General features: G+C 54.9%; 47 protein-coding genes and 1 pseudogene. 13 read left to right on the top strand and 35 right to left on the bottom strand.

Features of this window, described 5'->3' with window-relative positions; translation table 11 throughout:
* Positions 1 to 583 precede the first annotated feature (583 nt).
* Genes hypE through hybO form a run of 11 tightly spaced genes read right to left on the bottom strand, consistent with a single transcriptional unit; the run spans position 584 to position 10,290 of the window.
* Positions 584 to 1,612 carry a hydrogenase expression/formation protein HypE gene (hypE, locus tag AC6HVW_RS10320; protein WP_071680555.1) on the bottom strand — a complete coding sequence of 343 codons (1,029 nt, stop codon included), beginning with the start codon at positions 1,610 to 1,612 and terminating at the stop codon, positions 584 to 586.
* Positions 1,612 to 2,727, bottom strand: coding sequence for a hydrogenase formation protein HypD (gene hypD / locus AC6HVW_RS10315; protein ID WP_071680556.1), 1,116 nt, complete (start codon positions 2,725 to 2,727; stop codon positions 1,612 to 1,614). The genes hypE and hypD overlap by 1 nt, the downstream gene beginning before the upstream one ends.
* Positions 2,714 to 2,989, bottom strand: a complete 276-nt coding sequence (hybG, locus tag AC6HVW_RS10310; protein WP_024486886.1) for a hydrogenase maturation factor HybG — start codon at positions 2,987 to 2,989, stop codon at positions 2,714 to 2,716. The genes hypD and hybG overlap by 14 nt, the downstream gene beginning before the upstream one ends.
* Positions 2,989 to 3,954 carry a hydrogenase nickel incorporation protein HypB gene (hypB, locus tag AC6HVW_RS10305; protein WP_059200483.1) on the bottom strand — a complete coding sequence of 322 codons (966 nt, stop codon included), beginning with the start codon at positions 3,952 to 3,954 and terminating at the stop codon, positions 2,989 to 2,991. Before hypB ends, hybG begins: the two co-directional genes overlap by 1 nt.
* A 19-nt stretch (positions 3,955 to 3,973) precedes the next feature.
* A complete protein-coding gene (gene hypA, locus AC6HVW_RS10300; protein WP_021804778.1) occupies positions 3,974 to 4,315 on the bottom strand; it encodes a hydrogenase maturation nickel metallochaperone HypA in 342 nt (113 codons plus the stop codon).
* On the bottom strand, positions 4,316 to 4,801 hold the full coding sequence (gene hybE, locus AC6HVW_RS10295; RefSeq protein ID WP_071680557.1) for a hydrogenase-2 assembly chaperone: 486 nt from the start codon (positions 4,799 to 4,801) through the stop codon (positions 4,316 to 4,318). It lies immediately after the preceding gene.
* Positions 4,785 to 5,285, bottom strand: a complete 501-nt coding sequence (locus tag AC6HVW_RS10290) for a HyaD/HybD family hydrogenase maturation endopeptidase (protein WP_071680558.1) — start codon at positions 5,283 to 5,285, stop codon at positions 4,785 to 4,787. Before AC6HVW_RS10290 ends, hybE begins: the two co-directional genes overlap by 17 nt.
* Positions 5,285 to 6,979 carry a hydrogenase 2 large subunit gene (gene hybC, locus AC6HVW_RS10285; protein WP_071680559.1) on the bottom strand — a complete coding sequence of 565 codons (1,695 nt, stop codon included), beginning with the start codon at positions 6,977 to 6,979 and terminating at the stop codon, positions 5,285 to 5,287. Before hybC ends, AC6HVW_RS10290 begins: the two co-directional genes overlap by 1 nt.
* The gene (gene hybB, locus AC6HVW_RS10280) at positions 6,957 to 8,156 is read right to left on the bottom strand and encodes a Ni/Fe-hydrogenase cytochrome b subunit (RefSeq protein WP_021804782.1); all 1,200 of its coding nucleotides are present in this window, start codon (positions 8,154 to 8,156) and stop codon (positions 6,957 to 6,959) included. Before hybB ends, hybC begins: the two co-directional genes overlap by 23 nt.
* Entirely contained in the window at positions 8,143 to 9,153 is a 1,011-nt protein-coding gene (gene hybA / locus AC6HVW_RS10275) for a hydrogenase 2 operon protein HybA (protein ID WP_071680560.1), read from the bottom strand. The genes hybB and hybA overlap by 14 nt, the downstream gene beginning before the upstream one ends.
* A 3-nt stretch (positions 9,154 to 9,156) precedes the next feature.
* Positions 9,157 to 10,290: a hydrogenase 2 small subunit gene (gene hybO, locus AC6HVW_RS10270; protein WP_071680561.1), complete on the bottom strand. Its 1,134-nt coding sequence runs from the start codon at positions 10,288 to 10,290 to the stop codon at positions 9,157 to 9,159.
* A gap of 1,058 nt (positions 10,291 to 11,348) precedes the next feature.
* On the opposite strand from hybO, the gene ynfF reads away from it, so the two are divergent.
* Both ynfF and AC6HVW_RS10260 read left to right on the top strand, forming a co-directional pair.
* Complete coding sequence (gene ynfF / locus AC6HVW_RS10265) at positions 11,349 to 13,787, top strand: selenate/tellurate reductase subunit YnfF (RefSeq protein ID WP_071680562.1); 2,439 nt, start codon at positions 11,349 to 11,351, stop codon at positions 13,785 to 13,787.
* A gap of 563 nt (positions 13,788 to 14,350) precedes the next feature.
* Positions 14,351 to 14,590, top strand: a complete 240-nt coding sequence (locus AC6HVW_RS10260) for a hypothetical protein (protein WP_071680563.1) — start codon at positions 14,351 to 14,353, stop codon at positions 14,588 to 14,590.
* Here AC6HVW_RS10260 and AC6HVW_RS10255 read toward each other — a convergent pair.
* Genes AC6HVW_RS10255 through AC6HVW_RS10235 form a run of 5 tightly spaced genes read right to left on the bottom strand, consistent with a single transcriptional unit; the run spans position 14,587 to position 19,919 of the window.
* Positions 14,587 to 15,723, bottom strand: coding sequence for an alginate lyase family protein (locus tag AC6HVW_RS10255; RefSeq protein WP_071680564.1), 1,137 nt, complete (start codon positions 15,721 to 15,723; stop codon positions 14,587 to 14,589). The two genes, AC6HVW_RS10260 and AC6HVW_RS10255, sit on opposite strands and share 4 nt — an antisense overlap.
* 12 nt (positions 15,724 to 15,735) lie before the next feature.
* A complete protein-coding gene (locus tag AC6HVW_RS10250; protein WP_071680565.1) occupies positions 15,736 to 16,830 on the bottom strand; it encodes an ABC transporter ATP-binding protein in 1,095 nt (364 codons plus the stop codon).
* Positions 16,831 to 16,840: 10 nt separating this feature from the next.
* Complete coding sequence (locus tag AC6HVW_RS10245; RefSeq protein ID WP_497569381.1) at positions 16,841 to 17,680, bottom strand: carbohydrate ABC transporter permease; 840 nt, start codon at positions 17,678 to 17,680, stop codon at positions 16,841 to 16,843.
* Between the two features lie 9 nt (positions 17,681 to 17,689).
* Positions 17,690 to 18,577 (bottom strand): carbohydrate ABC transporter permease, encoded by an 888-nt coding sequence (locus AC6HVW_RS10240; RefSeq protein WP_071680567.1) that lies wholly within the window; start codon positions 18,575 to 18,577, stop codon positions 17,690 to 17,692.
* 49 nt (positions 18,578 to 18,626) lie between these two features.
* Complete coding sequence (locus AC6HVW_RS10235) at positions 18,627 to 19,919, bottom strand: ABC transporter substrate-binding protein (protein WP_497569380.1); 1,293 nt, start codon at positions 19,917 to 19,919, stop codon at positions 18,627 to 18,629.
* A 523-nt stretch (positions 19,920 to 20,442) separates the two neighbouring features.
* Here AC6HVW_RS10235 and AC6HVW_RS10230 point away from each other — a divergent pair.
* Both AC6HVW_RS10230 and AC6HVW_RS10225 read left to right on the top strand, forming a co-directional pair.
* Entirely contained in the window at positions 20,443 to 21,663 is a 1,221-nt protein-coding gene (locus AC6HVW_RS10230; RefSeq protein WP_071680837.1) for an alginate lyase family protein, read from the top strand.
* Between the two features lie 26 nt (positions 21,664 to 21,689).
* Positions 21,690 to 23,708 carry a heparinase II/III domain-containing protein gene (locus AC6HVW_RS10225; protein WP_071680569.1) on the top strand — a complete coding sequence of 673 codons (2,019 nt, stop codon included), beginning with the start codon at positions 21,690 to 21,692 and terminating at the stop codon, positions 23,706 to 23,708.
* Positions 23,709 to 24,100: 392 nt separating this feature from the next.
* Here AC6HVW_RS10225 and AC6HVW_RS10220 read toward each other — a convergent pair whose 3' ends face one another.
* Entirely contained in the window at positions 24,101 to 24,502 is a 402-nt protein-coding gene (locus AC6HVW_RS10220) for a hypothetical protein (RefSeq protein ID WP_143186493.1), read from the bottom strand.
* Between the two features lie 527 nt (positions 24,503 to 25,029).
* On the opposite strand from AC6HVW_RS10220, the gene xdhA reads away from it, so the two are divergent.
* From xdhA to xdhC, 3 genes are read left to right on the top strand one after another with little or no spacing between them, the layout of a single operon-like run.
* Positions 25,030 to 27,315 (top strand): xanthine dehydrogenase molybdenum-binding subunit XdhA, encoded by a 2,286-nt coding sequence (xdhA, locus tag AC6HVW_RS10215; RefSeq protein ID WP_071680572.1) that lies wholly within the window; start codon positions 25,030 to 25,032, stop codon positions 27,313 to 27,315.
* Between the two features lie 12 nt (positions 27,316 to 27,327).
* Entirely contained in the window at positions 27,328 to 28,209 is an 882-nt protein-coding gene (xdhB, locus tag AC6HVW_RS10210) for a xanthine dehydrogenase FAD-binding subunit XdhB (RefSeq protein ID WP_071680573.1), read from the top strand.
* On the top strand, positions 28,203 to 28,679 hold the full coding sequence (gene xdhC / locus AC6HVW_RS10205; protein WP_071680574.1) for a xanthine dehydrogenase iron sulfur-binding subunit XdhC: 477 nt from the start codon (positions 28,203 to 28,205) through the stop codon (positions 28,677 to 28,679). Before xdhB ends, xdhC begins: the two co-directional genes overlap by 7 nt.
* A 16-nt stretch (positions 28,680 to 28,695) precedes the next feature.
* Here the strand turns inward: xdhC and AC6HVW_RS10200 are convergent, their stop codons facing one another.
* The 8 genes from AC6HVW_RS10200 to ygfK form a co-directional block, all read right to left on the bottom strand.
* Complete coding sequence (locus AC6HVW_RS10200; RefSeq protein WP_071680575.1) at positions 28,696 to 29,001, bottom strand: Rpn family recombination-promoting nuclease/putative transposase; 306 nt, start codon at positions 28,999 to 29,001, stop codon at positions 28,696 to 28,698.
* 228 nt (positions 29,002 to 29,229) lie between these two features.
* Positions 29,230 to 30,594, bottom strand: coding sequence for an NCS2 family permease (locus AC6HVW_RS10195; RefSeq protein WP_071680576.1), 1,365 nt, complete (start codon positions 30,592 to 30,594; stop codon positions 29,230 to 29,232).
* 102 nt (positions 30,595 to 30,696) lie between these two features.
* Positions 30,697 to 32,013 (bottom strand): guanine deaminase, encoded by a 1,317-nt coding sequence (gene guaD, locus AC6HVW_RS10190; protein ID WP_071680577.1) that lies wholly within the window; start codon positions 32,011 to 32,013, stop codon positions 30,697 to 30,699.
* A gap of 82 nt (positions 32,014 to 32,095) precedes the next feature.
* Positions 32,096 to 33,511: a nucleobase:cation symporter-2 family protein gene (locus tag AC6HVW_RS10185; protein WP_071680578.1), complete on the bottom strand. Its 1,416-nt coding sequence runs from the start codon at positions 33,509 to 33,511 to the stop codon at positions 32,096 to 32,098.
* Positions 33,512 to 33,748: 237 nt separating this feature from the next.
* The gene (locus tag AC6HVW_RS10180; RefSeq protein ID WP_071680838.1) at positions 33,749 to 36,628 is read right to left on the bottom strand and encodes a molybdopterin-dependent oxidoreductase Mo/Fe-S-binding subunit; all 2,880 of its coding nucleotides are present in this window, start codon (positions 36,626 to 36,628) and stop codon (positions 33,749 to 33,751) included.
* On the bottom strand, positions 36,628 to 37,401 hold the full coding sequence (gene ygfM, locus AC6HVW_RS10175) for a molybdopterin-dependent oxidoreductase FAD-binding subunit (protein ID WP_071680579.1): 774 nt from the start codon (positions 37,399 to 37,401) through the stop codon (positions 36,628 to 36,630). The genes AC6HVW_RS10180 and ygfM overlap by 1 nt, the downstream gene beginning before the upstream one ends.
* A gap of 53 nt (positions 37,402 to 37,454) precedes the next feature.
* Complete coding sequence (ssnA, locus tag AC6HVW_RS10170) at positions 37,455 to 38,783, bottom strand: putative aminohydrolase SsnA (protein ID WP_071680580.1); 1,329 nt, start codon at positions 38,781 to 38,783, stop codon at positions 37,455 to 37,457.
* Between the two features lie 2 nt (positions 38,784 to 38,785).
* The gene (gene ygfK / locus AC6HVW_RS10165) at positions 38,786 to 41,893 is read right to left on the bottom strand and encodes a putative selenate reductase subunit YgfK (protein WP_497569379.1); all 3,108 of its coding nucleotides are present in this window, start codon (positions 41,891 to 41,893) and stop codon (positions 38,786 to 38,788) included.
* A 564-nt stretch (positions 41,894 to 42,457) separates the two neighbouring features.
* Between ygfK and yqeC the strand changes: the two genes are divergently transcribed.
* Together yqeC and yqeB are read left to right on the top strand one after the other, a co-directional pair.
* Complete coding sequence (yqeC, locus tag AC6HVW_RS10160; RefSeq protein WP_071680582.1) at positions 42,458 to 43,234, top strand: selenium cofactor biosynthesis protein YqeC; 777 nt, start codon at positions 42,458 to 42,460, stop codon at positions 43,232 to 43,234.
* 28 nt (positions 43,235 to 43,262) lie between these two features.
* A complete protein-coding gene (yqeB, locus tag AC6HVW_RS10155) occupies positions 43,263 to 44,852 on the top strand; it encodes a selenium-dependent molybdenum cofactor biosynthesis protein YqeB (protein WP_071680583.1) in 1,590 nt (529 codons plus the stop codon).
* Positions 44,853 to 44,925: 73 nt separating this feature from the next.
* Here yqeB and arcC read toward each other — a convergent pair whose 3' ends face one another.
* The 5 genes from arcC to ygeW form a co-directional block, all read right to left on the bottom strand.
* Positions 44,926 to 45,858, bottom strand: coding sequence for a carbamate kinase (gene arcC / locus AC6HVW_RS10150; RefSeq protein WP_071680584.1), 933 nt, complete (start codon positions 45,856 to 45,858; stop codon positions 44,926 to 44,928).
* A 26-nt stretch (positions 45,859 to 45,884) separates the two neighbouring features.
* The gene (hydA, locus tag AC6HVW_RS10145; RefSeq protein WP_071680585.1) at positions 45,885 to 47,285 is read right to left on the bottom strand and encodes a dihydropyrimidinase; all 1,401 of its coding nucleotides are present in this window, start codon (positions 47,283 to 47,285) and stop codon (positions 45,885 to 45,887) included.
* Between the two features lie 450 nt (positions 47,286 to 47,735).
* Positions 47,736 to 48,953, bottom strand: a complete 1,218-nt coding sequence (locus AC6HVW_RS10140; protein ID WP_071680586.1) for a YgeY family selenium metabolism-linked hydrolase — start codon at positions 48,951 to 48,953, stop codon at positions 47,736 to 47,738.
* Positions 48,954 to 49,021: 68 nt separating this feature from the next.
* Positions 49,022 to 50,215: a diaminopropionate ammonia-lyase gene (dpaL, locus tag AC6HVW_RS10135; protein WP_071680587.1), complete on the bottom strand. Its 1,194-nt coding sequence runs from the start codon at positions 50,213 to 50,215 to the stop codon at positions 49,022 to 49,024.
* A 73-nt stretch (positions 50,216 to 50,288) separates the two neighbouring features.
* Positions 50,289 to 51,476 carry a knotted carbamoyltransferase YgeW gene (ygeW, locus tag AC6HVW_RS10130; protein WP_021804807.1) on the bottom strand — a complete coding sequence of 396 codons (1,188 nt, stop codon included), beginning with the start codon at positions 51,474 to 51,476 and terminating at the stop codon, positions 50,289 to 50,291.
* Between the two features lie 452 nt (positions 51,477 to 51,928).
* Here ygeW and AC6HVW_RS10125 point away from each other — a divergent pair, with 452 nt between their 5' ends.
* The 4 genes from AC6HVW_RS10125 to AC6HVW_RS10110 all read left to right on the top strand — a co-directional run bounded on the left by AC6HVW_RS10125 (position 51,929) and on the right by AC6HVW_RS10110 (position 55,009).
* Positions 51,929 to 53,707 (top strand): sigma-54 interaction domain-containing protein, encoded by a 1,779-nt coding sequence (locus AC6HVW_RS10125; protein WP_175415655.1) that lies wholly within the window; start codon positions 51,929 to 51,931, stop codon positions 53,705 to 53,707.
* Between the two features lie 285 nt (positions 53,708 to 53,992).
* Positions 53,993 to 54,358 carry a helix-turn-helix domain-containing protein gene (locus AC6HVW_RS10120; RefSeq protein WP_071680588.1) on the top strand — a complete coding sequence of 122 codons (366 nt, stop codon included), beginning with the start codon at positions 53,993 to 53,995 and terminating at the stop codon, positions 54,356 to 54,358.
* Between the two features lie 76 nt (positions 54,359 to 54,434).
* Complete coding sequence (locus AC6HVW_RS10115) at positions 54,435 to 54,659, top strand: SymE family type I addiction module toxin (protein WP_071680589.1); 225 nt, start codon at positions 54,435 to 54,437, stop codon at positions 54,657 to 54,659.
* The gene (locus AC6HVW_RS10110) at positions 54,656 to 55,009 is read left to right on the top strand and encodes a SymE family type I addiction module toxin (RefSeq protein WP_071680590.1); all 354 of its coding nucleotides are present in this window, start codon (positions 54,656 to 54,658) and stop codon (positions 55,007 to 55,009) included. Before AC6HVW_RS10115 ends, AC6HVW_RS10110 begins: the two co-directional genes overlap by 4 nt.
* Positions 55,010 to 55,082: 73 nt before the next feature.
* On the opposite strand, the gene AC6HVW_RS10105 is transcribed toward AC6HVW_RS10110, so the two are convergent.
* The 5 genes and pseudogenes from AC6HVW_RS10105 to AC6HVW_RS10085 form a co-directional block, all read right to left on the bottom strand.
* Positions 55,083 to 55,445 (bottom strand): SMI1/KNR4 family protein, encoded by a 363-nt coding sequence (locus tag AC6HVW_RS10105; protein ID WP_071680591.1) that lies wholly within the window; start codon positions 55,443 to 55,445, stop codon positions 55,083 to 55,085.
* Positions 55,446 to 55,479: 34 nt separating this feature from the next.
* Positions 55,480 to 55,593: a hypothetical protein gene (locus AC6HVW_RS10100; RefSeq protein ID WP_245209425.1), complete on the bottom strand. Its 114-nt coding sequence runs from the start codon at positions 55,591 to 55,593 to the stop codon at positions 55,480 to 55,482.
* 319 nt (positions 55,594 to 55,912) lie between these two features.
* Positions 55,913 to 56,001: pseudogene (locus AC6HVW_RS10095) on the bottom strand (RHS repeat-associated core domain-containing protein); the annotation flags it as partial.
* A 342-nt stretch (positions 56,002 to 56,343) separates the two neighbouring features.
* Entirely contained in the window at positions 56,344 to 56,742 is a 399-nt protein-coding gene (locus tag AC6HVW_RS10090) for an immunity 22 family protein (protein ID WP_497569378.1), read from the bottom strand.
* A gap of 3 nt (positions 56,743 to 56,745) precedes the next feature.
* Positions 56,746 to 57,252, bottom strand: coding sequence for a hypothetical protein (locus tag AC6HVW_RS10085; protein WP_175415619.1), 507 nt, complete (start codon positions 57,250 to 57,252; stop codon positions 56,746 to 56,748).
* Positions 57,253 to 57,392: the final 140 nt, after the last annotated feature.

The following is a 57,392-nucleotide window of genomic DNA, read 5'->3' as shown; positions in this document are numbered from 1 at the left end:
GCTATCGCGATCAATCTTTGTCTCCCTCACCCCAACCCTCTCCCCAAGGAGAGGGAGCTGATTCGGTGCCGTGGTTGAGTACCGCGACCGACCTGTTGTCTTCAGCCATGATCAGGTGACTCTCTGCAACTGAAGCGAACTCGGTCGGTCCCCTATCCCTGCGAGAGAGAGCTAATTCGGTGCCTTGGTCAGCTATCACGATCAATCTGTATCTCCCTCACCCCAACCCTCTCCCCAAGGAGAGGGAGCTGATTCGGTGCCGTGGTTGAGTACCGCGACCGACCTGTTGTCCTCAGCCATGATCAGGTGACTCTCTGCAACTGAAGCGAACTCGGTCGATCCCCTATCCCTGCGAGAGAGCTAATTCGGTGCCTTGGTCAGCTATCGCGATCAATCTTTGTCTCCCTCACCCCAACCCTCTCCCCAAGGAGAGGGGGCTGATTCGGTGCCGTGGTTGAGTACCGCGACCGACCTGTTGTCCTCAGCCATGATCAGGTGACTCTCTGCAACTGAAGCGAACTCGGTCGGTCCCCTCTCCCTGTGGGAGAGGGTTAGGGTGAGGGGCAACACCACAACCAAACCACTAGCAGATCCTCGGCAAAGGCTCATCCAGCGGCAAATCCAGCCGACGGGAAACCCCGAACAGCCCGGTGAGGCTCACCTGCTGGCGCTCGGTGGTATGGCCAATCACCGCCGCATCGCGCCCCAGCGGATGCCGATGCAGAGCAGCCAATACTTCCGCCTCAGCCTCGGGCGCCACCACCAACACCAGCTTGCCTTCGTTGGCAAAGTTGAGCGCATCCAGCCCCAGCAGTTCGCAAATCCCCCGCACCGCCGGTTTCAACGGCAGTGCCGCTTCGGAAATCGCCATGCCACAGCCGCTAGCAGCGGCAAACTCATGCAGCACCGCCGTCACGCCGCCACGAGTCGCATCGCGTAAAGCTCGCACTCCGGCAATCGGTAACAATGGAGCAATCAGCGGAGCCAACAGTGCGCAATCGCTGCTTAATTCACTCTCCAGGCCCAGCCCTTCACGCAGATTCAGAATGGTTGCGCCATGATCGCCCAAGGTGCCGCTGACGATAATGCTGTCACCCAGGCGGATGTTAGCGGCCCCCCAGTGGACGCCAGCCGGGATGGTTCCTAACCCGGTGGTATTGATAAAGATTTTGTCTGCCGCGCCACGGGGCACCACTTTGGTATCGCCGGTCACAATCTGTATCCCGGCCTGCTGCGCCGTGCTGGCCATCGACTGGACGATGCGTTCCAGCGTGGCATACGGCAACCCTTCCTCCAGGATCATGGCGCAGCTCAGATAACGCGGCTGGGCACCACTGACGGCTACGTCGTTAGCGGTGCCGCAAACCGCCAGTTTGCCGATATCACCACCGGGGAAGAAAATAGGATCGATAACGTAACTGTCGGTCGATACGGCCAAACGATCGCCCGAGATGGCGAGCTCATCCAGTGAGATTCGTGCCTGATCTTCCCGCGCATTTAACGCCGGATTGGCAAAGGCGGGCAGCATGAGTTCTTCAATCAGGGATTGCATGGCGCGGCCACCGCTGCCATGGGCCAGGGTAATTTCTCGCCCGTTGTTCACTTCACGCATTATGCGGTCTCCCTGCGATACTGATAGTAAGCCGAACAGGCCCCTTCTGAGGACACCATCAAGGCACCAAAGGCGTTCTCCGGCGTACATTGCTTGCCAAACAGCGGGCAGGCATCCGGTTTGCAGCGCCCGGTCAACACTTCACCACAGCGCGAGCGCGGATCGTCCGCTACCCGCTGCGCCTGCGGCTTAAACCGCAGTTCGGCATCAAAATCCGCATACTCCGGTTTGATCTGCACACCAGAGTGGGCAATCTCGCCCAGCCCGCGCCATTCGCTGCTCTCTTTCAGGCCAAACACCTCTGCCATCGCCCGCTGAGCCAGAAGATTGCCCTGTTCGGGCACGATGCGCCGGTATTGGTTTTCTACCGCGCAGCGGCCATCACGCAGTTGCTCCAGCAGCATCACCAAACCTTGCAGAATGTCCAACGGCTCAAAGCCGGTCACCACCAGCGGCTTATGATAATCCGCAGCGATGAACTGATAGGGTGCGTTGCCGATCACCATGCTCACGTGGCCCGGTGCCAGGAAGCCGTCGATGCGCACATCGGGCTGCTGCAACAGGCTGCGTAAGGTGGGGATCAGGGTGATATGCTGGCAAAACAGGGTGAAATTGCTCAACTGGCGCTGGCGGGCTTGCTGCAACGTTAAGGCGCTGGCGGGCATGGTAGTTTCAAAGCCCAGGCCAAAAAACACCACTTCGCGCTGGGGGTTATCCGCCGCCAGCTGTAGCGCATCCAGCGGCGAATACACCACCCGGATATCAGCACCACGGCGGCGAGCATCCAGCAAAGACCCATTGCGGCCAGGAACCCGCATCGCATCACCGTAGGTGCAGAAAATCACCTCCGGATGGGCGGCAATCTCCAGGCAGCTATCAATGCGCCCCATCGGTAATACGCAAACCGGGCAGCCGGGGCCGTGGACAAACTCCAGGCTGTCCGGCAACAGTTGGTCAAGACCGAACTTGAAGATCGCATGAGTGTGGCCACCGCAGACTTCCATCACCTGTAGCGGCAGGCGCTGCGACTGGGGGATGGCTAACATCAGCGTTTCGATGCGCCGTAACAGCGCCTGGCATAACGCCGGATCGCGGAATTCATCAACGTAGCGCATTGGCATCCTCGTCATCCCGTGCCAGCCCGACGGCGCGCATATGCTGCAATGCTGCCAGCGTTTCCAGCGCTTCCTGTTCATCGAGCAGGCTCATGGCAAAGCCGACGTGCACCAACACCCACTGGCCGATCAGCTCCTGCGGTGATCCTTCACAGACCAGCGCAATATTGATCCTGACCGCCACACCGCACACGTCGGCCCAGGCCAGTTGGTGGATATCCTCCCCGACTGCGGTCACCTTACCGGGCACACCGAGGCACATTATTGTTCTCCCAGCCAGTTCAGCCAGAGATCCATTCCCTCACCGCTGGTGGCCGACAACGCGATCACCTGGATGGACGGATTAACCTGACGGGCAAAGGCGATGCAGTTTTCCACCGAGAAGTTTACATAGGGCAGCAGATCAATCTTGTTGATGATCATCAGCGTAGCGGCGGCAAACATATGGGGGTATTTCAACGGCTTGTCTTCCCCTTCCGTCACCGACAGCACCGCGACCTTGTGCCGTTCGCCCAGATCGAAGCTGGCCGGGCAGACCAGGTTGCCGACGTTCTCGATAAACAGCAGGCTGTGATCCTGCAAATCCAGGCGGTGTGCCGCGTCGTGTACCATCTGCGCGTCCAGATGACAGCCCTTGCCGGTATTAACCTGAATAGCCGGTACGCCAGTGGCGCGAATACGCTCGGCATCGTTAGTGGTTTGCTGGTCGCCCTCAATCACCGCGCAGGGTAATTTGCCCGCCAATCGTTCCAGCGTGGCCGTCAGCAAGGTCGTTTTGCCCGAACCGGGGCTGGAAACCAGGTTCAGTACCAGAATATGTTGCGCGGAAAAGTGTTCGCGGTTGTGGGCCGCCAGATGGTTGTTCTTGCTCAGGACGTCCTGTTCAATCTGCACCAGACGGCGCTGCCCGATACCCGGTGCATGGCTGCCCGCCTCGCCGTGCCCATAGTGCAGGTCTTGCGAATGTGGTTGCACCTCTGGCGTAAAGCGTTCCGCCGCAGCGACACCTGCGTAATGGTGATGCACATCGCCCTGGTGGTAATAGTGATGGTGATGATGGATCACCACGCCTGCCGGTGCTTGATGTTCCCCGTCGTGGTGGTGATGATGATCAGGATGATGGTGGTGAGCATCATGATGGTCGTGATGATGGTGGTCGTCATGGTGATGATGTTCATCACCTTCGATGGTTTTTTCGCCACTGGCGCAACCGCAAGTCGTACACATCGTTATTCACTCCTCAAAATTATTCCACTTCCAGCTGCTTTAACCGCAGGCTGTCACCGCTCTCAACGCGCAGTTGGTGGCCGCCGCACTGAGGGCAACCTTCATCATGTTGTTCAATCTGCACGCTCATGCTGCAACTCCAGCACCAGGCGCGGGCCGGTTGGTAGTCCAGCAATAGCTGGCACCCCTCTGCCAGCGTATGGCGGGATGCCGAGGCGAAACTGAAACGCAGCGCGTGCTCTTCAATACAGGAGAGCGCCCCAATTTCCAGCCACACCGCCGTCACCCGTTTAGCTCCGTGCTGCCGAGCCTGCTGCTCTATCAATTCCATCGTGCTCAGGCACAGGCTGATTTCATGCATCTACGCCGTTCTCTGTGACAGACCAAATAGCGCCCTGCGCCCGGGATTACTAGGGATGTTGCCATCCACCACCGGTAGCGAAAGCGCCATCCGCGCGCTCTGTTGTGCCAACGCCAGCGCCTGCTCGGCCCCCAGATGGCGATCCAACGGAGACATCAGCGAACAGGCCAGGTATTGCCCGCAACCCGCAATCTCACCGACGATAAACCGCACGCTGCCGCAAGGCAGGCTCAACGCCAGCTTGTCTCCCACCGCATAGGGTTGCCAAACCTGTTCAGGACCGGGCAACACCAGCAGGCTAAGCATCCACGGCGTGAGAATGGTGCCGACCCACTGCTGTTCAAACAGCTGAAAGCCACAGGCACGCACCGGGATTTGCTGTTGGAAAAACGGCAAATCCTGCATCTCACCGTCGGCGATCGCCTGAAAGGCGGTTTCCAACCGCGCGCTGGGGTTGAGCTGAAAACCGTTAGTCACAGTCTGCATTGGCCACCTCTTTTGGCTCCGCCACCACGCCGCTCTCTTGCAGCGCCAGCAACACCTGGGCTAACGCTGGTTCAATCGCCTGGCTGACCACGGCGCTCAGACCAATTCCGGGCTCCAGCGACTCTGGCACCACGCCCACCAGGGTGAGCCGACGGGGAAACTCATCCGTCAGCCGCAGCGCCATCAGCACATCGGAAAGCCCAAGTTGATGGGGCGAAACCTTACGGGTAAACAGCGCCGGGATCTCTTCGTCATACAGCACGGCAACGCTGCCCGGTTTGGCACCGGTCAACACCGCATCCGCCACAATCAGATGATCGCGATCGGCCATCATTTCCATCAGTTCCATCCCCGAGGTGCCGCCGTCCAGCAGCTCAACATGGGCCGGTAAGCGATAGCGCTGCTCAAGGGCTTCGACGATGCGCACGCCCACCGCTTCATCGCCCAACAACAGATTACCTATGCCTAATACCAAGATTCTCATTACAGCACCTTGACCCTGGTCACTTCATTGCCAGTGGTGTCTACAATATGTACCGCACAGGACATGCACGGGTCGAACGAGTGGATAGTTCGCACCACCTCCAGCGGTTTGCTCGGATCGGCCACCGGCGTACCAACCAGCGAACGTTCGTAAGGACCGGGTTCATCGTTAAAGTTGCGCGGCCCGGCGTTCCAGGTTGAGGGCACTACCGCCTGATAGTTGGCGATCTTGCCGTCCTTGATCACCACCCAGTGCGACAATGCACCGCGCGGAGCTTCGATAAAGCCCACGCCCCGGATTTCACCGGTCAACGGAATATTCGGTGGGATAAAGGTTTCATGGTCGCCGCTGCCAATATTGCTCACCAACGCCTGCCACTGCTGGCCCAGGGTTTCATGCAGCACACAGGCATGCACCGTGCGCCCGACAATGCGGCCCAGGGTCGACGGCAGTTGATCGGCAGTTAGCGCTTTGCCGGTCAGGGCCTGGTAGCGACTGTTGACCTTGGCAAAATATTTCTGGGTTGGTGGATGCTCGGCTTGCAGGGTACACATCAGCCAGGCCAACGGCCCCATCTCTACCGCTTTGCCGTAGAAGGTTGGCGCTTTTACCCAAGAGTATTTGCCATCTTCCTGCCAGCCGGTGTAGTTAGGCCGGGTCAGCCCTTCCCACGGTGCCAGCGGTTCATCGTCCTGATACCAGGCGTGCTTGCCGCTCTCCTGAATGCCCTTGATCAGATACTCATCACGCTGGTTGGCGATCGGACGGAACTTGCCGTTCTCCAGATAGCCACCCGGCATCAGGAACTGGTCGCCTTTACGATCGATCGGCAGCTCCGGCACGCAGAGATAGCAGTCTGAGCCTTTGCCGAGGGTTAGCCACTCAGGGTAATGCGCCGCGATCACCGCGCTGTCCACCAGATAAACCTGCTCGATAAAGTCGCCCAGGCGATCGATAAAGGTTTTCAGGTACATCAGCCGCTCGAGGTTCAACACGCTAGGGGCATCGAGGTTGATCGGGTTAGCCACCCCGCCCACCGCCAGATTCTGAATGTGCGGCGTTTTACCGCCCAGTATTGCTACCACGCGGTTGGCATCACGCTGACATTCCAGCGCCTGCAGATAGTGGGCAACGGCGATCAGGTTAATCTCCGGCGGTAACGCCATGGCCGGGTGCCCCCAGTAGCCATTGGCAAAGATGCCCAGTTGGCCGCTGGCGACCAGATCCTTGATCTTCTGCTGCACCCGGGTGAACTCTGCAGCGCTGTTCAACGGCCAGCTAGACAGGCCACTGAGCAAATCGGCAGCCTTCTGCGGGTCGGCCTTCAGCGCCGAGGTGACGTCCACCCAGTCCAACGCCGAGAGCTGGTAGAAATGCACGATATGGTCGTGAATGCTGTGGGCGGCCGCAATGATATTGCGGATGTATTGGGCATTGACCGGGATCTCCATCCCCAGCGCATTTTCCACCGTCCGCACGGAGGCTAACGCGTGAATGGTGGTGCACACGCCGCAGATCCGTTGGACGATCATCCACGCGTCACGCGGGTCGTTACCTTGCAGGATCTCTTCCATTCCGCGCCACATGGTGCCTGAGGACCAGGCTTTAACCACCTTGCCGTCTTCGATTTCACAGTCGATGCGCAGGTGGCCCTCAATACGGGTGACGGGATCAATGGTGATGCGTTGGCTCATGCTCTACCTCTAACTGGTTGTTTTCATTCTTGTGTTGATGCGCAGGCAGCACCGGTAACAACCGGATCAACAGGATGTACGCACAAACTTCAATTGCCACAAAGCCGATGGAGATCAGCAGTTCGCTGGCCGTCGGGAAATAGTGGTAGCCATTGCCAGGGTCGTAGGCCAGCAACGCGTAATTCAGCCGCCAGAACGACGCCCCGCAGACCATGCTCAGCGCCCCGAGAAACAGCAGGCGTGAGTTGCGGCGGTTACGCTTCCAGCGGAACATCACCAGCGGCACCAGCATCAACAGCGTTTCCACCCAGAACGAGATGGCAAAGCGATCGAGATGCCACAGATAGTCCGTTTTGCCGCGCCAGATCAGTTCCCCAAAGCGCAGCACAATAAACAGCAGTAAGAACCCATCGATGATGTAGGTCATGCGGGCAAACAGCGGCGTTTCCTCCGGCCCTTTGCCCCGCAGCCCGGCCTGCACCAGCGAGCCTTCAAATATCACTATCGAGAAGCCCAGTATCCCCGCCGTCAACAGCGAGAACAGCGGCAGCATTTCGTAGCTTTGCCACAGCGGGTGGATTTTGATCCCCGCAGCAATCATCAGCGACCCCATGGAGGACTGGTGCATGGTTGGCAGCAATGCGCCAAGGGCGATCACCAGGAACATCACCTTGTTGAGCCGTTTGAGCGACACCTTCCAGCCCAGCCGCTCCAGCAGCGCCGGGGCAAATTCCAGCGCCACGATGCCCACGTAGATCGTCATACAGACCGCGGTTTCAAACAGCACCGACGAGGTGTTGAAATGGCCGGGAATATAAAAGTAAGGCAGGTTCCAGTAACGGCCGACATCGATGGTGATCGACAGCCCGCCCAGCGAATAGCCGAACAGGCTGGCTAACAGCGCAGGCCTCACCAGCGGGTGATATTCCCCCCGGTTGAACACATACACCGCCCAGGCCAACGCCCAGCCGCCGCAGGCCAAACCGGTGCCCACCAGCAGATCGAATGCAATCCAGATACCCCAGGGGTAGCCGCCGTTCAGATCGGAGACATCGCCCAACCCCAACACCAGACGTTTGAGGATCAGCAACAGGCACAGCACCACAAAGGGTGCCAGCATCATCACCGGCCAGCTCACCAGCCGCCCGCCGAGTGGCTGCGTTTTATGCGTCGTCATGTTTATCGTCCTTCTTGTCCTGACGCTCGTTTCGCTGGTTGCGCTGCACCAGGAAGGTGATCCCGGCCAGAGCGGCAAACGGCAACACCATACCTTTGTACAGCGTGTGCTGGATATGCTCGGAACGCGCACCGGTTGACAACGCCTCCAGCGCTGGCAAACCGAGATCCTCGAAAGGCACACCGGTCAGCACTAGCACCTGCGTTCCGCCGCCCTCATGTTCGCCATACAGATGCGGTTGATAATGCGGCACCGGATGTTCGTAATGGTCGTTGCCCTGTAGGGTTTGGCGTGGGTAACGGTAATTCTCACCGGGCTTGCTGGCCAGACGCTGCTTGGCTTCGGCCATTAACTGCTCGCGCGTGCCAAAAATCACCGCCCCGGTTGGGCAAACCTCGACACAGCCTGGCAGCCCGCCCTGATCCAGCCGGGCCACGCCTTTCTGGTTACAGAGCTCGCATTTGTGGATCTTGCCGAACGGGTTGTCGTAGTCGTATTTCGGCACGTTGAACGGGCAGCCCACCATGCAGTAGCGGCAGCCGGTACAGACATCCGGGTTGTAATGCACGATGCCGGTTTTGGCATCTTTATGCAGCGCCTGAACCGGGCAGACAGAAACGCAGTTGGGATCGACACAGTGCATGCACTGCTTTTTGATATAGGCGTAGCCGTTGTCCACCTGATCTTTGTGCTTGCCGTCTCCGCTGGTCCACACCTGAATAATGTTGTTGGTGTAAGGGCTGAGCTTATCGTTGTTCGACCAGGTCGCTTCGGTACCCGCGTAGGCATAGGTTTCGCCATGCGGTTCATCGGTATGGTTGATACGTTGGCATTTGCTGACACAGGCCTGGCAACCCACGCACAGGGTTGAGTCATACAGCATGCCCAGCGAGTTGGGGATGGGCAGCTTGTTCTCCGGCCCGGCCTGCGCCGCAGGGGCAACCCCTGCCAGCATCGCGCCACCGCAGGTCAGTTTTAGAAAGTTACGTCGATTCACGGCTTACTCCTTGCTTGGCGGCTGCTCGTCGTCTTTACGCTGCGTTTTCTGCTGCCGCCCCAGCTCTTTCACCGCCATCAGGCTGACACCGGCCACCAGGCCGACCACGCCGCCAAGCAATCCCATCGCCGTTGGGCTGACGTGGCCCCCTTCCGGACTGAGCACCCCGGGTTTGGCGTTTCGTGGGGTAGGATTTTCGACGCTGGCCAACTGGGCGATCCCTTTGGTAAAACCGATGCCCTCCTCGTTACAGCCGTAGCATGGATGGCCGATCCCGACCGGCCAGATGCCACCGCCCACGTCGCAGAACTCCAGCGTTGAGCAGTTGCCGTATGTTTCAGGCCCCTTGCAACCAAGGTGATACAGGCACCAGCCCTGCCGATGGCCGTCATCACCAAACTGTTTGGCAAAACGCCCGGCGTCAAAGTGCGGGCGGCGCTCGCAGTTTTCATGGATCAGACGGGCATAGGCGAATTCGGGGCGATTCTTCGCATCCAGCGCCGGTGGCCGTTGGTAGGTGATGATATGGGCCACCGTCGCCAGGAAGTTGTGCGGGTTGGGCGGGCAGCCGGGGATATTGATGACGGTTTTGCCGGGTAAAATATCCTGCAGGCTGACCGCGCCGGTCGGGTTAGGTCCGCTGGCCGCGACGCCGCCCCAGGCGGCACAGGAACCGATGGCGATCACCGCAGCGGCGTGCTCCGCCGCATTACGGATATGCTCAACGATCGGCTTACCGGCCACCATGCAGTAGACGCCGCCATCCTTCATCGGAATGGAGCCATCGACCACCAGCACGTATTTCCCTTTGTATTGCTCAATCGCGCGGTGCTTGTTTTCTTCCGCCTGTTCACCGAATGCAGCAGAGAGGACTTCGTGGTATTCCATGGAAATCACGTCAAGCAACAGGTTCTCGATCGTTGGGTGAGTGGCCCGTAACAAGGACTCCGTACAGCCGGTACATTCCTGAGCCCCGATCCAGATAACCGGTGGCCGCTGTGGCGAACCTACCGAGTCGGCTATTTCGGCGGCGGCTTTGGTGCTGAGCCCCATGGTGGCGGCCAGTGCCGCACATAACTTCATAAAATCGCGGCGATTCACGCCATCCCGGAAAAATGTTTGATTTTCCCTTATCATTATTATCTATCCCCTGTTGATGACCGACATGCAAGCCCGTAAACACAGTATGCGGGTGGTTAATATATTGTTATTTTCTGGCTACCCTGAGTTGATCTTTATCAACCTTTGCTGAGGTAACAGTTAATATTTGCGTAACATGAGAAAAATCGCTTCAGCAAAAAATATTTTTCTTGCATATTTATCTGGCTGGATTTATTCGCGCACGTATTTAAATAACAATAACTCTCATTACCTTTTAAATTAAAAATCCTAATCCCGTTAAATAAGTCGCCAAGCAAACAACAAGAATAATAATGTATTCACATGCGTCGTTTTGTAACAATTAATATCTCCCCTGCCTCAGCATAAGCTTTACGACACAATCAAGCGTGATGAGTATAGGAAAGCCCGGGGCAGGAAAACACGTAATATGCCGTTTTAGTTTATAATTTTATTGCAGAGTCATCAGCGGGGCCTTGCTTGCTAACGGTGTTGCAGGATGTCGACCTTTTACCGGGTTTTTCCTACTACTGCGACGGCTGGCGGGGATTGGTCATCATGCAATCCATCGTGAATTAGTCAATGAATGACTTTGCTAATCCCTCTGACTCGCGCGTGCCGGAGGGCTTATGTTGCACGAGGCCATAACAATATTGTATCGACGCTGGATTTAAATCACCAACCTCCCCTAATCATACCAACCAAATATGCTATAGATTGAGTCCTTGGACTGAACATAGCGCTTGCTGTTTTGAAAAAAAAAAGCAACCAACCCGCTTTATTCTCTTGCGAAAAGCTAAAACTTGACCTCAAGCAAACTTCATCTACCCCGCGCACGAGTATACTTATTAAGAGGTAATCTAATTATCAAGCTGACAGATAACTTTGCATAGCTAATATTACCAATGCAACTTCATTAATACAGACGGCTTTATTCTCGACAGATTAGCACTTTTAATATATCACACCGCAATTGCCTGGCTTTAAACGTCTTGCCAAGAGACATCATGGGTTAATAACAAACCAGCCATCAGGCGTTATCGGCAGCGAAATAGACCAGCACAGGGAGCACTATCATGAACGATAACCACAACCCGGACCTGCTTCATCACCCGTTCAGCCGCCGTAAGCTAATCAAAACCGGCTCGGCTACCGGCTGTTTACTGGCCGCCACTTCGGGGCTGGTGCTGCCCTTCCGTAAAACCGCTGCCGCCGAGCCGTTGCCAAATGCCCAACTACCGGAAGACAAGGTGGTCTGGAGTTCTTGCACCGTAAACTGCGGCAGCCGCTGTGCGCTGCGCCTGCACGTGCGGGATGACGAAGTATACTGGGTGGAAACCGACAACACCGGCAACGACCAATATGGCAACCATCAGGTGCGGGCCTGCCTGCGCGGGCGCTCTATCCGCCGCCGTATGAACCATCCGGACCGGCTGAAATACCCGATGAAACGCGTCGGCAAACGCGGCGAAGGCAAGTTCAAACGCATCAGTTGGGAAGAAGCGCTGGATACCATCAGCGGCCAGTTGAAGCACACCCTGGCGCAATACGGTAATGAAGCGGTGCACGTGCTGTACGGCACCGGGGTCGACGGCGGCAATATCACCAACTCCAACGTGCCTTATCGCCTGATGAACTCCTGTGGCGGCTTCCTCAGCCGCTATGGCAGCTACAGCACCGCGCAGATCACCGCCGCCATGCCCTATCTGTACGGCGCACAGCAGGGCAACAACCCGGATGATATCGCCAACAGCAAGCTGGTGGTGCTGTTTGGCAACAATCCGGCGGAAACCCGCATGAGCGGTGGTGGCGTGACCTATTATCTGGAACAAGCCAGGGCAATTTCTAACGCCAAGATGATTGTCATCGATCCGCGCTATACCGATACCGCCGGTGGCCGTGAAGATCAATGGGTGCCGATCCGCCCAGGCACCGATGCTGCGTTGGTTGCGGGCATCGCACACGTGTTGATCAGCGAAAACCTGGTGGACCAGCCGTTCCTGGATAAATACTGCGTAGGCTATGATGAAACCACCCTACCCAGCAGCGCGCCAAAAAACGGTCATTACAAAGCCTATATCCTCGGCCAGGGTGACGATGGTATCGCCAAAACGCCAGAGTGGGCGGCTCGTATCACCGGGATACCGGCCAACACCATTATCCAACTGGCGCGCGAAATCGGCATGACCAAACCGGCCTATATCTGCCAGGGCTGGGGGCCACAGCGTCACGCCAACGGTGAACAAACCGCCAGGGCCATTGCCATGTTACCGATCCTGACCGGTAACGTCGGTATCAACGGCGGTAATACCGGCTGCCGCGAAGGCAGCTTCGATCTGGGCGTAGAATGGTTCGACATGCTGACCAACCCGGTACAGACCAAGATTTCGGTGTTTACCTGGACCGACGCCATCCTGCGCGGCCCGGAAATGACCGCCAAGCGTGACGGCATCCGTGGCAAAGACAAGCTGGACGTGCCGATCAAGTTTATCTGGTGCTATGCCAGCAATACGCTGATCAACCAGCATGGCGATATCAGCCGTACCCACCAGATCCTGCAAGACGACAGCAAGTGTGAAATGATCGTTGGCATCGAACACTTTATGACCTCATCGGCCAAATACTGCGACATTCTGCTGCCCGATCTGATGCCAACCGAGCAGGAAGACCTGATTTCTCATGAGTCCGCAGGCAATATGGGCTACGTGATCCTGGGCCAGCCCGCCACCACGCGCAAGTTTGAACGCCGCCCGATTTACGAGATCCTTTCCGAGGTGGCCAAACGGGTTGGGCCACAGGCCGAAGCGACCTTCACCGAAGGACGCAACCAACAGCAGTGGATTGAATACCTGTGCGAGAAAACCCGCGAACGCAACCCGGAGATGCCAAGCTATCAAGAGATGAAAAGCGCCGGTATTTATAAGCGCAAATGCCCGGAAGAGCACGTGGTGGCCTTCAAGGAGTTCAGAGAAGATCCGCAGGCCAACCCGCTGAAAACGCCATCGGGCAAGATTGAAATTTATTCCGAACGGCTGGCGGAGATCGCTGCCACCTGGGAGTTGGCGCCAGAGGATGTGATCCATCCGTTACCGGTCTATGCCGCCGGGTTCGAAGGTTGGGAAGATCCGCTGAGCAGCCAATATCCGTTGCAGCTGTTTGGTTACCACTACAAGGCCAGAACCCACTCCAGCTACGGCAACATTGACGTGTTGCAGCAGGCTTGCCCGCAGGAGGTGTGGATCAACACGCTGGATGCGCAGGCGCGCGGTATCAAGAACGGCGATCGGGTGAAGGTCTTTAACGGCCGGGGCGAAACGCAGCTCCAGGCGAAAGTCACACCGCGCATTATGCCCGGCGTCACGGCGATGGGCCAAGGTGCCTGGCTGGCGGCGGATATGTTTGGCGATAAGGTCGATCACGGCGGCAGCGTGAATATTCTGACCCACCATCGCCCTTCCCCACTGGCCAAGGGCAACCCTCAGCACACCAATCTGGTGCAGATTGTGAAGCTGTAGGTGATTTGGGGCATATACGCGTGACCCTTACTCTGCCGGTTACGGTATTTAAGCCGTTTTTTAGTTCGGTGAAAAACGTGCACCTCAATACCATTCCTAAAGCTCCAAATGCTATCCACCAACCGACGAGTGCAAAATCGATGGAAGAGACGCTGAATGCAACGATACCTACGGATAAAAAGAATCACATATTTGTCATTGTCATCGATGTCTCTGGAGAAATCCCCTGAATATCTGAATCGCGGCTTTTAAAACAGCCACACCCTGAGCCCGAGGCAGGTGGGGGTCATGCAGGTTAGCCGACCGTTGAGCGCATGGACGCGCGATACGAGCCCCCAGGGATGGGTTCACGGCGTGTCGGCGTTCTGTATGACCCCCACCTGTAGCACCATTAGTCGCAGCAATTTGGCTCAACAGCTGAGCATTCATCTCCGGTGCAAAGAGATTATCTACTCATATGTGATTTAGCTTAAAACTGTCACTCGATTGTTGCGTCAGCCTAGAACTAAACGCATTCTCTGTGTTATTACTAAAACTCAATAACAGTTATTGAAAGGCATTTTATGTCTGAGACTCGTACTATCACCTCCACATTGCCGATTGAAATGACACAACGGATTGATGCATGGGCAGAGACAAGTGACAGCAAACGCTCCTGGCTGGTTCGAGAGGCTTTCGATGCCGTGGATGCAGGTCAAATTATTCCACATAGCGCCATGGTTATCTGGGCTGCGTCTCTGGTAACGGATAATCCCCTTCCGCCCCCAGAACCACAGAAATGCCATTTCCCAACGGACACCTAACAACACCACATCAGCCGTTCGCGTAAACCGAGCGTTTCTTCCGGGAAATTCTCCAGCACCGCTTTATAGCGTGGAGCATCCTGCGGGTAACCACGGATCGATTGCAGCAGCAGCCGCAGCGCGCTATCCCAGACAATCCCCTGCAAATCGCTGTACGGCCAAAGTTCCGGATCGGCGATAAACGGCACCAGATAGTCGATCCCCAGCTTGACGCTCCTACCGTCACGCACCTCGTTCCAGCGATCGAACTCCACATGCTCGGCATAACGGTTCAGCAACAGATGGGCTTCCAGGTTAAAGAGCGAATAGTGGAACGGCACCGGCCGCTCCAGTTCCATGGTCTGCTTGCCATCCTGGTCGATCTGCGCCGCCATCCGCTGGGTGATACCCTGCTGGATAATCCGCGCCACCAGCCCTTTGTCACCATAAAACAGCGCGTTCACCGCGCGCTGCGCGTCATACCAGGTGCCATGATTGTTATGCCACACATACTCGGAATGGCCGACCTCGCTGTGGTACATCCAGTGGTTAAAATCCCGGAACCACTGATGCAGGCCGATAATATCGTCGGTATCCAGCACGCCCGCCGGACTGATCAGGCCAATGGTGTCGATCACCATCCACATCAGCCGCGTGTCGATAAGCCCCGTGCCACGCCCAGAAACAATCCCCGGTATCGCCTGGCCGTAGTTCAGGTGCGGGTTCATCAGGGTTTCGCCATTGAGAAACCAGCAGCGGATCTGTTCGGCGGCAGCCAGCGCATAGTTGCGCTGGCCGGTGAAGTACCAAGCCAATCCCAGGGTCAAACAGCGCTCACACATACGGATGATCCGCGTGGTGTCGGTATCATTATTCTGACACTGCGGATTGGTATGTCCATCACGCCGAATATAGGGCAACCCGTTGGGCCGCCGTGGGTTCGGCCACCAGTAGGTGCCCAGGCTGTAATAGTCATGGGGATCGCCGCTGACTGGCCGCAGCTTTTTGTTGACCACCGTTTCCAGCGGCTGCCTGCGCAGCTTGTCGGCATCGCTCACCAGTTGACTCAAGGCAGCCTGTAGCGGCGAAAAAGGCTGCTGCAACCGACGTTGAGCACTCTCCAGGCAGCCGATGTCCAGGGTATACAGCTTCATCCATCCCTCCTGTTAACTGGCACGGTAAGGCACGCGCAGCCCGCTTGCTGCGTCAAAAATATGGATCCCGGCGAGCTTTGGCTGTAGCCAGACTGTCTCCCCTTCCTGCACATCAAGACGCTGCTTGAACACCGAAGTGAAGGCACCGCCGCCGGTGTTGCAAAACAACTGCATATCCGAGCCGGTATTTTCGATGGCGGTGATGGTCGCCTGCAACGCCCCGTGCTGCTCGCTCTCGCCCACCACGTTAACCTGCTCTGGGCGAATGGCGTACACCACCTTTTGCCCCGCCTGTACCTGCAAGCCCGCAGGCAGGCGCAGATGCGAATCATCCGCCAGACGCAGCAGAGTTTCATCGCCTGCTATCACAATTTCACCCTTTAACTGATTGATTTCCGGCGAGCCAATAAACCCGGCCACAAACAGGTTAGCCGGACGATCGTACAGCTCCAGCGGTGTGCCGACCTGCTCAATGCGCCCATCGCGCAGCACCACAATCATCTGCCCCATGGTCATCGCCTCGATCTGATCGTGGGTGACGTAAACCGCGGTGGTTTTCAAGCGACGGTGCAGCTCACGGATCTCACCACGCACCTGAGTACGCAGTTTGGCATCCAGGTTAGAGAGCGGCTCGTCGAACAGGAATACCTGTGGGTTACGCACAATGGCCCGCCCCATCGCCACCCGCTGGCGCTGACCACCGGAGAGATCCTTCGGTAACCGATCCAGCAACACTCCAAGCCCAAGCAACTCCGCTGCATCTTCGACCTTGCGGTTAATCTCCGCTTTCGGCAGTTTGGCCATTTTCAGCGCGAAGCCCATGTTTTCCCGCACCGACATCTGTGGGTAGAGCGCGTAGCTCTGGAACACCATCGCAATATCCCGCAGTTTGGGCTCTACGTCGGTGACGTCCTTTTCATTTATCGCGACCGTACCGCCGGTGATCTCCTCCAGCCCGGCAATCATCCGCAACAGCGTCGATTTACCGCATCCGCTAGGGCCCACCAACACGCAAAACTCGCCTTCCGGGATAGTCAGAGAGACGTCTTTGATGACGTGCACATCGCCATAAGATTTACAGACATTATTCAGTACCACGGAACCCATAGGTCGCTCCTTATCCTTTTACCGCGCCGGACATAATCCCGCGGTTGAAATGTTTTTGCAGGCCGAGATAAACGATGATGCTAGGCAGCATCGCCAGTAAGGTGATGGCAATAAAGATGTTCGGGGTGATGCTCTCGTCGGTGCGCAGCGTGCCGAGGATCACCGGGATAGTGTTCAGGCTGTCGCGGTTGATGACGATCAGCGGCAGTAGATACTGGTCCCAGATCATGATGAAGCCGAAGGTCACCACCGTCCCCAGCGCCGGTTTCACCAGCGGTGAAATCACGTGGAAGAAAATCTGCCATTCGTTGGCCCCATCGATGCGCGCCGCCTCTTCCAGCTCTTTGGGGATGGCGGCCATAAACTCGCTAAGCACAAAGATGGAGAACGCCCAGCCCACTACCGGCATGATCATGCCGAGATAGGTGTTGTAGAGCGAAGCGTCGATCACCGGCAACTTCCAGTTGATGATCATATACAGCGGAATGGCGATCACCTCTTCCGGCAGCATCATGGTGGAAAGGATCACCAGGCTGACCAGCGACACGCCAACGAACTTCTTACGTGCCAGCGCATAGGCTGCCAACGCGCTGACCGACACTTGCAGAAGGGTGCCAAAGAACACCACCACCATCGAGTTCAACAGGTATTGCCAAACGCCAATGTCGTTCCAGGCAAAGATAAAGTTTTCCAGCGAAAACTGATTCGGCCACGCCAGCAGTTCCCCCGGTTTGACCGGTGCGCCGCTGAACGCGGTGGCCACAATGCCCCAGAACGGGCCGACAAATACCACCAGCAGCAGGGCGTAAATCATCCAGCGGCCAAAGGTATCCCAACGTTTACCTGACATGAGGGCTCCTTAATAACGTGCGATGCGTTTTTTCAGCGTGAGATGACAGATGGTCAACAGCACGGTGAAGGTGAACAACAGGAACGACACCGCCGAGGCATAGCCGTAATCAAACTGCTCAAAACCGAGCTTGTAGATGTGCGTCATGATCATTTCGGTGGAGTTGGAAGGCCCGCCGCCGGTGGTGGCATACACTTCGGCAAACACGCGGAACCCACGGATAAAGGAGAGCATCAACACCACGGAAAGCGCCGGGATCATGCCTGGCAAAGTCACATAGCGCAGGCGGTTCCACCAGTTGGCACCGTCAACATTGGAGGCGTCATACAAATCGCGGCTGATACCAGCCAATCCGGCGATGAAGATCACCATGTTGTAGGGGATCGCCTTCCAGATATGCAGCAGCATGATCACCCATAGCGCCTGATCGGAACTCGCCAGGAACCCCTGATCGGCCACGCCAAACCAGCTCAACACCTGGTTCATCACGCCGTTGGGGGTCGGGTTGAACAGGATGCGCCACATTTCGGCGACGATGGCCGCACTGGTGACCGCTGGCAGGAAGATAGCGGTACGGATAAAACGCAAGTGGCGCGCCGGGCCTTCAAGCAACATGGCCAGGAAGAAAGCCAACACCGCCGCCACCACCATCGTGACGATGACATAGAGAAAGGTATTGAACACTGCCGCATGCAGTTCGGCATCCGCAAAGGCGCGGGAGAAGTTGGCAAACCCGACCCACTCGTTCTGTTGATTAAAGTTCACCTTGTAGAAACTCATCACCAGGCCTTGCAGCATTGGGATGAACTTGAACCAGGTAAAAATGATCAGGGCCGGGGCCAGGAAGATCCACGGCACCAGGTTCCGTTTCTGGCGGGAAGTTAACATCGTTATCATCGCTCTGTAGGATTAACAAGGCACCACACCACCGCGGTGCCCAGGAGGATCACTCGGCCAGCACTTGTTGTTTGGCCAGTTCGGCGTTGACCTTGTCGTTGCTGGATTTCAGCTCTGCAGCGATATCGCTGTTGCAGTCCGCCAGGATGCGGTTAAAACCATCGGCCGTGTTCTGGCGGATTGGCGTCCAGTTCGGTACCTGCGGCACATAACGGCCCTGGTCGGTATACAATTTGGCAAAGGTGGCCCAGCGAGCATCGTCGTACACGGATTGGATATCGACCTGCTGGTTCACCGGCAAGCGCACCACCGGCATATTCTTGCTGCCCTTGCCCATGCCGATCTCTTGCCCTTCTTTTGAGATCATAAATTCGATGAACTGGCGGGCGGCCTCTTTCTTCTGGCTGCTCTTCATCAGGAACACCGTGGTCCCTTCCGCCAACGTGGCCCCATTTTTCGGCCCCTGCAGGGCAACCACTTCGAAGCTATCCTTGCCCGGATCTTTATCAAACAGCGCGATATGATAAGGCCCGCTAAAGAACATGCCGGTCTGGCCGGAACGGAACGAAGGGATCACATCGGCGGTAGTGGCGTTGATGGCACCCGGCTGCACGACTTTTTCGCACAGCATGTTGCGCATAAACTGCAGGGTTTCTGCCGCCGCAGGCTCATCAAGCGAGGCTTTAAATTTGCCTGGCCCCGATTCACGGATAAAGTCACCACCGGCCTGCCACAGAAATGCACTCATAAACCAACTGGCATAGCCACGGGTGGTGGACGCTGGTAGCAGAAAACCGTAGGTATCGTTTTTACCGTTACCATCCGGATCTTGGGTGGTGAAGGCTTTGGCCAGCGTGGCCACGTCCTGCCAGGTTTTCGGCTGTGGCAGCCCCAGTTTTTCACGCCAGTCTTTACGCACAAACAGGGCGAAGGTCTGCGCAGAGGTTGGCACGCCGTAGTATTTACCATCGGTATAGCGGGTACTTTCCCAGGCGATTGGATAGAGGTTGTCATGCCCGGCAATGCTCTTCGGCTCAATCTCCTCAACGATACCGAGCTGGATAAACTGCCCGATAGCGACCGCATCGTTGAAGATCAGGTCCGGTAAGGCGTTCCCAGCAGCGGCACGGGCCAGGCGTTGTTCGAAATCGGTGGTGGCGTTGAAATATTCAATCTTGATGCCGGTTTTCTTCTCGAAGGTTTCGGCCTCTTTAGTATAAATATTTTTTGAATCGTTACTGGCACGGATCCAAATATTAAGCGTTTCTGCTGCATAAGCCTGTGTGACGCCCAAGCCAAGCGCAGATAACAACAATAAGGATTTAATTTTGCTAACGGACATTTTATTCACATCCTTTTTTTAAGAGGTTTGATAATCACGAAAATGGAGTGAACCAGGGTATTGGGTATTTTAAATGAGTGCCCTGCCATTAAATCGAATGCCCTTTTTAAATACAACGCCATAAAATAGAAATCGTGTTTCAAAATTGAAAAATTTGCTGTTGATCACAGCAAAAAGTGACAAAAAAAGTGACGATGAATATTAGTCATTTAAAAACAATCAATTATAAAAATACAGATATTGTGTAAAAAATCAAAAAACGTTGATAAAGGCGGTTTTTCGTGATCGATAGCGGGTTTTTAACCTCAATTCACGCTGAGGAGGTTAAATTTGATGCGTATCACAAAAAAATATCCTTCTTCTCTTACACTGCGTCATCACCGGCTTGAAACATTGTTTCAATTTATAAAATCATTTTAAAAAACTAATCATCTTAACCAGCCGTTTAGCTGGAAAATATTAAACACCTACAATTAATAACACTATCCTCAGATGGACGGAGAAAATCATGCTGCCGATTAAAATGGCTTTATTACCCCGTTTACCCTTGCTGGCATTAACGATTGCTGCATTATTCCATACGGGCGGATCGTCTGCCGCCGAGGGGCACCCGCAGATCGTCAAACTGGATGACTTGCAGTACAGCCAACAGCAGTTGGCGGCAAAAACCCCGGCGTTTGTCGGCGCCTATAACAAGTTGATCGCCTCTGCCGATCGCGCCCTCAAGCAACCGCTCTACTCCGTCATGGACAAAAGCCTGACCGCCGCCAGCGGCGACAAGCACGACTATTACAGCTTCCCGCCTTACTGGTGGCCAGACCCAAGTAAAAAAGACGGGCTGCCCTATATCCGCAAAGATGGCGAAACCAACCCCGCTGCCAACAGCGATGCCACCGATAAAAAACGCCTGGTCGCCATGAGCAACGATGTCTCTAATCTGGCGTTGGCGTGGTACTTCAGCCAAAACCCGGCCTATGCGCAGAAAGCTCGCGAACAGCTGGTGAACTGGTTTATCAACCCGCAAACCCGCATGAATCCAAACCTGCAATATGCGCAGGCTATTCCGGGGATTAACGATGGCCGTGGCATCGGCCTGATTGACAGCCGCGCGCTGGTGGAGGTGATTGACGCCATCGAACTGCTGCGCCCGGCCAATGTCATCAGCGACAAAGAGTATCAGCAGCTCAAACAGTGGTACGGCGATTTCTACCGTTGGATGACGACCAGCCAGAATGGCTTTGAAGAGGACAACTGGCATAACAACCACGGCACCTACTTTGACCTACAGGCCGCCTCATTTGCCCTGTTCAGCGGCCAGCTCGCCGAAGCCAAACAAAGGCTGCAAATCACCCAACTGCGGCGCATTGCCAACCAGTTTGATAATCAGGGTCGCCAGGTGGCCGAACTGGAACGCACCCGCCCATGGCATTACAGCAACTTTAACCTTGAAGCCTACAACAAGCTTGGCCGCCTGGGAGAAGTCACCGGCGTTGATGTGTGGAACTTCAGCCTGGACGATCACAGCCTGCGCAAAGGCTACAGCTATGTTGCCGGGTTTGTGAACAGCGAAACGCCATGGCCGTGGAAAGATATCGACAAAATGGATCACAAAAAAGCCTTGGTCAATATCGTCAGCGCCGCCCGCGCCTGGCCGGAAGACCCGGTATTTCGTGAAAAGGCACAGTGGCTGATGGCCAGCTACCCCGACGATATCACCACGCTGATTACCCCATTAAAACCTTAAGCTCCGGGAAGAAGGATCCACAGCTAATGAAGCAGTTCACCACGCAACAACTTATTGCGTTGCGAGATCGCGCGGCCAGGCAACCTTTGGTCATTGAGCATCTGCTGGCGGAAAACGCCGGGGTACTCGATACGCCGTTACAGGTGCCAGCTACCGCCGTCGCTACCTGGAATCTGTATTACTTTTGCCCGGATCACGGCGTACGGCTAGCCTGGCGGCACGACTCACCCAAGGTCCATTGCTGCCCGGTAGACGGGCGGCGCTTTAGCGGTGAACCTTATGATGGTGCGTGGTGGCGCGAGATGAACGGCCTGAATGCCAAAGCCTGCCGCCAACTGGGGCTGTTGTGGCAGTTGACCGGTGAACAACGCTATCTGGCTAAGGTGCGCGATATTTTGCTGCGCTACGCCCAATTTTATCCAGACTATCAGGAGCACGGCGGCATCCCCTACAACGGGCCAGGCAAGATGAACGCCCAAACCCTGTGTGAAGCCAACTGCCTGCTCGACTTCACGCTAGGCTATGACTTTATCTGCGAGGCGTTAACTCAGGAACAACGTCATTTTATAGAAGAAAGATTGCTGCGCTGCGGTGCAGAGTTTCTGATGGCGTACCGCACGCCGCAGTTGCATAACCATGAGGTGAAGATTGGTAGCGCCATCGGCGTGCTGGGATTTATTCTGCAAGACGAGGCGCTGCTGGAGTTTGCCGTCAATCAGCCTTATGGGTTGCGCTATCAGCTTGAGCACGGGTTGTTCGCTGAAGGGTTATGGTTCGAGGGTTCGATTCATTACCACTTTTATGCGCTGCAAGGGTTTCTGGCGTTTGAAAAGCTGGCGCTAGGCAGCCGCTGGAGCCTGCTGGCCGCGCCCTACTACCGAAAAATGCTCAGTTTCCCACTGCAACTGTTAATGCCGGACGGCAGTTTTCCACGCATTAACGACTGCATTTATGGCCAGGAACGCCTCGATCACCACGATATCTACGAATTTGCCTGGTCCTGCTATCAGCAAGAAGAGTATGCCGCCGCGCTACAGGCCATCTACCGTGTTACTCCCCGCACCAATATCGATGCGCTACTCTACGGGGCCGAGTTACCAGAACAAACGCTCAACGTGATCCCCCAACAGCATCTGCACGCGCCAGATTGCGGCCTCACCATCTGGCGCGATCCGGCACAACGGCGGGCATTGCTGGTGAAACACACGCCCTATGGCGGCGAACACGATCACTACGATCGCCTTAGCCTGATTTTGTTCGACCACGGTAAAGAGATCTTGCCCGATCTCGGCACCACCGGTTATGGCGCGCGGATGCACTACGCCTACTACAAAAACAGCGCCACCCATAATACGCTGACGGTCAATCAGGCTAATCAACCGCCAGCGATCCCGCAGGTGCGGCATTATCATCAGAGCGAGTCTTTTTGCTGGCTGGATGTAGAGGTCGATTGGCAGCAAAGCCCGCCGGAGTTGGATAGCCATACCCGGGTGGAATGGGATAGCCAGGCCTATCGCGATATTTGTTTCCGCCGCCGTTTGCTGTGGCTGCCGGGGGCGCTGATTGATATCAGCACTATCGCCAATCCGCATCACCAGCAGCTCGATTGGACGCTGCATCTGCAAGGCAAAGCGCTGGATGCGGTGGGTGAAAAAGCCCCCTTTAGCCAGCAGGGGCCGCTGACGATAATGCGCGATGCCCTGGTAACACCGCTGCTCAACAGCCAGCCGCGCCATTTTGCCACTTCCCGTAAAGGGCAGGCGCTGTGGCTGCATGGTGATGCGATGCTGTGGCAAGGCTATGCGCCAGCCAACCCGGCGGTGACCGATTTAAGCTATCTGACATTGCGCAGCCATCAACCGCAGGCGGAGTTTATTGGCGTATGGGATTTTGACGATCGGCAGCCAATAACCGATATGCATGTCTGCCGGGACAACGGTGGTCTGCGTATTCAACTGCGGCGCGGAGAATTAATGCTGACGGTGGAGGTTAGCGACGGTAGCGACTCGCTACCGCAATGGCATACAACGCAAGGTGCGGTATGACTGCGATTTAACCATCAAAACCACACCAAGGTTGGCCCCAAACTGATTAACCGTTATGGGGCCAATCTTTTGCCTTGATTAGGCTGGCAATCATTTTTCTTTCGATATTCTGGCCACTATCTTACGCACCGCGTTGTAAACCAGATCGACCAAACGGTAGCAACCTAAAGGTATGACGAAAATAAGGAGTGCCTTAGTAAGCCATGAAGGGAGTTCGATAACAGAAACAGCTAAAATGCCAACGCAATAAAACAGAGGGTTTATAATGAAAAACATAAGAATAAAAATCCATATGTTATATAAAAAAGTTGATTTAATCATCATTGTATAACCCTCTGTTTAGGTGATGCGATATGTAACATGCTGATATTAGTTTTTAGCCATAAGTAACATTACCAACTACAGCTGTTACCTGAATTCCCACCACAATTGCTATTGCTACCCGTTCCGCCACCACCACCGTTTCCCGTGTTGATACAGCTGCTAACCGCACCAATCGCGCCGCCAATTGCGCCCCGTACCCCACCAAAAGCCCCCCCAATAGCGCCAGTCGCAAGAGCTGCGGCACAAGCAGCATCCATACCGGGAGATGAATTGCCGACAAAGCCATTCGCCTGCCCGCCATAGTTAGTGGACGGCCCCCTGCCCTTATTGTTATTGCGGCCTCCGTTATCGCTCCGATCACCACCATTATTCCCTCGACCGCCGGAAATTTGACTAAGCATAGATTTATCTAGTTCTATCATAAACAGCTCCTTTGTTAAGTAATATAAAGCAACCTCGTTCATAATCATTATTAACCCAACGCAATTTTACATGCAATACATTATTTGTTGGCGATTCAAGTAACATATATAAATATAAACTTATTTACACACCTCACATCCCCCTGATTTTCTTGGCTTTCAGGTTTATTGTTCAACTTTGGAAAAAGCGCTTTAGCTTGAAAATAAATTAAAGCACTCGACGGATATTATTTTGACCTGTTATTTATTCATTTAAACTTACAGATAATGTTTTTGGCATCGGAGAGTTCCTCTCCGAGAGTTGCTCTGCTAACCCCTGCCGCCGCCCCAGTCAGGGGTGTATCAACCTGATAATCTTATCCTTATCAATATGATAAATTATCGTCGCACATCGTCTCTGCCATGCCGACATTGGTGCGTCCTCCCCCCTCTTTGACCACCAAAAACTATCACACCCCCGCCATAAACCAGATTCAACTCACAAATCCCACATCCGGCTGATTTTTCAACCCATTATGGCCTGTAAGTTGCTGCTGTTGGCTATCGCGACTTTTTCTCTCACCGAGGAGAGCAGGATGCCTGTAGGAACCTCGCCCGAACGCGTCGATGCGCAAGCCAAAGTCACCGGCCGGGCACGTTATACCGACGATATGACCATGCCGGGTATGCGTCATGCCAAATATGTTCGTAGCCCGATTGCCCATGGTCTGGTTACGCATATCGACACCAGCAAAGCCCTGCAATTGCCGGGGGTTGAAGCCATATTCACTTATCAGGATGTGCCGCAGCACGGTTTTCCTACGGCAGGCCATGCCTGGTCGTTGGATGCCAACAAGCGTGACGTGGCCGATAAACAGCTGCTGACCCAGCATGTACGCCATCACGGCGATGGTGTGGCGATCGTTGTCGCCTGCGACGCGTTAACGGCGGAAAAAGCTGCCATGCTGGTCGAGGTGGAATACCAGGAACTGCCGGTGATGACCACCGCAGAAACGGCATTGGCTGCCGATGCGCCGCTGTTACACGGCGGTAAAAGCAATCTGCTGAAACAACACCAGCTCAGCGGCGGCGATCCCGTGGCGGCATTGGCTGCGTCAGAGGTCGTGATCGAAGGCAACTACAGCACGCAGGTAGTGCAACATTGCCATCTGGAAGGGGTGATTTCCTACGCTTACATGGACGAGATGGATCGCATAGTGATCGTCTCCAGCACCCAAATTCCCCATCTGGTACGCCGTGTGGTTGGCCAGGCGCTGGATCGGCCGTGGTCATCCATTCGGGTAATCAAACCCTATATCGGCGGCGGGTTCGGCAATAAGCAGGACGTCTTGGAAGAGCCGATGGCCGCATTCCTGACCTGGAAACTCGGCGGCGTGCCGGTCAAGGTTGAACTGAGCCGCGAAGAGTGCTTTTTGGCATCTCGTACCCGTCACTCGTTCTCCATCAGCGGTAAGATGGGCATTAACCGCGACGGTATCCTGCAAACCTATAGCCTGGATGTGCTCTCCAATACCGGAGGGTATGCTTCTCACGGCCACTCCATTGCCTCCGCCGGGGCCAATAAAATCGCCTATTTGTATCCGCGTATCGCCTTCGGCTACAAAGCCACCACCTTTTACTCCAACCTGCCGAACGCCGGGGCCATGCGCGGCTACGGCGCACCACAGGTAACCTTTGCCCTGGAATGCATGATTGACGAAGCCGCCGCCCAACTGGGGATGGATCCGCTGGAACTGCGGCTCAAAAATGTCGCCCGCCAAGGAGATCTCAACCCACTCAATCATAAAGAGATCAAGAGCGCCGGGATTATCGAGTGCCTGCAAAAAGGCCGGGAACTGTTTGATTGGGATGCCCGCCGAGCCGCCTGCCTGAATCAGAGTGGCCCCATCCGCCGCGGCGTTGGCGTGGCCTGCCTTAGCTATGCGTCTAATACCTATCCAGTTGGCGTCGAGATTGCCAGCGCCCGGTTGTTACTGAACCAGGATGGCACCGTCCATCTGCAAGTCGGCGCGACGGAAATTGGCCAGGGATCGGATACCGTGTTTGCACAAATGGCGGCACAAACCATCGGCGTGCCCTTTTCTTCCATCTACGTTATCTCCACCCAAGACACCGACATTACCGCCTACGATCCCGGTGCCTTCGCCTCGCGGCAAAGCTATGTCGCAGCCCCCGCTATCCGTCAGGCGGCTATGGAGCTGCGCTCCAAGATCCTGACCCATGCAGCCTATATGTGCAGCCAGCCCGAATGGGCGCTGGATGTGATCAACGGCGAGGTAGTGCTGAAGGAGATGCCGGAAAAAGTGTTGTGCTCGGTGCAAGAGGTCTCCATGAGCGCCCATTACGATCAGGAGGTCGGCGGGCAGATTATGGCCGAGGTTTCCTGCAAAACCCGCAGCAATCCACCCGCCTTTGGCTGCACCTTTGTTGACCTCACCGTCGATATTGAGCTGTGTAAGGTCACCATCAACAAGATCATGAATCTGCACGACTCCGGCCAGATCCTTAACCCGCTGTTGGCCGAGGGCCAGGTGCATGGCGGCATGGGAATGGGCATCGGCTGGACGCTATTCGAAGAGATGATCATCGACGAGCAAAGCGGCATCGTGCGCAATAACAATCTGCTGGATTACAAGTTCCCTACCATTCTCGATCTGCCAGAGTTGGACTGTGCGTTTGTCGAAACCTATGAGCCACAAGCCGCCTATGGGCACAAGGCGCTGGGTGAACCGCCGCTGATCTCTCCCGCCCCGGCGATCCGTAACGCCATCTGGATGGCAACCGGCGTGAAAATAGATGAACTACCGCTGACGCCAAAAACGCTGTATCGCTATTTTTCGCAGGCGGGCCTGATCGAGTAACTGGAGAAAACCATGTACGATATTGCAAACTATTATCGGGCGACCAACATAGACGATGCCGTACGGCAATTAGCCGCCAATCCTCAGGCCAGGCTGATTGCTGGCGGTACCGACGTGTTAATCCAGCTCCATCATATGAACGGCAAATATCGCCATCTGGTGGATATTCACGGCCTGAACGAGCTGAACGGTATCGAGTTGCTGCCGGATGGCACACTGCGCATCGGCAGCGGCACCACCTTTAGCCAGATTATCGATTCACCGTTGGTGCAACGCCTTATCCCGATCCTGGCAGAGGCAGCCGCGACGATCGCCGGACCGCAGGTGCGGAATATGGCCACGCTGGGCGGGAATATCTGCAACGGTGCCACCAGTGCCGATTCCGCCTCACCCTGTGTGGTAATGGAAGCCGAGCTGGAAATCGCTACCCCCACAGGGCTACGCCGCACGCCGATCCAAGGTTTCCACACCGGTCCGGGCAAAGTCGCGTTAGGGCAAAATGAGGTCACCGTAGCGTTGCTGTTTAGGCCACAGCACTATCAGCACTTTGGTGCCAGCTATTACAAATACGCCATGCGTGGTGCGATGGATATTGCCACCATCGGCTGCGCGGCGGCCTGCAAAATTGAAAATGGCCACTTTAGCGCGGTGAAAATCGCCTTTGGCGTAGCGGCCCCAACGCCGATCCGTGCCCCAAATGCCGAGGCCGCAGCTCTGGGTCAGCCATTCAATGCGCAAACGCTCGCCGCCGTGCGTGAGGCGGTCATACGTGACGTGCTGCCACGTTCATCCTGGCGCGCCAGCAAAGAGTTCCGTATGCAAATCATCCGTACGCTGGCAGAGCGCGTGCTGGCCCAGGCGGCCCAACGCGCAGGAGGAGAGTTATCATGTTGATCAATTGCACCATCAATGGCCGCCCCTATCAGTTCGAGGTCGATTTTCGCCTGTCGCTGATGGAGTTACTGCGTCAACAAGGGCTTAACAGCGTCAAACAAGGGTGCAGCGTGGGCGAGTGTGGTGCCTGTACCGTACTGATCGACGATGTGGCTACGGACACCTGTATTTACCTAGCGCTCTGGGCCGATGGCAAAACCATCCGCACCACCGAGGGCGAGGTGAAACAGGGCAAACTGTCTGCCGTACAGCAGGCTTATGTAAATGTGGGGGCGGTGCAGTGTGGTTTTTGTACGCCGGGACTGGTGATGACCAGTACCTCGATGGTGGAACGTTTTCGCGGCCACCGCCTTACCGAGCAGGAGATCCGCCGCGGCCTGGCTGGGAATTTATGCCGCTGCACCGGCTATACCTCGATCGTCAAGGCAGTGGAGCAGGCGCAGCTGTTGGATGAGGAAATGCCGCGTTGAGAAACGCGGGTAAACGCTAGTGGCGGATTTGCACCAGCTCTTCTTCTGAAAGACCGGTCAGCTGTATGACCATAGCGTGATCGAAGCCCTTAGCCAGCATGGAGAGCGCTATCTTCAAGATGGCTTCTCGCCCTTCCTTTCGCCCTTCCTCAATACCTTTCTCTATACCTTTATCGAAACCTTTCTGCTCGAGATATTCTGCAATAGTCATCAATTCCTCCTCATGCTGCGGCGCGCGTCTGGCCAATTCACGGAGCAGTCTCTCCGGTTTGGTCGTACTCCCCGCAGCAGATAATTTATCAACGATATTATTCAAGATCATCAAAGGAAACAGTAAGCCATTCAAATAAAAACATCTCAATTCATTGATTTAAATAAAAACTTAGATTATTACCTGCCAGCCTTGTTCTTATCTGTAATGCATCGGGCATTCATAGACATATTCGAACTGAATTGATGTATTGAACTGTGTAGGAGCGTGGCATGCAGCGCTCCTACATGAAGAATTGAGTGCAGATTGGTCAGTAAGCGGCTAACCTTTTTCTTGCCATCAGATAGCCCAGCCACCGGCATAGAATACCACCAGCGCCACCGCGATAATCACCGTGCCAATATTCAGTTTGCGCCACTCGTTAGAAAACACGCGGCCAATCACCAGCGTGCTGAAGCCCAGCATAATGCCGGTAACAATGTTACAGGTCAGCACGATAAATACCGCGCACACCAGGCCGGACATGGCATCGACAAAGTCGTCAAAATCCAGCTTGGCCACGTTGCTCAGCATCAGCAGGCCCACATACATCAGCGCCGGTGCCGTCGCATAGCCGGGGACCAGATAAGACAGCGGTGACAAGAACAGGATCAGCAAGAACAGTACGCCCACCATCGCCGCCGTCATGCCAGTTTTACCGCCAGCAGCCGTTCCCGCAGCAGACTCGATATACACCGCAGCCGGTGAGGCCCCAACCAACGCAGAGAACATGCTGCTCATGGAGTCGGCGGTTAACGCCCGGCCACCGTTGATAATCTGCCCATCCTCGTCCAACAGGTTAGCTTGCCCGGCGACCGCCCGAATGGTGCCGGTGGCATCAAATACCGCCGTCATGACTAACGCCAATACGCTGGGCAGGATCGCCGGGTTCAATGCCCCTTTGATATCCAGGCTAAAAATCAGCGAGCTACCGTCCGGCCCGGAGAGGCTGGGCAACGCAAACAACCCTTGATATTTCACATTAGGGTCAAAAATTAGACCGATAACGGAAATACCGATGATCACCAATAAGATCCCACCCGGCACACGTAATTTCTCCAGCCCGAGGATCATCGCCAGGCCGAGCAGCGACATCATCACCGGGAAAGACACAAACGACCCCAGCGCCACCGGCAAACCGTCCAGCGGGTTTTTGATCACCATACCGACACCGTTGGCAGCGATCAGCAGCAGGAACAAACCGATACCAATCCCGGTACCATGCGCTATGCCCATCGGCAGGTTACGCAGGATCCATGAGCGCACCCCGGTTACGGAAATGGCGGTGAATATCAGCCCCATCAGGAAGATGGCCCCAAGGGCGACCGGTATACTGATGTGCTGGCCAAGCACCAGGCTGAAAGCGGTAAACGCCGTCAACGAGATGGCGCAGCCAATAGCCATCGGCAAGTTAGCCCACAGGCCCATCACCAGTGACCCCGCACCGGCAACCAGGCAGGTAGCGACAAACACCGCAGCAGGAGGGAAGCCCGCCTTGCCCAACATGCCGGGCACCACGATCACCGAATAGACCATCGCCAAAAAGGTGGTCAACCCTGCCAACACTTCCTGCCGTACGCTGCTGCCCCGCTCGCTAATCTTGAAATAGCTGTCTAGCGAGCTGGCCGCTTTTTCTGACGTCGCCTGCGATAAATTATTAGACATATCAATGCCCTCTGAAAGTTTACACTCACCTACCCCACGGGCTTGCCGTTACGGCACTCGCTGGGGGTAACGCCAGTCCTGGCAAATTGCAGTGCGGTGGTTTTAAGTACGTTCATACACCAGCCGGCCATCGACATAGGTACGATAGATCGACCGGTCATCCCCTAGCGTCATCATGACAAACAGCTTATCCATCAAGGTTTTTGAGTTGTCGTAGCGCAACTGTTGCAGCGGCGTGGCCGTCGGCTCCAGCACCACAAAGTCCGCCTCTTTCCCCAGGTTGAAGTTACCAATGGTGTCCGCCAGCCCCAGAGCATCGGCCCCGCCCAACGTCGCCAGATAGAACGCCTCATACGCCGAGAGCCGGTAGCCCTGCAGCTGCATGATTTTGTATGCCTCATTGAGCGTTTGCAGCATGTTGAAGGTGGTGCCCGCACCGATGTCGGTGCCCATCCCCACCCGCACCTTTTTCCGCCAGGCGTTGGGCAAATTAAACAGGCCGCTGCCGAGATACAGGTTGGAGGTCGGGCAAAAGGCGATGGATGATTGGGTTTGGTGCAGACAATCCCACTCGGCGTCTTCCAGATGCACACAGTGGGCAAATACGCTTTTTCTGCCGGTCATGCCGTAGTGATGGTAAACATCGAGATAACTTTTGCGCTCTGGGAACAAGGCTTTCACCCAAGCTACTTCATCCTTGTTTTCCGACAGGTGGGTATGCAGGTAAACATCCGGGTATTCCTGGCGCAGGCGTTGCACCATCTCCAGCTGTGCCGGTGAGGAGGTTGGCGCAAAACGCGGGGTGATGGCGTATAACAGGCGGCCATTGTTATGCCAGCGCTCAATCAGCGCCTTGGTTTGGCTATAGCTGCTTTCTGCGGTATCCAGCAGGTAATCGGGCGCGTTGCGATCCATCATCACCTTACCGGCGATCATCCGCATATTGATATGGCGCGCCGACTCAAACAGCGCCTCTACCGATTCGGGATGCACGGTGCCGAACACCAGCGCGGTGGTGGTGCCATTACGCAGCAGCTGCTTGATGAAAAACGCCGACATCTCGCGGGCGTATTCCAGATCGTTATAGCGCTTCTCCGCCGGGAAGGTGTGCTTGTTCAGCCAGTCCAGCAGTTGTTCGCCATAGGCTCCTACCATTTCACACTGCGGATAATGAATATGGGTGTCGACAAACCCTGGCACGATCATTTTCCCGCTGTAGTCACGCACCCGGATGCTGTCGGGGATCTGGTGGTGCCCCACCTCCCAGTCGCCAAACCACTCCACCCGTCCATCACGAATGATCAGTAGCCCGTCTTTAATAAAGCGCAGATGGCCTTCGATTTCTTCCGGATGCTGTACGGTGCGGGTGATATCGAGAAAACTGCCCCGCACGGCCTTGATTGATTGTTCACGCTCCATACTGAAATTCCTTGTCACCATAAACGGATGTTGCCAGGCGGGCGCCGCATACAGCGCCCCTAAGTAACCTTTGTCAGCAATCTCAATCGGTGTTTTTTTCCGCTGTAACCACCTCGAACTCGGCCTCCTCGGCGTCAGGTTTCTCACTCTTGTTCTGCGGTATCAGCAAATTGAGAAAAATGGCCGTGAGCCCACCGGCGCAGATCGGGTTTTCCACCAGCACATAAATCGACTCGGGCAAAATACGAAACACTTCCGGATCGTAAGAGACGCCAAGGCCCAGCCCCAGCGAGGTGGCGACGATGATGGTTTCGCGACGGTTTAAACCGTCGGAGATAATGATGCGTATCCCGGCAATGGCGATCATCGAGAACATCAGCGTCATCGCGCCCCCCAGCACTGGCGCCGGGATAGTGGTAAAGAAGCGGCCAATGACGGGAAACAGCCCCAGTACCACCAGGATCACGGCGATATATTTGCCGATATGGCGCGAGGCGACGCCGGTCATCTGGATCACGCCGTTATTCTGGGAAAATGTTGTCAGCGGCAACGAGCCCAGCATGGCGGCAATCACCGAGACCAGCCCATCGGCCAACACTCCACCGCTCAGGCGTGCGGTATATTCATCCCCCTTGATGGGCTGCTCGGACACTATTGCGGTAGCGGTGATACTGCCGACCGCCTCCAACACGCTGAGCAGATAGATGATGCCAGCCACCAGGAAGGCATGCAGATCGAAAGAGAAACCGTATTTAAAGGGAACGGGAACGGTCATTACCGGCAGGTTTTGCATCACCGAGAAATCCACCATGCCCAGGCACAAGGCCACGACATACCCGACAATCAAGCCGATGGCGATGCCCCCCATGCGCAGTAATGCGTTCTGGCAACAGTTAAACCCGATCACCACCAGCAACACCAACAGGCCGATACCGATATTTTCGTAGTTGCCAAAGGTGCCGCTGCTTTTCGCTGAATAACCGCCGCCAAAATCGATAATGCCCACCTTGATCAGGCTCAGGCCAATCATCAGCACCACAATGCCGCTCACGGTGGGCGTGATCACCCGTTTCAGATAGGGCAAAATAAACGAGGAGCCCACCACCAGGAATGCCCCAACAAAAGAGATGCCCAGCAGGGTGGACATGATCGCTTCCACATGCAGGCCATCGGCTTTCATCGTGCTGCCCAAGGCGATCATCACCGTCACAAAGGAAAAGTTGACCGATTGAATGGACAATAAGCCGGAGCCTACGCGGCCATAGCGATTCACCTGCAACCAGGTGCCAATCCCTGAGGCTATCATTGCCATCGAAACCAGATAGGCCGTGACGTCCGGCGGCAACCCCAGCGCGGTGCCGACGATCAGTGCGGGTGCCACCATCGGCACAAAAATAGCCAGTAAATGGGTGATCGCCCCCACGATGCATTGGTCGAAAGGTGGTTTATCTTCCACCCGATAAATAAGGTCGTTATTTGAACTAGGCATATCAGACATCTCTTTACTCCATTCCAGTAAATTTGATCATCTGATTCAATAAGCTCCACGCCCTGCACTTTCGCCATGTTGATCCCACGGGCTAGCCTGAGCGATGAGCTCATATATGGCGGCAATAACAGATTAGCCTTTGGCTAATATATTGAATCGTTTATACCCGCCGCCGGTTTAACTCGGCAGGTATAGCGGGATAATGACCGTAATTGGCCACTATCCCGGTACGACTTATTACAGAGTCTACGCTGACAGCTTATTTAACCCCCTCAAGATCTTCTCAGGGGTGAAATGCCATTCGCGCAGCCAAACACCACAGGCATCGTGGATCGCCATAGCGATGGCCGGGGCCGCTCCGTTGACGCCAATCTCGGAGATCGACTTGGCCCCATATGGCCCCACCCGATCGTCGCTGGGCACCAGGAACGCCTGGAAATCCAGCGGGATATCACCCATCTTCGGTGCGCCATAGCTTTGCAGATCTCGGGTGATCGGCGATCCTTGGCTGTCATAGATAATCTCTTCCGTCATGCTGTGGCCGATGGCGCGCATTGAAGCCCCGTAGATTTGCCCCAGCGCCAGTTCCGGGTTAACCGGGGTGCCGCAATCGAGCAAGGCATAAAACTTGTCCAACCGGATCTCCCCGCTGCGCACATTGACCGCCACTTCGGCAAAGTTGGCGCCAAACGGGAAGGCAAAGTCAGAGGAGATATAGCTGGCGGTGGCCACGAGAGTGCCAAAACCGGTGCCCGTTTCTGCCTTATGGGCAATCTGCGCGAACGTCACTTCGCCCTGTTTGCCCCTTACCACGCCGGGCCCCACGAGCGTGACGTCGCTTTCTGGCTCACCCAGCATCTGCGCGCCGTGGAACAGGATTTTTTTCCTGAGATTTTCCGCCGCATTCTTCGCCGCATTGCCGGAGAAGCAGGTGCCGGAAGAGGCGTAGGCCCCTTTATCAAACAGGGCATGATCGGTATCACCTGAGATCACATGCACGTCTGCGAACGGGCAGCACAGCACTTCCGCCGCCAGTTTGCCCACGACCGTATCCAGCCCGGTACCGATATCTGCCCCGCCGGAATGCACGATAAAGGTGCCGTCCGACTCAAGCTTGATCATGCAGTTGGCCTGATCGATATCCGGAATACCGGATTTTTGCATGATAATGGCCACGCCACGGCCAATCTGCCAGTCTCCCTGACTGACTTTCGGTGAGCTCCACTGGATCAGCTCACGCCCTTTGCGCAAGATCGGCTCCAGCGCACAGCTGGCGGCACTTGGCACCGAAGTCGGCATTTTGCCTTCGCCAATCGCCCCGAGGATTTTCAACTCTTGCCCTTCAACTACCCGATTACGCTCGATGATATCCAGCGGGTCCATCTGCAGTTTTTCCGCCATCTCCGCCAGGATCATGGTCAGGGCGAAGTTGCCTTTTGGCGCACCGTAACCCTGATAAGCCCCGTTTGGGCAGATGTTGCTGTAATAGGTGGTCACCTGAAAATTGACGTTATCGCAGGGATAAAGCGGCAGCGACAGCGCCGGGCCGTTGCTGGGCACCGTTAGCGCATGGTTGCCATAAGGGCCGGTATTGGCCAGGAAGTTCATATCGATTGCCGTCAGGCGGCCGTCTTTTTTCGCACCAATCTTCACCCGCACCTTGGCCACGTGGCGTGAGGTGTTGCTGATGAACTCTTCTTCGCGGGTGTAGTGGAAATAAACCGCACGGCCGGTTACGCAGGTTGCCCAGGCACACACTTCTTCCAACAGGATATCCTGCTTGGAGCCAAAACCGCCGCCGACCCGCTCTTTGATCACGTGCACTTTATGCTGCTTGAGCCCGACGATCCTGGCGACCTGGCGGCGCAGGTGCCAAGGCACCTGGGTTGACGCGTGGATCACCAGCCGATCGCCGTCCATGTAGGTGTAACAGACGTGCATTTCCGCCGGGCACTGCTGCACCTGTTTGGATTCGTAGGTGCGCTCCAGCACCACGTTCGCCTCGGCAAAACCTTGATCCACGTTGCCAATGCGTCCATGTACCGCGGCGGCAATATTGCTGTGGGGTTTGGCACCAATTGGGAAATTGATCGTCACATGCTCGGTGCCACGCTCTGCGCTACCCTGGTTCTGCTCGGCCAAGTCCTCCGGTGCGCCGTGGACGTAAACAATCGGTTCGTCGTGTACCAGCGGTGCCCCTTCCGCCATCGCCTCATCGATCGACATCACCGGTTTAAGCACCTGGTATTCGACGTCGATCAATGCCAGCGCGGCCAACGCAATCTCTTCACTCTCGGCCACTACCGCCGCCACCCGGTCACCCACGTGGCGCAGCTTTTGGCCAAACATCCGGCGATCCAGCGGAGAAGGTTCTGGCGCGCTCTGCCCACCGGGGGTGTAATAGATATCCGGGCAGTTGCGATGGGTGATCACATGCACCACCCCAGGCAACGCCTCGGCTTTGCTGACGTCCAGATGTGTGATCAAGGCATGAGGATGCGGGCTGCGCAGCATCTTGATGATGCAGGCATTGCGGGCCACGCGGTCCTCCACATAACAAGGCTTGGCCTGTACCATTTTCGCCGCGTCCACCTTAGGACACAGCTTACCGACCACGTTCAGATCGCTGCGGAATTCGGGAGCCGCGAGCGACTGGAATTCAGGATCGTTACGGCGAGCCACCGCCAGCGCTACGACCTGATAGAACTGCTGATAACCGGCATCACGGCTGAACAAGCCTGACAGCGCATCGTCTATTTGCGCGCGCGTTGGTTCCTCGATGCGGGCCAACAGATCCGTCAGGATCAGCGCCGCCGCCGCATCGTTATAGCCGGACTGGACGATCCCCACGTCCACCATTGCCTGTTGCACCAGGCTGAGCTGGTTCCAGCTCCCCAGCGCTTCGGCCGTGGTCACCGCGCTATTATCCAACTGAGCGGCGATCAGCAACGAGGCGTTGACCACCATACCGTTAAGCAGGATCGCGTCCGAACCGGCAAAGCCGAAGCCGTCATCGCTATTGCGGACCGAATGCATTCCCAACGTAAACAGCAGTTGCTGGACGTTTTCGCCGGGTTGGCACTGCATCTCCTGCGGGATGTCGTTAAGCGTAAAGCGAATATTCATCATGCTTTCTCCCCTGATGCCTGGCAAGCCGCCAACAGGTCTGCCACCACCACACCGGTGATATAGCGCTTATAGGCGCGGCTGCCACAGATGTCATCTGGCGGAGATATCATCTGCGCCACCGCCTGCTCCAACGCCGGGCCACTCAGGCCACTGTTCTCTGCATCACGCAGGCGGCCTGGTGCCACCACACCGCTGAGGGCGATACGAATTTTCGCCTGCGCATCGCGGGATACCGCCGCAGTCACCACCGGTAACCCCGCCGCTGAACGGGCAATTTTACGGGTAGCACAGGTACGGTAAGGATCCGGCAGTACCACCGCCAGCAGTAATTCACTGCCGCTGCACAGCGGATAGTCTTCCAGCGCCATCGTCTTGCCGCTGCCCACCACCACCTGGGCACTCAATGCCAGCAACACCGGCAGCAGCACCGAATCTTTCGTTGCCGAAACGACTTCACCACCCAGCGTGGCCTGATTGCGAATATGGCGGGAATAGACAAAACCCAGCGCCTCACGCAGGGCCTGCGGGATAAGCTGGGTATCCATTAAACGCTGTAAGGTAATGGTGGCACCGATATGCAATGCCCCCTGCTGCCAGCTCACCTGATCCAGCCCCAGCTGCGACAGCCCGATGGCAATCTTTTGCCGTGTTTTAGTGGGTGTGGCGTTTAGTTTGCTGCCGCCAGCGAAATAGACGGCATCCTGCTGGAACTGGCGTTTTAGCTCTAGCGCCTGCTGTACCGATCCTGGCCGATAGAATTGCTCAATCATGTTGCACCCTCATCAATGTCAGCCGCCCCGGTGTTCGCAGGGCGGCGACCGGTTTAATTCAAGGCATCCATACGCTGCCACAGCTTGGCCGCTACCTTGCGCGCCTGGGCGTAGATCGGTTCTACATCGAACGGGAACTGGCGATCCTGATAGACCATACGGCCTTCCACCATTACGCTGTTGACGCTGCCAGCCCCCATGCCGAAGGCCAGATGTCCGCCGATATTCTGCGCCGCCAGCGGCGTGGGTGACGAGTAGTCGCAGATGGTCAGATCCGCTTTGTAACCGGCGGCCAGGCTGCCGAAGTTGGCGCCAAAGTTGCGCGCCAGCAGTTGGTTACCGTTGGCCAGGAAGCGGGCAAAGCTATCCGGCCACAGCGGCCCACCCGCATCACGGTGTTTGAAGAAGGCAAACTTCAGCTCTTCAAACATGTCTGAGCCGATGCCATCGGTGCCGAGCGCCAGGTTGCGGTACTGCGCCAACTGATGGTTATAGCCCACGTGGTTGTTCATATTGGAGCGGGCGTTGTGCACCAGGAAGGCATCCTGCTGGTTGATCAGTTCGATATCCGCTGCAGACAGATACAGACCGTGGGCGACCAACGTTTTTGACCCGATCAGGTCGTATTGCGCCAGGCGCTCGATCAGATCCTTGCCATATTTGTCGTGGCTGTGGGATACGTCATAGCTGTCCTCGGCGGCGTGGATATGCAGACCACGGCCGGTACTTTTAACCGCCGCTTGCAGCATCTCCAACCCGGCATCAGAAACCGTGAACGGTGCGTGAGCGCCAATATGCGCCTCCACCAGATAAGGCTCTTTACCGGCTTTTTTGGCGACGTCGATCAACTGAGCAAAGGCAATATTCTCCTCCACGCCAGCCCGCAGTTCGCGCTCTCCGCCGTTGCGATCGGTGGTTTCAAAACAGGTCATGCCACGCAGCCCGGTCTCGATAAAGCCTGCGCGCAGGGTTTTCAGCGAACCGGCGATAAAGTTGGGCGAGGCGTGGTGATCGATCACCGCCGTACAGCCGCTCTTGATGGCTTCCAACGAGCAGATCAAACCGCTGTAATACAGCGATTCCTCATCCAGCGCCCGATCCAACCGCCACCACAGGTTCTTCAGCGTGGAGATAAAGTCTGGGCTGGGCGCGATATTGGCCATAATCCCGCGTGATAACCCGGAGTAGAAATGGTTGTGAGCGCACACAATCCCTGGCATCACCCATTTGCCGTGCATATTGCGCACTTCCGCCTGGGGATATTTGGCCGCCAACCCTTGCCCCACCTCTTTGATCAACGCCCCTTCAATGGCGATATCGATACCGTGCTGTACGCTGGCGGGGTCGAGCTGCACGCCGGTTGCATTGGTTAATATCAGCATGACTACACCTCCACCTGGCCAAGGAGATAATGATGATGAGTGTGCACATGGCTGATAATGCGGCACATCTCCTCCAGTTCCGGCGGCACTTGCTCAAGCTGGCCGTCGCTATCGATCTGCAGTTGGTAAAGCTTGCCGTCCTGCCGTACGCTGACCTGCGCCCCATCCACCAGGAACCCTGGATTGGTGCTGTTGGCAAAGTCCTGCGGCAGGCTGTAGATCGTTACTTTGTCTTGGTATGGCTTACCCTGCCACGGGCAGAACTGGGCGCAGTTGCCGCATTCATTGCAGTAGGCATCCAGGTGCAGGGTCTGGAAACGATCCTGGAAGCCCGGTATGGCAATCGACACGTTGGCGCGGTTCGGGCAAACGTCGACGCATTTGCTGCACACGTAGTTACATTCCAGGCAGCGCTGGGCCTCCTGGGCCACGAAGGCTTCGCGCTCGGTTTTATCCACCAGCGCTACCGAAATAGCGCCTTTGCGGCGATAGATTTCCGCCGGATCGACGTTCGACCAGTATTTATCGGCGTGATGGGTTTTGACGTTTTCCCGCGCCAGCACCGTTTCAGCAGCGTTGCGGGCGCTACCGATGGCAGCAACAATGGATGACGGGCCACGCTGCACGTCGCCGATCAAGAAGACGTTCGGCCGGGTAGTTTCGCCGGTGGCGGTGTTGACCTGTGGATAGCCTGCGTCATCCAGCGGTACGCCGAGCTTATGCAGCACTTCCTCGTCAGCCTGCTCGCCAATGGCGGTGATCAAGGAATCCATCTGCAACGTCAGGGTCTGTTCGGTGGCGACCGGGCGGCGGCGCCCCTTCTCGTCCGGCTCTCCCAGCGCCATCACTCTGGCCGTCAAGGTGCCGTTGGCATCAAAGTGTTCCGGGTTGGTAAGGAACATAAACTGTACGTTGTCCTCTACCGCCTCCTGATACTCTTCACGGTAGGCTGGCATCTCATTGAGCGTGCGGCGGTACAGCACGGTGACGTCCTGCACGCCAGGCACTTTCAACGCGGCCCTGGCACAGTCCATTGCCGTGTTACCGGCACCGACCACGGCCACGTGTTTGCCCAGGTTCATCGGCTTACCGAGGTTGAAATCGCGCAGGAACGGCAAGGATTTGTGGACGTTGCGGTTATTGCCCGCCAGCTTCACGCCGCTGTTTTTATCGGTGCCGATACCGATAAACACGTAGTCAAAGCCCTGCTGTTGCAGTTTGTCGACGGTCAGATCGGGATCGCAGCCATAAACCATCTTCACGCCGTGCGCGGCCACGAAGTCGATATCGTGCTCGATAAGCTCCGCCGGGATGCGGAACTGTGGAATGATGTTTTTCACCACCCCGCCCGCATTGGCCTCGCGCTCAAATAACGTAACCTGATACCCAGCCCGTGCCAGGAAATACCCAGCGGACAGACCCGCCGGGCCAGCACCCAAAATGGCGACCGGACGTTTGCTGCCAGAGCCTGCCGGTTTATGCCAGCGGCGCTGATACTCATCCCAGCCCTTCTCCAACGCCACTTTTTTCAGTTCGCGGATGTTCAGCGCGCTGTCGTAATCAAGACGGGTGCAGTTGTACTGACACTGGTGATCGCAGATATGCCCGGTAATGGCTGGCAAGGCGTTACGCTGATAAATCAGCTCCAACGCATCGGCATAGCGCTGTTCGCCCAGCAGCCGGATATATTCCGGGATATCCTGTTTAATGGCGCAGGCGGTGACGCAAGGAGCCACATAGCAGTCAATCATTGGTAATGGGCCACCGGCGTCGATGCGATCCGTTGATTTCCAGTGTTTCTGGGTATATTCCATGCTGACGGCCTTGTCTGCCAGCGCTTGCAGCTTATCGACATCGATGCGCGTCATCTGCCAGCTATCGGAAGCGTCCAGCTCTTGCATGCACTCCGTCAGGCGTAAATAGCCACCGGGCTTGAGCAGGTCGGTGGCCATGGTGATTGGCCGGATGCCGGTGTCAAAAATCTCGCGGACGTTAAACTTGCTTGCTCCGCCGGAATAGGAAATCGGCAGCTCCCCGTTGAACTCGCGGGAGAGAACCGCCGCCACGTTGATGGAAAGCGGGAACAGCGCGCGCCCGGACATATACATCTCTTCGCCCGGCAAGGCGCCTTTATGGTTGATCGCCCCCAGGGTGTTGGTCAGTTTGACCCCGAAGCCTAAGTTCTGCTGTTTCCCCAGGGCGGTCAGGCGGTGCAACATCGCGATCGCCTGCTCCAGTTTGAGATCGTGCTCGAAAGACTCTTCTTTCAGCCCGACATAATCAAACCCGCAGCTATCCAGAATGGCACGCACACGCGGATAACCCAGCAGCGTCGGGTTTAATTTGACAAAGGTATTGAGCCGTTTTTCTGCCAACATATAGCGACAGATGGCTTCAATTTCATCTGGCGGACAACCATGCATGGTCGAAAGGGTAATACCGCTGACCAGTTGCGCTGGAATATGCTCTGGCAACTGTGCCAATGCCCCGCGTTGGGCGGATAAGGCGAACTGGCTAATAAAACCCTCGTCCTTAACCCATGCGGCAAGAATATGTTGATACTCGGCATATTTCGGATGCTGTGCAGAGTCCATCATGTTATGGATAAAGTCCTGCATCGGCGGCTGTTTAATCCCGTCGAGGTTATAACCCACGCTCATATTGAAAATGAAGGATTTACTTTCCCCCTTGGCCCGTGGATCAAGCATCTCTTCCAGCAGGTGCAGGGCAAACCAGGCTTTTAAATATTCATCATAGGCTTTGAGCAGCGTGAACTCGGTCGACCATTCGGTGTTGAAGCATTCGTCTTCGGCATCGATACAGGGCTTTTCCAGCTCCAACCGATCGAGGATCTGCACGGTTTTCAATTCGATAAAGCGCCCGCCGGTCAACCAGGAAACGATGATATTCTGCGCCAACTGAGTATGCGGGCCTGCGGCTGGGCCTAGTGGCGTTTCACAACTTTCATTGAAGACGTTAATCCGCCGATCGTCATGTTTGCGATAAAACTGCTTTTCTGGAATACCAAAAATAGACCGGCTCTCATGATATTCATCGAAAATCCGGGTTAACAGCGCCTTGAACGGAACGGGACGCATTAAATCTCCCATAGCTTTATCTCCTTGCGGCGAAATGCCTGAATGATGAGTCTGTAAAAACCTGAGGGCGGTTTTCCACAGCGGATAGGCATAACGCAGCAACAATCAGGCCAAATCTCCCTACGGGGTTGGGCAGCAGTTAAATTCGTGAGGTAGTTCTAATTGTTAATTTTATTTGTGAACGGGCTCACTATCGCAACTGAGAATAACAATCAGTGCAGGTAGTTGCTTAATCATCACGGCTACGCTAATAGAATCAATTATCAAAAAAACATCGCCAGCTATCACTTTGATACGGCCAAATAGCACTTCGGTTAAAAACGAGACCGCAATCGATAAAGTATGAATGTTTGCCAAATATCGATTACATCAAGGTTGTTTGCGATTAAATCGGCACTCTATCCTGAAAAAACTGCATATTGGTTATCGGTTAAATCACCGTTATATCTCCCTCAATTGAAGCTTCTGTACACCAAGGAAGACACCGCAATAACAGCGTGGCACGGACAGTCCCCTCTCCCTGTGGGAGAGGGTTAGGGTGAGGGGCCGCTTTCTGACTCACAAAACAGGCTATTTATGACGCCCAGCTTCAGAGAATTATTCAGTGAGGAATATCACCGCCTCGATCGGGGCCAGCCGCTGCTGATCGCCCTGATTGGCGCCGGGGGGAAAACCAGTACCCTGCACTGGCTGGCGCAGGCCTTTTATCACCAGGGCAAACGCGTGCTGTTCACTACCACCACCAAGATGTACTTGCCCAACGCTGCCGACTACCACCACCTGTTGATAGGCCAACTGCCCACCGCCAGCAGCGCCCCGGCCATTACCGCCTGCTTCAGTCATTATCAGCCGCAGGATAACAAGGTTATCGGGTTAACCCCCGAGCAAATCGACGCAATCAAACAACATGGTGCCTTCGATGTGATCCTGGCCGAGGCGGACGGCTCCCGAGGGTTACCCCTGAAAGCCGCGGCAAGGCATGAACCTTGCATCCCCTCCCGCAGTGATTGTGTTATCGCGCTAACCGGAGGCCAGGTAATCGATCGTCCCGCAGACCCACAGCAAATTCACCGTTGGGCGATTTTCTCCGCGCTGACGGGGGTCACGGCCGGTGAAATACTGGATCACCGGGTATTCGACACCCTGATCTCGCACCCTGAAGGGATGTTCAAAGGTACGCCCTCTCAGGCGCGGCGGGTCTGGCTGATCAATCAGGTTTCTCATTGTGATAATCAACTGGCAGCCAGGTGGCAAACCCTGCTGCGGCCAGAGCTGACGCTCAGCGCCATCTGGTTTGGCGCAGTGCAGGAGACCCCGGCGATCCACCACCTGATACGGCGCTTAACACGATAATATTTCTGAGGTTATTGACGAGGTCATCATGAATATCTTCGCCGAAGCTGCACGTTTAGAAGAACAAAACCGGCCCTTTGCGCTCGCCCAGATTATCGAAAGCCGTGGATCTACACCGCGCCATTCGGGACAGATGTTGGTGATGGCCGATGGTGGCTGTATTGGCACCATCGGTGGCGGCATGATCGAACGCCTGGTGATTGAACAGGCAATTGCCGCTATTACGGAGCGCAAGGCCAGGGTATTTCATGGCCGCATGGCACGCACCGGGCAGGACGCGGTAGGCTCGGACTGCGGAGGCGCGATGTCGGTGTATATCGACGTACATGGCCTGCGCCCGCGCCTGATATTGATCGGGGCCGGGCACGTCAACCGCGCCATCGCCAGCGCCGCCAAGCCGCTGGGCTTTGATATTCACGTTGCCGATATCTACCCGGCCAGCCTCGACCCGGCGCTATTTCCGGTGGGCACCACTCTGGTTCATGGCGAGACCTTCCCAGAAGCCATCGACAAGATGAATATTGATCCGGCCAACTTTGTGATTATCGCCACCAACAATCAGGATTGCGAGGCACTCAACGTGCTGATCGAGCAGCCACTGCGCTATCTGGGATTGCTGGCCAGCCGCCGCAAGGTGCAGACCTTTACCCAACAATTGCGCCAGCGCGGCGTAGATGATGAGAAGCTTGCCAAACTCCATGCCCCGGTCGGCTACAACATCGGCGCAGAAACGCCGGAAGAAATCGCCATCAGCGTGCTGGCAGAGCTGCTACAGGTGCGCAACCAATCCGCTGGCGGGCTGATGAAAAATGACATCCGCTTAACGCGCGACAAACTGGTGGTGATCCGTGGCGCAGGCGATATCGCCACCGGCGTGGCGCTGCGGCTGTATCATGCCGGTTTTCAGGTCATCATGCTGGACATTGCCCAACCGACCGCCATTCGCCGGACGGTGGCATTTGCTCAAGCAATGTTTGACGGCAAAACCTGCGTGGAGGGCGTCACCGCCTGCCTGGCCAACGACGTCAACGAAGCCTTCGACATCATCAACCGTGGCGAGATCCCGCTGCTGATTGACCCAGAGACCCGCAGCCTTGATCAGCTCAAACCCCGTTTTCTGGTGGATGCCATCCTGGCCAAGCAAAACCTGGGAACCCATCGCAATATGGCCCCGATCACCGTGGCTCTCGGCCCTGGTTTCAACGCCGGGCAGGATTGCGATGCAGTGATCGAAACCAATCGGGGCCACGCACTGGGCCGGGTGATTTATCAAGGTTACACCCATCCCAATACCGGTATTCCCGGCAATATCGCTGGCCACACCACCCGCCGGGTGATCCGTGCACCCGCCGGTGGCATTATGCAATGTCGCGTCGCTTTGGGGGATTTGGTGCAGGAGGGGGATGTGGTGGCCCACTGCGGCGAGGTGCCGGTGATTGCGCCGCTTTCCGGTATGGTGCGCGGTTTGCTGCATGATGGGCTGGAGGTCAAAATCGGCACTAAAATCGGTGATATCGATCCGCGCGGTACGCTGGCAGATTACACCACGGTGTCAGATAAGGCGCGGGCCGTCGCCGGGGCGGTGCTTGAAGCCATGATGAAACTTGGGCGCAGATAGAGACTGCTGACTCACAAGGGGCGCGAATGAGCGCAGCATCCAGCGCCCCTATAAGTGAGCCTGGCGTCTGTGATTAATGGCTAATCACCGTGCCGGTTTTGCCTTCAATGCCCTGCTGAGCCTTGCTCAATACCGTGATCAACGCCTGACGCCCTGGCTTGGATTCGGCAAACGCCACCGCCGCTTCTACCTTCGGCAGCATTGAGCCTTTGGCAAAGTGCCCTTCTTCGATAAAGCGCTGGGCATCGGCAATGCTCAACTGCTCCAGCCATTGCTCATTCGGTTTGCCAAAGTTGATCGCCACCTTTTCTACCGCAGTGAGGATGATCAGCATATCGGCATCGATCATCTCTGCCAGTTTGGCACTGGCCCAGTCTTTGTCGATCACCGCGCTGGCTCCCCGCAGATGGTTACCTTCGCGGATCACCGGAATACCCCCGCCCCCCACGGTGATCACCACCTGCCCGGCCTCCATCATGGCCCGTACCGTTTCTTTCTCGACGATGTCGATCGGCTTGGGCGAGGCAACGACCCGGCGGTATCCACGGCCCGCATCCTCTACCATGTTGTAACCGTTCTTGATCAGTTGGCTGGCTTCGGCCTTGGTAAAGAACGAGCCAATCGGCTTGGTGGGATTGAGAAACGCCGGATCGCTGCCGTTGACGATCACCTGAGTGATCAGCGTAGCTACCGGTTTGTCGATATTGCGATCGAGCAACTCTTCACGCAGAGCGTTTTGCAGGTCGTAACCTATATATCCCTGGCTCAACGCGACGCACACCGACATCGGCAGCATCGGCGTATGGGCTTCACTTTTTGCCGCCGCCTCAAACGCCAGGTTGATCATGCCCACCTGCGGGCCATTGCCGTGGGTCACCACCACCTGGTGGCCGTGCTCGATTAAATCGACAATCGCCCGCGCGGTGGTTTTGACCGCCTGCATCTGTTCCGCCAGGCCCTCACCCAATGCGTTACCGCCCAATGCCAGCACTATTTTCTTGTTCATGTTGATCCTTGTTGTTTAGTGAGGTGTTACCCCATTTTTGCCGCGATCTGGGCATTGAAAGGCCGACGACGCAAGAACTGCCCGTACCCTTGCCGCCCGGTAAATTCGCCATTACGCGCCACGACCTCGCCCCGGCACATCGTCAGCACCGGCACACCCTGGCACTGAAAACCTTCATAAGGGGAATAATCCGCCTTGTCATGAAGCCGAGCATGGCTGATAGCCGTGGATTGGCGCGGATCAAAGATCACCACGTCGGCATCTGCACCGGGGTTAAGATTGCCTTTACGCGGCCACAGGCCGAACAACCGCGCCGGGTTGCTGCTGGTGAGCGCCACAAAGCGTGAAGGGGAAATCCGCCCGCTCATCACCCCGTGAGAAAACAGCAGCATCATGCGATTCTCGACCCCAGGCAGGCCGTTCGGGCAGCGGGTAAAGTCCCCTGCCGCCATTGCCTGCCGTTGGTGGTAAGGGAATGTGCAGTGATCGGTAGCGACGGTATCGATCGAACCGTCGGCAATGCCTACCCATAGACGGTCCAACTCCCGTTGGTCTCGCAGCGGCGGGCTGAGGATGTATTTCGCCCCATCTTCACGCAGGTAACATTGTTCGTTGAGCAGCAGATACTGCGGGCAGGTTTCTACCCACACCGGTTGGCGCTGTTGGCGTGCCAGACGTAAATAATCCAGCCCCAGCCCATTGGATAAATGGACGATGTACAGCGGCGCGTTGTCTGCCAGATGGGCCAGATTGATCATCCGGCCAATTGCTTCAGCCTCACATTCCAACGGGCGGCTTAATGCGTGATGGATCGGCGCTGTTTTACCGGCGGCCACCAGAGCAGCACGGCGCAGAGCAATCGCGGCATCGTTTTCTGGGTGGACGGTAGTCAATGCCCCAACCTGCCGCAACTGCCCCAAGGCTCGCAGCACGTCGGTATCATTGATCTTGTAGAGATAGGTCAGATACAGCTTAAAGCTGCTGATCCCTTCGTCATGCACCATGCTGGCCATCTCTTCGAGAATGCCGTCGTCAATATGCTGGATCACGCCGTGAAAGCCGTAATCGATCGCCGCATTGCCGGCCGCATACTGGTGGTAGACGTTGAGCTGATGATGTAGATTGCAGCCCGCCGGACCAAATCCCATATGATCGATAATGGTGGTGGTACCGCCGCAGGCCGCCGCGCGGGTGCCACTGAAAAAATCGTCGCAGCTGCGGGCGATGCCGACATCGATATTGAAATGGGTATGGACATCAATGCCGCCGGGCATGACATAACAGCCGGAAGCATCGATAACTTCACAATGGCTATCGGCTTCGATCGCCGTGTCGCGCTGGCAGATCACCCCGTTTTCAATCAACAAATCCTGAGGATACTGCCCGTCGCTATCAACCAGAATGCCGTTCTTAATCAACTGCTTCATTGCTGGCACTCCATAAAAAAATCCGGCGGAGGGTGCCGGGTATATTGCTGTGTGATGCTTGTTGGATGCTGGATAGGCCCCTCACCCTAACCCTCTCCCACAGGGAGAGGGAACCGATCGAGCCACTACTTGTTACAGCACTCCGCTTTAAATCAAATAGTTACAGATTAACTCCTGGATCCGACAACATCACCGTGCCAGCTCCCTCTCCATGTAGGGACCGCTGATTTCTATGTGTAATACCTTTCTTCTTGCACCCCACTTTCCGAAGCAGTACGGGCCAGCCGCACGCTCCGGACAGCTCCCTCTCCCTGTGGGGACCGATCGAGTTCGCTGATTTCTATGTGTAATACCTTTCCTCTAGCCCCCACTTTCCGAAGCAGTACGGACCAACCACACGCTCCGGACAGCTCCCTCTCCCTGTGGGAGAGGGTTGGGGTGAGGGGACGCTTATTTCTGCAACTCTTCCAGATAAGCCAAAGGCACCGCAGCATACATAGCCGCGCAGGTCACCAGATGGTCTTTCCAGGTTTTCTCGTTCGGCGCGTGGGCTTCAGGCTCTTTGCCCGGGCCAAAACCGATCACCGGAATACCGTGGCGCCCCATGATGGAAACCCCGTTGGTTGAGAAGGTCCACTTATCCACCACCGGCTGTTTCTTGAACAGGCCCTGATAGGCTTTGCTCAGGGTTTTCACCGTGATGTGATCTTCTTCGACCTTCCAGGTTGGGAAGTAGCATTCGGTTGGGTACACCAGACCGGTGTAGGACGGACGGCTATAGTCATACATCGACACGACTGCCTTGGCGGCCTGTACCGCTGGCAACGCCCGGATCTCGTCTAACGCCCCCTCCCAGGTTTCGCCCCAGGTGAGGCGGCGGTCGATGGATACCGCACAGCTGTCTGCTACCGCGCAGCGGCTAGGTGAGGTAAAGAAAATCTCTGAAACGGTGAGTGTGCCTTTGCCCAGGAAATCGTCATTGCCCAAGTTGCCGGACAGCTGTTGCAATTCGTTGAGGATTGGGCCCATTTTGAAAATGGCGTTGTCACCACGCTCCGGTGCCGAGCCGTGGCAGCTGATGCCTTGCACATCCACGCGGATTTCCATACGACCACGCTGGCCGCGGTAGATCTGACAGTCGGTCGGTTCGGTGCTGATCACAAACTCTGGGCGGATGTTGGATTGCTCAATAATGTACTGCCAGCACAGGCCATCGCAGTCTTCTTCCTGCACGGTGCCGGTCACCAGCAACGTATACTGATCTTCCAGCCCCAGATCCTTGATGATTTTGCCCGCGTAAACCATGGAAGCCATGCCGCCTTCCTGATCCGATGCGCCACGGCCACCGATGATCTCGCCGTTTTCCATGCCCTGGTAAGGGTCAAAGGTCCAGTTCTTGATGTTGCCGATGCCGACGGTATCGATATGCGCATCCATCGCGATCAGGTGTGGACCGTGGCCGATATAGCCCAGGATGTTGCCCATCGGGTCAATCTCAACCTTGTCGAATCCGACCTTCTCCATCTCTTTCTTGATACACAGCACCACCAGCTTTTCGTCACAGCTTTCGCTAGGGATGGCGATCATGTCCCGCAGGAAGCGCGTCATCTCATCTTTGTATTGGTAGGCTTTCTCTAACACCAATTCGAAAGGAATTTGCTTTGCCATTGTGTTCTTTCTCCAATTTTTTATTACCCCTCGCTGCTGCGAGAGGTTGAGTAATCTGACGGCGGTGGTTAAACCGGAAGCTTCCCTTCCCACACCACTTCGCGATAGTGCTTCACGTCGGTATCGCCTTCGGAGCTGATTAACAGCACTACCGACTGGCTATCCAGACCGAGTTTTTGCATCAGCTGCGCACGTTGCGGGCTGTGATGTACCGCAGCCAACACGCCCAACCCGACGGCACCAGACTCGCCGGAGATAATGCGCGGATCGTTACCCAACGGATTACCCAACACCCGCATCCCTAACGCCGCCACGCTGTCCTGGCAGGAAATAAATTGCGTGGCGCAGTTACGCAGCAACGGCCAGCCCAAGGGGTTAGGTTCACCACAGGCCAGACCGGCCATGATGGTGGCCATATCGCCGCCCACGTTGACGATTTCCCCTTTTACCCCGGAGCGATAAACGCAGTCGGCCAGCTCGGGTTCGACAATCACCGAATGCAGCTTATCCGCGCCAAACACGTCTACCAGATAACCCAGCACGCCTGCGGCCATCGCGCCGACACCGGCCTGTAACAGCACATGGGTTGGCCGCTCGATCTGCATCTGCCGCATCTGTTCGGCCGCTTCGTCTGCCAGCGTGGCGTAACCCTGCATGATCCAGGTTGGGATCTTGGTGTAGCCTTCCCAGGCGGTGTCCTGTACCACTTGCCAGCCGCGTTCCTGGGCCGTTTTCATGGTCAGGCGCACGGTATCGTCGTAGTTCATATCGGTGACGATGCACTCGGCACCCAGGTTGAGAATGTGATCTACCCTCTCCTGCGCCGAGCCTTTAGGCATATACACCACCGCATGCTGGCCTAGCTGTTGCGCCGCCCAGGCAACCCCCCTGCCATGGTTGCCGTCGGTGGTGGTGGCGAAGGTCATCTTCTCGGTCGCCGTGGCTTTAAACTTTTCGAAAGAAAACGCATTGATATCAATCTGGTACTTTTCACACAGCAGCTGGGCAATGGCGTAAGCACCACCGAGCATCTTGAAGGCGTTTAAACCAAAGCGTTTGGATTCGTCTTTGACCAGGATTTTCCGCACGCCAAACAGCTGCGCGAGATCGTCCAACGCGCATAAAGGCGTTGGCTGATAACCCACGATCTTTTTATGAAACTCGCGCGCTTTCTGCGCTTGCGCCTTAGAGAACAGAGGGGAGGTTTCGCCGTTAAAATAACGGTTATCCTCTATCGCCACTTTCAATGAAAAAACCGACATAACCGCTACCTCTTCTGGTCGCATTAACTTTCACCGCGCAGGGACACCGCCCGGTATCCCTGACCAGGTAAATTTATTTAATGCGTTTTTCTGCTTCTTTCAGTAATTGATCCAACACCAGACCCGGGTTGGAGAATTTGCGCGCCATGATCATCGCCGCGATGATATAAGGCTTCCAGCTGGCTTCCTTATAGGTGGCAATACGGTACTTCTCGAATACGCTGGCACAGACTTCCCCTTCACTGCAGGAGACGTCGGTGATGTCCGCTGGCAGACAGTGCATATAGAGCGCTTCGCCGCCTTTGGTCAGCTTCATCATCTCTTCGGTGCAGTGCCAGTTTTTGTAGTAGGCGTTTTGCGCCAGGCACTGTTGCTCCAGCGCCTTGAGGCCCGCGTGATCGTTGGCACGCAACAGATCTGTACGCTGCTCCATGACCTTGTACGGCGCCCAGGATTTCGGATAAACGATGTCCGCGCCCTGGAAGGCTTCGGCCATCGAGGTCACCTGTTGGAAGCTACCACCGGAAGCAGCGGCGTTGTTCTTCGCTACTTCGATCACGTCCGGGATCAGGTCGTAACCTTCCGGATGAGCCAGCGTCACCTTCATGCCAAAGCGGGTCATCAGGCCAATGATGCCCTGCGGCACCGACAGCGGCTTGCCATAGCTGGGTGAATAGGCCCAGGTCATGGCGATCTTCTTGCCTTTCAGGTTTTCCAGGCTGCCGAAGTGCTCCTGCAACCAGGCCAGATCCGCCATGGCCTGGGTGGGGTGATCGATATCGCACTGCAAGTTGACCAGTGCCGGGCGCTGTGGCAGCACGCCCTTCTCAAATCCTTCATCCAACGCAGCCCCCACCTCACGCATGTAGGCGTTGCCTGCCCCCAGATACATGTCGTCACGGATACCGATGGCGTCCGCGCAGAAGGAGATCATATTGGCTGTTTCACGCACCGTTTCCCCGTGGGCGATCTGCGATTTCCCTTCATCCAGATCTTGCTGCGCCAACCCCAGCAGGTTGAGCGCCGAGGCATAAGAAAAACGGGTACGCGTGGAGTTATCACGGAAGATGGAGATGCCTAAGCCACTGTTGAAAATCTTGGTGGCAATGTTTTCTGAGCGCATGGTTTTCAGCGATTCCGCCAGCTTGAGCACCAGTTCCAGCTCGTCACGGCTCTGTTCCCACGTCAGTAAAAAGTCCTTTTGATGTAAATTGGACTTTAACGCGCTTATTTCCTTAATTAACTGGTTAACTGTTCTCATCTTTGCCCCTAAATAGAGAGTGTGGTGGTGATCCGTTAAAACAAGTGCCTAACCTTGGAATAACCAATACGCTTTTTCAGCGTCTGGCTACAGGACAATCAATAAGCGTGCCAACAAGGGGAAAGTTAAGCTGCGTAACATAAAACTGCGGAGTATTATGATGGCGATCACATAAAATGGGGCTTTCGGGGCAGTTAAAGTGAATTTTACAGTCAGGGTGTTGCTGGCAAGGGATAATTCCCTGCAGCGTAAATCTGCCATTTATAATTATCAGCCTTTCTCGCAAACCAAAATGATAGCAATTAGCGCGCAGTATCATTTTGATAATAAAATGTGATGCTAACAGCAGAATCTCTATTCTCTGTGGGATTAGCTTGATGACTATCAAATTATATCTGGCCGTAGTGTATTATCGTTTCTTTTTCAATGACGATAACGGGAGACGCGTGATGATAGCACCGGCCACTGCCCAGTCGGCTCTTATGCAGATCCAACCGACAATTTTGCGCTTTACCAAGATGCTCTCCAGCGTGTTGCTGCTGGAGGTAGAGATTGTCGATGCCAACCTGGTACGCGTGGCAGGCACTGGCCCGTATGGCAAACAATTTGGCATCAAGCTCGGCAGCAACTCCTGGTTGTTGAAATATGTGCTTGATACCAAAAACGAAAAAATAGTCACCCACTCCCGTTACGACCCGGTGTGCGAAGGCTGCACCAGCAAAGATGAGTGCCAGGAAAAGGCCTTTCTCGGCATTCCTATCCTGTTTCAGGATGCCTGCATCGGCGTGATCAGCCTGGTGGCCTTCACCCTCGAACAGCAGCAAAGGTTGCGGGATAACCTGCAAGAGTTCTCGGGCTATGTGCGCAATATTTCCAACGTTTTCGTTTCCAACTTATTGGAGACGCAAGGCGGCAGCGGTGGTTTAAATAAAGTGCTTTTCAGCCTGATTGAAAATATGGATCAGGGGGTGTTAATACTCAATGAAAAGAGCCAGGTGAAGTTCGCCAATATGATGGCCTTAAAACAGCTCAATATGCCGCAGGAAAATATTATCGGCAAAACCTTTACTATTCGCGCCCTCACCTTCCAGCAAAATTACACCAGTGGACATCTGCAACATATTCTCTCCTTCGACGATAACCAGGAGATTATGATTGGCCAGTTGCATCAGGTTCAGGATCATCAATTATTTTTAATGGCCTTCCATCAATCCCATTCCTCATTTAACGAAACGCTGACCCTGCAAGACCCGCGCATTGAGCAGTTGGCAGGGGAAAGCAAACCGATGCGTCTGCTGAAGAGCTTAATCACCCGTATTGCCCCCAGCCCCTCCAGCGTATTGGTGGTTGGCGAAAGCGGCACCGGCAAAGAGGTGGTGGCGCGGGCGATCCACCGGCTGAGCAACCGCAGCGATAAACCCTTTATCGCCATTAACTGCGCCGCCATTCCGGATCAGCTGTTGGAGAGTGAACTGTTTGGTTACCTGAAGGGGGCATTTACCGGCGCTTCGGCCAATGGCAAGGTGGGGCTGATCCAGGCGGCCAATCAGGGGACGTTATTCCTGGATGAGATCGGTGATATGCCGCTAATGTTGCAGGCCAAGTTGCTGCGCACGGTGGAATCCCGTGAGGTGTTGCCGATCGGCTCCAGCAAGCCGATCCCGGTCGATATCCGCATTATCTCCGCGACCAACCAGAACCTGGAACAGTACATTGCCGAAGGCAAGTTCCGTGAAGACCTCTATTACCGCCTGAACGTTATCCCCATCACCCTGCCACCGCTGCGTGAGCGCGAAGGCGATATCGAACTGCTGGTGCACTACTTCCTCAGTTTGCACACCAAGCGGATCGGCATTATCTACCCCGGCATCTCGGCAGAGGTACTCGAGCTACTGCGCCGACACCGCTGGCCAGGCAACGTGCGCGAACTGAGTAATTTGATGGAGTATCTGGTTAACGTGGTGCCGAGCGGTGAGATCATCGATACCTATCTGCTGCCGCCCAATCTGACCCGTGGGCAACATCTGGAGGCTCGCGCCAGCGTATCTACATATAAAGCCACAGAGAGTTGCGAAAACCACGATATGGCGGGGCTGGAGAGTATGGAGAAACTGATGATTGAGGAGGCACTGAGCCAACATGCGAACAAGAAGGTGGTGGCAGAGAAGCTGGGGATTGGTATCGCGACGCTGTATCGCAAGATAAAGAAGTATGAGCTGTCTTCTCATTGAGGGGGGAGATTAATTGTGTGCCGGGCTGGCGCGTTTAGCTGGCTAGCCCTAGGACGTTCCGGTAGCCTGCTTGTGTTCTGCTATCAATATCTCTTTTCAAGGCGTATTAGCGCTCTTATCTCAATCTGCGAAATGCATCGCATTATTTTTGCTTCAAAGAACCTCAATTTACATATGAAAACAACTGGACCCAATAAAACCACATATTGTAGTATTTACATCATATCGTAGTAAAATGTTCGGTATGTTATGGTTGTCTTGTGACATTCAGGAACCAAGACGACTATGGCGATCAGTAGCGAAGAACGTGATTTTTTCATTGCGTTGGGAAAACGCATTACCAGACTGCGCAAAGAACGCACCATTACTCAGACCGAATTGGCTGAGCAGTTGGGCGTTTCTCAACAGACAGTGCAAGCATGGGAGGCTGGCCGCCGTCGCATCAAGGTGTCTTCACTCCCTGCCGTAGCAAACATTTTTTCGGTTTCACTAGAGGAATTGTTTGGAGCAACGGCGGAGTCTTCCCTCCACGAGAGGGTCCCGACTCCCAAGTGGCAGCAGCAGATAGAAGCGATTGCTAATTTGCCGCAGGAAAAACAGCAGATAATTTCAGAGATGTTAAGTGCCATGATTGCACAGGCGCGTAACTAACTGATAAGTAACGCGGCGATAACGGGTTGCAGCCCACTATCGCCGCTCACCACAAGCAACTAAGCAGGAGTTGATTATGGCTAAGCACGATTCTAAGTCAGGTATCCCCGCAAATAAAGCCCCCAAAACAACACGCCACTACACCGTAGGCTATACGCCCAACCGGGGCATCAAGAAGCCCGCGCCACAGCTACTTATCAAGGGCTATTGGCTGGAGGAACTGGGATTTTTAACTGGTCAGCAGGTCACAGTAAATATTGAACAGGGAAGATTGATTATTCAAGCGGAGGGGAATGTATGAACGGGACGCATATTCTACAGGCAACCACTGGCGGATTTATTCCTGAGCTGATTATCGATGGTGAGGATATTATCAAGGCGGGGTTTTTGGAGGGTGCTGCATTTAAAATAGAACCGTATCAGGATGGATTGTTAATAACTTTGATCTCTAATGAGGGAGAGATTGAGCGGTTATTATTGGACGTGGACGCTCCCCCATATATTGGCGTGGACTGGATACGGGATAACGGTGAACTGTATCTGGCGGGGGACTGGCTGACGCAGTGCGGTCTGACCGGGCAACCACTGGTGATCAGCGTGATACCCGGCCAGTTGGTGATTCAGGTACAGCAGGGTAATATATTGGCGTAGTAACAGATAAAAATAGCCGGGAAGATCTAGGGGAGATCATCCCGGCCCAACTATAGATATATCTATATAAAAATCATGCTCGTAAATCATATAGATCTTTTGCTTCCTCATCCATATCTAGACTACCAAGAGCACCAAGATCTAAACTATAAATTTTATCACTATTATCTTTTGAGCAAATAAAATATCCAAGATCACCATCTTGTCCTATTAAAAAATAGTCCGCCCCAACCTCTTGTATTGTATACATTTCATTTCTCTCAATGACATCTAGATAATTAAATATATAAACAGAGCCTCCTTGCTTATTTTCTATCTCATAGACTTCTTTATCTTGAACTTCCTCAGATAAAAATTTCTTATACGCATTTGGTAATTTAACACCTTGACTCAACTCGATGCGTTCTAACTCTTCTAAAATTTTATCTTTATCCATATACAACCACCTTTATTATTAAAATGACAATGCATTAAATATCAAAGAACGGATTGAATTTGTTACTTTCCCTGAGTCCATCAAAATATTTATAGGCATCATTAAGGGCTCGTATTGCTTGTTTTACCGGAACTCCAGCTTTTAACATTTCGCTATAACTAGTATTGAACTCCTGCTTCAACGTTGTATCCTAACCACCAGGTAAAGCACGTCAAACTCATTGAGCCGCACTAATTTTAGCGTGAGGGCTACCAGATGCTGATTTCAATAATGTTGCTGGTGCAGAGTCTCGGTGAAATACACTATTTTTTTCTTGGTCCATGCATCCTGAATAGGGTGGTGACCTTGGACAAAACCATCAGTTTTGCTATTCGCATGTCCCGAAGCACGATTTACTCCTGGAGATAAATTACCATGGGGATCTACATCACCGGCTCTATAACCATTCGGTGCATTACATGTACTCAACCCAGCGGATCGATCCATCCCAGCGGGTTATGCACGTAACTATAAGGGTTCAGCCCCCCGCCAGCCCTATCGGGTCTGGCGTCAGGTATCAACCCACTGGTTGATCGTACCTACATTTAACCAAAGGCTTTGCATCGTAGTCCGTATGCTACCGCCCTATTTTGATGATTTTATCTGCACAAAATTATTGCAAATAAAATAGTAATGTAAATACAGACTAATTGGGAAGCAGGGACACAATCGATATCAGCGTAACACTAGATATTCGGAGCTACGAGTTGGATTTAGCTGGGAGTGGCCTTACCGGACAACCGCTGTCGACCAGCGTGATGCCTGGTAAGGTGATGATTCGAGTTGAGCCAGCAATACTGATGAAATAAAAGGCAACGGTGATAGAGAAGCTCCAATACGGAGCTTCCATAAATAAAACCTAAATGATACCCCCCTTAGACCATGCATCTGGCAAATAGTATTGGAAGGTACCTATAAATTTTAACCCTGAAAAATCTTTTTTATCATCAGGGAAATCAAATTCCTCATTTAATATCGATATATAAGAGTTAACCTTCACTAATCCTATTTCATTACATTTAGCAATTAAGGCATCCTCATATGACTCACTAAATGGTATCTCAACAATCAAATCCATTAAGTCCACCACACCCTCTGAAACGTATACAGAGAATGTATCCACATCATATGTTTGTCCGATGTCTTTGCAAAAATCACATGCCTCACCATAGCTATCTTGATCTATATATTCATCAAAATTTTCATCAGCTATACCAATCCATATACTTACTGGATAACTTTTTCTATTGTTTTCCATAAATCATCCCTTTCCACATTTGAATGCCCTAACAAATTCCGCACCATTTTTCACATATTGATTTGCAAATGACTTGATTGTTTTTATTGCTTCAGATTTTGATGTGACTTGACTTAACCTCTCAGAGAGAATTGTATGTGCGATAGAGCTTGCACGACCTGATTGGCCAAGTGGCAATTTAGCTCCCGTAGAATGTGGCCCTTCTAAATAAGCACCTATATTTCTAGGGTCTGGCACATTTTGGAACCAAACACTCGAACGTGGCGTTGATAGTTCAATAAGTTCATTATAAGTAAACCCTAATGACTTGGCTTTTTCAGCCATCGAAACAGGGAACCACTCATGAGCCCCGCCACCATTACGTAACGCATCCGTTACACCAGTCTTTATGGCTTTATTAGCCATTGCCTCTTTTACATCTTGAACACTAGCAGAGTCAAACCATTCACCGAAACTAATGCTACTTTGATTCCAAGGATAATCAGCCGCCGCTAATCCCAAAGGATCCATAGAATCCAACGGATTATGAACATATGAGTAAGGAGTTTCGCCCCCCGCCAGCCCTATCGGGTCATAGGAACGATCCCGACGTCATCGTACTTTTTGGCACGCTACCGCCCGCACCGTTACTGGCTTCCCGGCTAGAACCT

It is taken from the genome of Serratia sp. NCCP-200 (genome assembly GCF_059697885.1).
The sequence above is the reverse complement of the archived record's forward strand: the minus strand, read 5'-3'. Positions and strand labels throughout refer to the sequence as shown.

Excerpts from the sequence above, each read along its gene's own strand:
- hypE (WP_071680555.1), bottom strand. The coding sequence starts at position 1,612 with ATGCGTGAAGTGAACAACGGGCGAGAAATTACCCTGGCCCATGGCAGC.
- AC6HVW_RS10290 (WP_071680558.1), bottom strand. The coding sequence starts at position 5,285 with ATGAGAATCTTGGTATTAGGCATAGGTAATCTGTTGTTGGGCGATGAA.
- xdhC (WP_071680574.1), top strand. The coding sequence starts at position 28,203 with ATGTTGATCAATTGCACCATCAATGGCCGCCCCTATCAGTTCGAGGTC.
- AC6HVW_RS10200 (WP_071680575.1), bottom strand. The coding sequence starts at position 29,001 with ATGATCTTGAATAATATCGTTGATAAATTATCTGCTGCGGGGAGTACG.
- arcC (WP_071680584.1), bottom strand. The coding sequence starts at position 45,858 with ATGAACAAGAAAATAGTGCTGGCATTGGGCGGTAACGCATTGGGTGAG.
- AC6HVW_RS10140 (WP_071680586.1), bottom strand. The coding sequence starts at position 48,953 with ATGGCAAAGCAAATTCCTTTCGAATTGGTGTTAGAGAAAGCCTACCAA.
- AC6HVW_RS10185 (WP_071680578.1), bottom strand. The coding sequence starts at position 33,511 with ATGTCTGATATGCCTAGTTCAAATAACGACCTTATTTATCGGGTGGAA.
- AC6HVW_RS10220 (WP_143186493.1), bottom strand. The coding sequence starts at position 24,502 with ATGATTATGAACGAGGTTGCTTTATATTACTTAACAAAGGAGCTGTTT.
- ygfM (WP_071680579.1), bottom strand. The coding sequence starts at position 37,401 with ATGATTGAGCAATTCTATCGGCCAGGATCGGTACAGCAGGCGCTAGAG.
- AC6HVW_RS10255 (WP_071680564.1), bottom strand. The coding sequence starts at position 15,723 with ATGAAGCTGTATACCCTGGACATCGGCTGCCTGGAGAGTGCTCAACGT.
- hypB (WP_059200483.1), bottom strand. The coding sequence starts at position 3,954 with ATGTGTACGACTTGCGGTTGCGCCAGTGGCGAAAAAACCATCGAAGGT.
- AC6HVW_RS10245 (WP_497569381.1), bottom strand. The coding sequence starts at position 17,680 with ATGTCAGGTAAACGTTGGGATACCTTTGGCCGCTGGATGATTTACGCC.
- AC6HVW_RS10230 (WP_071680837.1), top strand. The coding sequence starts at position 20,443 with ATGGCTTTATTACCCCGTTTACCCTTGCTGGCATTAACGATTGCTGCA.
- xdhA (WP_071680572.1), top strand. The coding sequence starts at position 25,030 with ATGCCTGTAGGAACCTCGCCCGAACGCGTCGATGCGCAAGCCAAAGTC.
- dpaL (WP_071680587.1), bottom strand. The coding sequence starts at position 50,215 with ATGTCGGTTTTTTCATTGAAAGTGGCGATAGAGGATAACCGTTATTTT.
- yqeC (WP_071680582.1), top strand. The coding sequence starts at position 42,458 with ATGACGCCCAGCTTCAGAGAATTATTCAGTGAGGAATATCACCGCCTC.
- yqeB (WP_071680583.1), top strand. The coding sequence starts at position 43,263 with ATGAATATCTTCGCCGAAGCTGCACGTTTAGAAGAACAAAACCGGCCC.
- hybE (WP_071680557.1), bottom strand. The coding sequence starts at position 4,801 with ATGCAGACTGTGACTAACGGTTTTCAGCTCAACCCCAGCGCGCGGTTG.
- AC6HVW_RS10085 (WP_175415619.1), bottom strand. The coding sequence starts at position 57,252 with ATGGATCCTTTGGGATTAGCGGCGGCTGATTATCCTTGGAATCAAAGT.
- AC6HVW_RS10235 (WP_497569380.1), bottom strand. The coding sequence starts at position 19,919 with ATGTCCGTTAGCAAAATTAAATCCTTATTGTTGTTATCTGCGCTTGGC.
- AC6HVW_RS10195 (WP_071680576.1), bottom strand. The coding sequence starts at position 30,594 with ATGTCTAATAATTTATCGCAGGCGACGTCAGAAAAAGCGGCCAGCTCG.
- hybB (WP_021804782.1), bottom strand. The coding sequence starts at position 8,156 with ATGACGACGCATAAAACGCAGCCACTCGGCGGGCGGCTGGTGAGCTGG.
- AC6HVW_RS10115 (WP_071680589.1), top strand. The coding sequence starts at position 54,435 with ATGGCTAAGCACGATTCTAAGTCAGGTATCCCCGCAAATAAAGCCCCC.
- hypA (WP_021804778.1), bottom strand. The coding sequence starts at position 4,315 with ATGCATGAAATCAGCCTGTGCCTGAGCACGATGGAATTGATAGAGCAG.
- AC6HVW_RS10100 (WP_245209425.1), bottom strand. The coding sequence starts at position 55,593 with ATGTTAAAAGCTGGAGTTCCGGTAAAACAAGCAATACGAGCCCTTAAT.
- ynfF (WP_071680562.1), top strand. The coding sequence starts at position 11,349 with ATGAACGATAACCACAACCCGGACCTGCTTCATCACCCGTTCAGCCGC.
- hybG (WP_024486886.1), bottom strand. The coding sequence starts at position 2,989 with ATGTGCCTCGGTGTGCCCGGTAAGGTGACCGCAGTCGGGGAGGATATC.
- hybC (WP_071680559.1), bottom strand. The coding sequence starts at position 6,979 with ATGAGCCAACGCATCACCATTGATCCCGTCACCCGTATTGAGGGCCAC.
- AC6HVW_RS10180 (WP_071680838.1), bottom strand. The coding sequence starts at position 36,628 with ATGAATATTCGCTTTACGCTTAACGACATCCCGCAGGAGATGCAGTGC.
- AC6HVW_RS10260 (WP_071680563.1), top strand. The coding sequence starts at position 14,351 with ATGTCTGAGACTCGTACTATCACCTCCACATTGCCGATTGAAATGACA.
- AC6HVW_RS10250 (WP_071680565.1), bottom strand. The coding sequence starts at position 16,830 with ATGGGTTCCGTGGTACTGAATAATGTCTGTAAATCTTATGGCGATGTG.
- ssnA (WP_071680580.1), bottom strand. The coding sequence starts at position 38,783 with ATGCTGATATTAACCAATGCAACCGGCGTGCAGCTCGACCCCGCCAGC.
- hydA (WP_071680585.1), bottom strand. The coding sequence starts at position 47,285 with ATGAAGCAGTTGATTAAGAACGGCATTCTGGTTGATAGCGACGGGCAG.
- AC6HVW_RS10225 (WP_071680569.1), top strand. The coding sequence starts at position 21,690 with ATGAAGCAGTTCACCACGCAACAACTTATTGCGTTGCGAGATCGCGCG.
- xdhB (WP_071680573.1), top strand. The coding sequence starts at position 27,328 with ATGTACGATATTGCAAACTATTATCGGGCGACCAACATAGACGATGCC.
- AC6HVW_RS10105 (WP_071680591.1), bottom strand. The coding sequence starts at position 55,445 with ATGGATAAAGATAAAATTTTAGAAGAGTTAGAACGCATCGAGTTGAGT.
- AC6HVW_RS10240 (WP_071680567.1), bottom strand. The coding sequence starts at position 18,577 with ATGATAACGATGTTAACTTCCCGCCAGAAACGGAACCTGGTGCCGTGG.
- hypD (WP_071680556.1), bottom strand. The coding sequence starts at position 2,727 with ATGCGCTACGTTGATGAATTCCGCGATCCGGCGTTATGCCAGGCGCTG.
- ygeW (WP_021804807.1), bottom strand. The coding sequence starts at position 51,476 with ATGAGAACAGTTAACCAGTTAATTAAGGAAATAAGCGCGTTAAAGTCC.
- guaD (WP_071680577.1), bottom strand. The coding sequence starts at position 32,013 with ATGGAGCGTGAACAATCAATCAAGGCCGTGCGGGGCAGTTTTCTCGAT.
- ygfK (WP_497569379.1), bottom strand. The coding sequence starts at position 41,893 with ATGGGAGATTTAATGCGTCCCGTTCCGTTCAAGGCGCTGTTAACCCGG.
- AC6HVW_RS10090 (WP_497569378.1), bottom strand. The coding sequence starts at position 56,742 with ATGGAAAACAATAGAAAAAGTTATCCAGTAAGTATATGGATTGGTATA.
- hybO (WP_071680561.1), bottom strand. The coding sequence starts at position 10,290 with ATGATAAGGGAAAATCAAACATTTTTCCGGGATGGCGTGAATCGCCGC.
- AC6HVW_RS10110 (WP_071680590.1), top strand. The coding sequence starts at position 54,656 with ATGAACGGGACGCATATTCTACAGGCAACCACTGGCGGATTTATTCCT.
- AC6HVW_RS10120 (WP_071680588.1), top strand. The coding sequence starts at position 53,993 with ATGGCGATCAGTAGCGAAGAACGTGATTTTTTCATTGCGTTGGGAAAA.